Raw genomic sequence first — 57,671 nt, 5'->3', positions numbered from 1 at the left:
GAGTGTGGATATGCGTGCAGCAGTGGTGACCAGGTTCGGCGGTCCGGACGTGATCGAGACCCGTGCGGTCCCGGATCCCGAGCCCGCGGCCGGGCAGGTGCTCGTCGAGGTCGCGATCGCGGACGTGATCTTCGTCGAGACCGCGATCCGGCGGGGCGCGTACGGCGAGTTCTTCGACGTACGAACGCCGTACGTGCCGGGCTCCAATCTCGGCGGACAGGTGCGGGCAGTCGGTCCCGGTGTGGATGCGGACTGGATCGGCAAGACCGTCGTCGGTCGCGGCGTCGCCTTCGGTGCGCACGCCGAACTCGCCCTGACCGCGACCGACCTGGTCGAGGTGCCGCCGGAGCTCGACCTGCCGACCGCGGTCGCGGTGTACGGCGACGGCTTCACGGCTCTCATGCTCGAGGAACTCGCGCCGCCGATGGCCGGCCAGGACGTCCTGATCACCGCATCCGCCGGCGGCATGGGTCTGCTCCTGATCCAGCTTGCCCACCAGGCCGGGGCCCGTGTCGTCGCGGCCGCCCGCGGCGACGAGAAGCTGGAGCTCAGCCGGGCGCAGGGCGCCGACGTCCTGCTCGACTACAGCAGGCCGGGCTGGGAGAAGTCAGTGCTCGAGGCAACGAACGGACGCGGCGCCGGCATCGTGTTCGAAGGCGCCGGCGGCGAACTCGGTGCGGCCGCGTTCAGCGTGGTCACCGACGGCGGCTGGTTCTCCGCCCACGGCGCGCCGAGCGGCGGATTCGCGGCGTACGACCCTGCCGAGGCCGAGCGTCGCGGCATCACCGTGAAGGGCATCATGGACCTTCGCGCGGACTCCACGACGACGGCCGTCACGGGTGCTGACGTGATGACCCGGGCGGCGGCCGGGGACCTCCGGCCGGTCATCGATCAGGTGTACGACCTCGACCACGTGGCCGACGCGCACCGGGCGCTCGAGAACCGCACGCTACGGGGCAAGGCGCTGATCGGTCTCCGGCGCTGACTCCTGCTCAGACGCCTTGTCCGCCTGGAGAGCGGGCTGGTCCGCAGGCTGGTTCGGGCGGGCGACCACGATCTGGTTCCGCCCGGACCGCTTGGCCGTGAGCAGGGCGTCGTCGGCGGCCAGGATCAGCTGGTCCATCGTGCTCGCGACCTCCGGGTACACGGCCGCGCCGAACGAGGCCGGCACGCCGTCGAGAGTCGTCGTGCCCCCGTCCGTCGTGCTGACCGCGACCGTGAGGCCCACCAGGCGCTCCCTGATCCGCTCCGCGATCTCCAGCACCTCGGACTCGAACGCACCCGGCAGCAGCACCGCCAGCTCGTCTCCACCCACCCGCGCGACCAGATCGCCGTTGCGCACCTCCGCACGGATCGCTTCACCAGCAGCGCGCAGCGCCTCGTCGCCGGCAGGGTGCCCGTAGGTGTCGTTGATCTCCTTGAACTTGTCCAGATCCAGCATCAGCAGACCGACCGTGCTGCGCAGTGTGTCCGCACGGGCGAGCTCCGCGGGCACCGCGCTCGCCCAGTACGACGAGGTGGCCAGGCCGGTCTTGTTGTCGATGCCGGCGGCCCGCTGGTACTGCGGGAGCAGCAGATCCCTGTGGAGCGCCAGCACCGTCACCATCAGCACCGGAACGACCCACGGGTACGACGTCTGGACCGCGGCGATCGCGATGCCGAGACCCAGGCCGGCGCACACGACCAACTGGTTGGAGAGGTCCCCGAGCGCCTCACGCGCGGTGGCCTCCGGACTTGAGAGCAGGATCGCGCCGATCACCAGCGCGTAGTTCACCAGCCACCAGGTCGCGGCCGCGGCCAGCACCACCAGCAGCGACCAGAAACCGGTCGGCACCCGCGGCGCCTCCAGCAGGCCGCCGGCCCGCAGCACGGCGGCCGACGCCGCGCTGGCCAGGATGTACGTCGCCGTCGAGAAGACCTTGCGGTGCGCGATGGTTCGTCCGTACACCCGGAACCAGGAGTACGTGTACGAGAGCACCACCAGCGGGATGACCAGCGACAGCGGGAGCAGCAGCAGCGCCGCGAAGATCCACAAGCACTTCAGGTTGGTGTGCGGCGAGGTGTTCGCGGCCAGCTCGCGTCGGCGCTCGATTCCGCGGGCACACTCCAGGTGCAGCGTCGAGGCCACCGCCAGGACGACGAACGCCACCCACTCCGAATGCGTGACCCCGGAATTCGGCCCGACGGCCGTGCTCCGGACCGCGAGTGTGGTTATCGTCACCGCGATCACATCAATCGCGATCACATAAGCCAATGCGGTCCTGGGCAGTGACCAGAGCTTCCATTGCCTGGGTGGCAACCCGTTGCTCCGACCGATCAGAATCATCATCAGCCTCACAAGCGGTAGATCTGAGCGGTTATGTGTTCATAGTAACGACCTGTTCACGTCAGGTCACCCCGGTGTCCCGGGCATTCCACCAGTTGGTCAGCATCAAGAAGGGTCGAAAACCATGCAGATCGCAGCGCACTCCGTCCGTACCGTCCGTACCGGCAACGACTGGTTCACCGGCGGCAACGATTGGTTCGACGGTGGCAACGATTGGTTCACCGGCGGTAACGACTGGTTCTCCGGCGCGGGTAACGACTGGTTCTCCGGTGGCGGTAACGACTGGTGACCAACGGTATTTCTTAACGCATTTCTTACGTTCCGGAGAGGTCATTCACGAGTTGAACCCCGACGCCTCGTGAATTGACGTTACCGTGATTTTCGCGTGGGTATCGGCGTTCACGGTCCGTGGCCTGCTGCCTGCCGTCGGTCACCGCCGCGGCGCATCAGTGCCAGTTCACCGCCGAATCGGGGACCCGGTGGCGCGCGATTTGGATGAACGTTCTACTCTGGAGATCTCCGGTAGCGGGGTCTGGGCGGGGCGGCCCCGACCCTGCTACCGGAGCTCTTCTTTGTGGGCCCGGCGAGCGCACCGAAACTGTCGGTGGCGCCCGGTAGCGTTCTCGGTGCCAGGGGCGGCTCCTGGACGTGCTTCCTTCTCCTTCACCAGGCCAAGTAGCGCGTCCGCTCTCCGCCCCTGGCGCCGTCCTGACAGACGCACACACCGTGCTCACCGGGGGAGTCGCGCATGCCGGAGCCATCAGGAGACCCGCGAGCGGCGGTCCTGCTGCGCCGCCGCCGGCTCGTCGACGCCACCGCCCTGACCCCGCCGGTCCGGCGCTCCGCCTGGCAGTGGCTGCGCCGTCCGCTCACGATCCAGGCGGGCCTGTCCGCGCTTCAGGCCGACCTGATCCAGCGCGGCCTCCTGCTCTCGGTCGGCCTGTACCGGCACTGCGCCTCGCTGTCGGCGCCCGCACTGGCCGGGTTCGGCAGCGCGATGCTCGACCTGCTCGACGCCGAGTCAGGCGCCGACGCCGACCACACACCGCTGTTCCGTGGCTTCCCGGAGACCGTTCCGGGCAACACCGAGACCTTCTACGTGAACCGGGTCTTCGCTCGGCTGCTGCAGGAGCCGGAGCAGCCGTGCGTGCTCTGCGGCGACACGGCCTCCGTGCACGCGGTCGCCCCCTGCGCGCACCTGGTCTGCCGCACCTGCTGGGACGGCGCCGACCTCAGTGCCTGTCCACTCTGCCTACGGCGCATCGACCCCGGCGATCCGTTCCTCAAGCCGTCGGCCGCCGAGGAGCCACCCGCGCATGTCCGTTCGGATCGTCTGCGGCTGCTCTCCCTGGCCACGGCCGACTCGGTCCGCCAGACCGTCGCGGCCCTGCTCGCACGACGAGCCCCCTTGTCGGCCGCGGACCGTGCCGATCTGCTGGTGCTGCTCGACGGCGCCGGCCCGGCTTGGATCCCCGCGGACATCCCGGTCCGCGAGACCCGGGCGCTGGTCCTCGCGCACTTCCTCGCGGACGAGCCGGCGTTGATCGATCGCGCCGGCACCGCGACCGACGTCCTGCGGCTGGTGTTCGCGCTGATGGACGCCGACCCCGGGTTGCGGACGCCGCCGGCCCGGCGCCGATCGTTGCCGCGGGCAACTCGACGGCTCGTGCTGCAGCGTCTCGACCGGATGCCCGTCGAGACGCTGGTGGAGGACATGCTCCGCCACGAGCGCGCCTGGAAGCGGATCGGGGAGAACCTGCATCCGTTCGAGTTCGCGACCCGCTTCCCGGTCGCCGCGCTGGCCTTCGCGGTCCTGCGGCGGACCGATCTGGATCTCGGGACCGCGGCCGGCCGGGCGGTGGCGGGTGCGGCCGCCCGGCATCCGTTGGTGCGCGTGGAGGACGGGCGGTTCGTGATGAGCACCTTCGCCGCACGCGTTGAGGGTGCTTTCGCCCAAGGGCGGCCGGAGCAGGCGCTCGATCTGCTGATGCAACGTCCCGGCGAGCTGGTGCGCCGCCTGCTGCACCTCGCGCGCGCACTTCCGCAGCAGCATCACCCGGTCCTCGTCGACGCCCTCACGACCGCGGTGTCGGACGTGTCGCCGGTCGTTCTGACGGCCGCCCTCGGTCAGGTCCGGACGCCGCCCGGAGACCTGCGATTGTTCTTCCCCCGCGGCGGGACGGCCCGGATCTGGACGGCGGTCGACGACCGGGAGCCGCTGCCGAGCGCGCTCGCCGGCGAGCTGTCCGCGGTGCTGGTCGGCGAAATGTTGCGCCGGGCAACCGGTTTGCCGCGCCGGCGGCGAGCGTTCCTGGACGAGGAGCTCGCCCGGCTGGCCGCGCCCGGTTCGGAGCGGAGCGCGTCGTCGAGCCTGCTGCGGATGACGCGGGGCAGTGCGGTCCCGATCCCGCAGGACCAGCTGCTCCGGTTGTTCCTGCACTGGGTCGAGCCGCGCGGCCGGCGGATCGATCTCGACCTGTCGGTGGCGGTCTTCGACGAGGAGTGGGCGTTCGCCGGGCTGTGCGACTACACCCGGCTGCGCTTCGACGAGGACGCCCTGGTGCATTCCGGCGACCTGACGTCGGCGCCCGGCCCGGACGGTTCGACGGAGTTCGTCGACATCGACCTGCGCGCGGTGCGCCGGGTCGGAGGCCGCTACCTGTTGCCGGTCGTGTTCAGCTACAACGACGTACCGTTCGACGAGTTGGAGCGCGGGTTCGTCGGCGTCCTCCGGCAGCCGAACGCGCTGTTCGACCCGGCGGCGGTCGTGGAGCGGTTCGACCTGGCCGGGCCGGCGAAGATCCTGCTGCCGTTCGGCGTCGACCTGCACACCAAAGAGCTCCGCTGGTACGACGTGAACCTCGGCGCGGCCGGCTACGGCCACAACATCGCGCGGTACGGCGGCCATCTCGGGCTGATGGCGGCGACGATGGAGGAGGTGCACGGCGCGGGCGACCGGGTCAGCCTGTGGGAGATCTGCTGCTGGCACGCGGCCGCGCGGACCGACGAGATCGCGGTCCGGTGCGCCGACGGCTCGGTCGTCGGCTACGTCCGCGGCCCGGCCGAGGAGCCCGCGGCGTTCGCCCGGCGGGTCACGCTGCGGCTGGAGCCGGACCGGAGCTGGGACGAGGACGCCGCGAAACGGGCGGACTTCGTGGCCGTGCTGACCGGTGACGTCACGCCGCCCGCGGGCGCGGAAGTGTATGCCTTGCACCCGCGTCTTCTCGACGGCGCGAGCCTGTCACTCATCGACGCGCCGCACCTGCTGACCGGCCTGGCCCCCGACTCCCGCGCCCGCGCCGGCCTCGAAGCGACTCCCTAAGAGGAGCCTGAGAGGAGTTTGACAATTCCGTGACGGACGCGCGGCCGGCGCTTTGGCCCGGTCCCGTGCAGGAGTACAACGGAATTGACGCGAAGGGAGCCACGCATGACGTACGACGTGGTTGTGCTCATCGAGCGGGAGATGAGCGAGGGCGACGCGCGCCGCGTTGCCGCCCTGCACGCAAAGCGTGAGGAACCCGTGGACTACCACCTGCTCGTCTCCAGCCACCCCGAGCGCGGATTCGGCGGTCCGATGGCCTTACTCGGCTCGTCGTTCGAGGACGTGGCCGGTCTGACCGGCTCGGCGTCCGTGGTCGGCTCGGCGACCGGACCGTCGGCGCGGATCAGTCCGCCGGCGGCGCCGCCGGGCCCGGGGCGAACACCGACGGCGGTGCTCGCGGACCCGGCCGTCGATCTCGCCTCGGTGATCGAGCACAGCTCCCGGCTGCTCCGGGCGGCCAGCGGCTACCCGGTGCACGTTTCCATCACGCACGGCGAGGTGCTGCTCGCGCTGATGCAGATGGTGAAGGCCACCGGCTGCCAAGAGGTCGTGGTCGTTGCCTGGCCCGAGACCGCCGCGGCGTTCCTGTGCTCCGACTGGATCACGAAGGCCCGCAAACTGCTGAAGGTTCCCCGGGTGCGTCTCCTCGAGCACGACACGTAAGTGCGGGCAGGTCAGCCGGCCGGTTGTCTGGGCAGTCTGACCTGCAGTGTCGTCTCGCCGGGTCGTGAGGTGATGCCGATCGTGCCGCCGTGGTGTTCGGCGACGATCCGTTGGGCGATATCGAGGCCCAGACCGGTGCCCTTGCCGACGTCCTTGGTCGTGTAGAACGGCTCGAACGCGCGGGCCGCGACCTCCGGCGGCATCCCGGGCCCGGTGTCGGTGAACTCCACCACGACCCGGTCGCCGTCCGTCCTGGTCGTGATCCGCAACGTGCCGGCGCCCTCCATCGCGTCGACGGCGTTGTCGATCAGGTTGGTCCACACCTGGTTCAGCTCACCGGCGTACGCGTCGATCCGGGGTACGTCGGCGCCGTACGCGCGGATCACCTCGACACCGTCGCGGAGCTTGTGGCCGAGCATCACCAGCGTGCTCTCGATGCCCTCGGTCACGTCGATCGTCTGGATCGAGCCGCGGTCCATCTGCGAGTACGAGCGGACCGCGGCGACCAGCTCGCTGATCCGCCGCGTCGACTCCTTGACCTCGCCGAGGAGCGTCGTGGCCGCCAGTGTGCTGGCGACCCATTCGAGACCGGGCCCGAGGGCGTCGCCGAGGACGCCGGCCGCGCGCTCGCACCAGTCCACGCTCGCACCGGCCGCGGCGAGCGGCGGCGCGATGAACCAGGACCGGTCGACGCCGCGGTCGTCGAGCCAGTCCGCGATCGTGTTCTCGTGGTCGGCGAGATCCACCGGATCCGGTGCCGCCGTCGCCGTGCCGAGCTCGAGCCGCAGTTCGTCGAGCGCACTGAACTGGGCGGCAGTGGCCTCGCCTTCCGCGAGACCGCGCAGCGCCGACAGCAGCGTGACGCACGCGGTGTCGAGTGCGCTGACCGAGCGTGCTGCAGCCGCGGCGGGGTTGTTGATCTCGTGTGCCAGTCCGGCGGCCAGCGTGCCGAGCGTGATCAGCGACTCCCGCTGCCGTGCGGTCGACTCGATCGCCCGAGCGGTCCCGTACACCCCTTTGATCAGATGCCCGGCGAGCGGGAACCAGGCGTCGATCCGCTCGCGCAGCAGCTCGGCGGGGACCCGCAGTACACGTCCTTCGGCCAGGCCGCGGCCGCTGGCGAGGTACAGGCCGTGCTCGTCCCAGGCCCGGAACCCGCCGGCCCAGCGGCCCGGGACGTCCATCTTGCCCATCACGGTGTCCTCGCGGCCGATCTTGCGGTGCAGTGTGATCGCGCCGTCGACGAGCACCCACCAGTAGTCGGCGGGTTCGCCCTCGTGGAACAGGTCGGCGCCGCGTTCGATCAGCACCTCGGTGCTGCCCTCGATCAGCTCCTCGAGTTGCGCGTCGGTCAGCCCCGCGAAGAGCGGGACGTCGCGCAGGTCGGCCGCGTCCATCAGACGGTCGCAAGGAAGCGGTGGACGAGATAGATCGACATGGCGCCTTCGCCGACCGCGGACGCCACGCGTTTCATCGAGTCGAGCCGGACGTCGCCGGCCGCGAACACACCGGGCACACTCGTCTCCAGCGCGTACGGCGGCCTCGGCAGCGCCCAGCGGTTCAGCGCGATCAGGTCCGGACCTGTCACCACGAACCCCTTGGCGTCGCGGACGACGGCGTCGCCGAGCCAGTCGGTTCGCGGGATCGCGCCGACGAAGATGAACAGCCAGCTCGCGGGCACCTCCTCGACGCGGCCGGACCGGCGATCGGCGAGTGTCAGCGCCTCGAGATGGCCGTCGCCGCGGCAGCCGACGACCTCGGTCCGGCACCGGACCTCGATGGTCGGGGCCTGGCTGATCTTGTCGACGAGGTACCGCGACATCGACGTCTCGAGCGTCTCGCCGCGGACCAGGAGCACGACGCGTTTCGCGTACCGGGCCAGGTTCAGCGCTGCCTGTCCGGCGGAGTTGGCCGCGCCGACGATGTACACCTCGTCGTCCTGGACCTGGCTGGCCTCGCTCGCGGTCGCGCCGTAGTACACGCCGCGGCCGGTGAGGTCGCTGAGGCCGTCCACGTCGAGGCTGCGGTACGAGACGCCGGTGGCGACGATCAGCGCGCGGGCCTCGATCTCGCCGGACCCTTCGAGCAGGACGGCGTGCACCGGGCCGCGGGACTCCAGGCCGACGACGGACCGGGCGAGCACCATCTCGGCGCCGAAGCGGGAAGCCTGCGCGACGGCCCGCTGGGCGAGGTCCGAGCCGGTGAGTCCGCGCGGGAAGCCGAGGTAGTTCTCGATCGCGGCACTGAGCCCGGCCTGCCCGCCGGGAGCCTCGCGCTCGACGATCACCGTGCTGAGGCCCTCGGACGCCGCGTAGACGCCGGCCGCGAGTCCGGCCGGGCCGCCGCCGACGATGCACACGTCGTACAGCGGTTGCTCGGCGCGGGTCCGCAGGCCGAGGGCCGAGGCGAGGTCGAGGGTGGTGGGGCAGCGCAGCGTGTCGCCCTCGGGGATCAGAACCAGCGGGAGCTCGTGGTCGGCGGCGTCGGCCAGCTCCCGCAGCCGCTGCCCTTCGGCATCGCGCTCGACGTCGTACCAGCGGTACGGGACGTGGTTGCGGGCGAGGAAGGTCTTGATGTCGTGAGCCCGGTCCGACCAGCGGTTGCCGACGACGCGGACGTCGGAGGTGTGTTCGGGGTTGGCGTGCTGCCAGTCGCCGAGCAGGTCGTCGACGACCGGGAACAGCTGGTCCTCGGGCGGATCCCAGGGTTTCAGCAGGTAGTAGTCGAGGCCGATCTCGTTGATCGCGCGGATCGCCACATCGGTGTCCGCGTAGGCGGTGAGCAGCAGGTACTTCGCGCTCTGCGCGTACTCGCGGGCGCGTTCGAGCAGCTCGATCCCGGTCATCCCGGGCATCCGCTGGTCGGTCGCGATCAGCGCGATCGGCTGGTTGCGCAGCGCAAGCTTGGTCAGCGCGGCGAGTGCCTGGTCGCCCGAGGTCGCGCGGACGACCAGATAGTCGTCGCCGTACCTGCGGCGTAGGTCCCGGGAGATGGCGGCCGAGACCATCGGATCGTCGTCGACGGTGAGAATCGCAGGTTTGCTCACGCTCGTGCCCCCCACAGCAGTGAACCGATTCCCGACAGAATGACACGGGAATCCGTCAATCTTCTATGAGCGCCCGCAACGTTTCCTGTTCGGAGTCGGGCACATACCCTGCGTAGTAGTCGAACATGTTCTGCCGGGCCAGCCGGGCGGCGGCGTGGCCGTTGCCGGCCCGGATCGCGTCCACCACCTCGGCGTGGTGGTGCAGCGACTCGAGCATCAGCGCGCGGCTGTTCGGCGCGTGCGCGATCTTGTCGGAGATCAGTCCGAGGACGACGCCGCGGACGACGTCGTTGCAGGTCTGGATCAGCGAGTTCCGGCTGATCCGCGCGATCAGCTCGTGGAAGGCGAGATCGGCCTCGCTGAACGCGGCGAAGTCGACGTCGATCGCGTCCCGCATCGCGACCAGGGTCGCCTCGAGCTCGTCCAGTTGCTCCGGCGTCCGCAGCCGGGAGGCGACCTGGATCGCGGCGCCGTCCATGATCATCCGGAACCCGAGCAGCTCGCTCAGGCTCAGCTCGTCGACCCGGGCCAGCCGGGCCACCTGCTTGCGCAGTGCGGACGAGGAGAACGGCAGGATCTCCGGGCCGTTCGGATCGCCGGGCCGGGAGCGGACCACGCCGTTGCTCTCCAGCACCCGCAGCGCCTCGCGGACCGTCGACCGGCTGACCGCGAACTGCGCGACCAGCTCCCGCTCGCTCGGCAGCCGCTGGCCGGGGGTCAGGTCACCGCGGGCCAGCGCCTCCTCGATCTGTTCGACGATCCGCTGGTAGGCGCGCACCGGTTGTACGGGCTGGAACCGCGGGCTCTTTGTCATCCGGCACACCCCCAGTCGCTTGACAGGCACCTGAGCAGAGGACAAACCTAGTGGCCCATTGAGACCTAGTCCACTGGTCAGACCAGTTGGCGCACCGGAGGAGTAGACGTGAAGTCGTCGATTTACACTCGAGCGGTCGCAGTCCTCGCCTCCGCCGCGCTGCTCGCGGTGAGCGCCTGCTCGGCCGGGTCGAGTACGTCGTCCGGCAGCTCGCCGGGCGGTGACCAGAACCTGTCGATCGGCCTGGTCGCCGAGCCGGCCAGCCTCGACTTCACCACCACCGACGGCGCCGCGATCCCGCAGGTGCTGCTCGGGAACGTCTACGAGACCCTGGTCAAGCAGGACGACTCCGGCAAGATCGTGCCCTCGCTGGCGAAGTCGTGGACGGTGTCGCCGGACCGCAAGACGTACACGTTCGATCTGGTCGACAACGCGAAGTTCACCAACGACAAGCAGTTCACGGCCAGCGACGCGGTGTTCAGCATCAACCGGGTGAAGACCGCCTGGACGACGTCACTGAAGGCCGCGATGGACGTGGTCTCGCAGGCCAAGGCGCTGTCGCCGACCCAGCTGCAGGTCACGCTGGCGAAGCCGAGCAACGACTGGCTGTTCCGGATGACCACCCGGATCGGCGCGATGTTCTCCGAGAGCGGCGTCAGCGCACTGGCGACGGCCCCGGTCGGCTCCGGCCCGTACACGTTCTCGAAGTGGAACCGCGGCGACTCGATCGTCCTGGTCCGCAACGACAAGTACTGGGGTTCGAAGCCGTTCTTCCGGCAGATCACGCTGAAGTACTTCAAGGACGCGACCGCGCTGAACAACGCGCTGCTCACCGGCACGATCAACGTGATCAGCACGGTGCAGGCGCCCGAGGCGCTCAGCCAGTTCACCAGCAACGACAAGTACCAGGTGATCGAGGGCACGACGAACGGCGAGGTCCTGCTGTCCTTCAACAACTCGCTGCCGTTGTTCAAGGACATCCGGACCCGGCAGGCGATCCGGATGGCGATCGACCACAAGGCGCTGCTGGACACCTGCTGGGCCGGCCGCGGCAAGCTGATCGGCAGCATGGTCCCGCCGACCGACCCGTGGTACGAGGACCTCACCGGCGTCACGCCGTACGACCTGGCCAAGGCGAAGTCGTTGCTGCAGGCCTCCGGCGCGGTCGGCAAGACGCTCCGGCTCCGGCTCCCGACGTTGCCGTACGCAACGTCCTGCGGCCAGGTGGTGAAGAGCCAGCTGGAGCAGGCCGGCCTGAAGGTGCGGATCGACCAGCTGGAGTTCCCGGCGGCGTGGCTGACGACGGTGTTCAAGAACGCCGACTACGACCTGTCGATCATCGCGCACGTCGAGCCGCGGGACCTCGGGGCGGTCTTCGGAAACCCGAAGTACTACACGAGGTACGACGACCCGACGCTGCAGGGCTACCTGGCCGCGGCGGACGCCGGTGACGAGGCCGCTCAGGTCGACAACCTGAAGAAGGCGGCGCGCCGGCTGTCCGAGCAGGCCGCGGGCGACTGGCTGTTCCTGCTGCCGAACCTGATGGTCGCGGACAAGGACATCAAGGGCTTGCCGACCAACGCGATCACCGAGAACTTCGATCTCTCCAAGCTCGCCCGATGATTCTCCGCCTGATCGAGCGCACCGGCGTGTTCTTGGTCAGTCTCGCGGTGAGCTCGGTGCTGGTCTTCGCGTTCATGGCGGTGCTGCCCGGCGATCCGGCCCGGGTCGCGCTCGGCGTGAACGCCTCCGACGAGGCGGTGGCCGAACTGCGCCGGCAGTTCGGCCTCGACCGCCCGCTGCCGACGCAGTACTTCGACTGGCTGGGCGGACTGCTGCACGGTGACCTCGGCACGTCGTACGTGTCGAAAGCAGCGATCGGCCCGCAGGTCTTCGACCGGTTCCAGGTCACGCTGTGGCTGGTCGTCGCCGGCATGGTCATCGCGCTCGCCATCGCCGTGCCGGCCGGGACCCTGATGGCGGCCCGGCACCGCAAGGTGTCCGGGCTGGCGCTGTCGGCGGTCTCCCAGGTCGGCGTCGCGGTGCCCGCGTTCCTCGCGGGCATCCTGCTGATCGTCGTGTTCGCGGTGAAGCTCGGCTGGCTCCCGGCGAACGGCTGGACGCCGCCGGCGCAGGATCCCGCGATGTTCCTCCAGCAACTGATCCTCCCCGCGCTCGCACTCGGACTCGTCCAAGGCGCCGTCCTCACCCGCTACGTCCGCAGCGCGGTCCTCGACGTACTGCGCGAGGACTACCTCCGCACCGCCCGCGCCAAAGGCCTCCGCCCCTTCCAAGCCCTCTGGAAGCACGGCCTGCGCAACGCCGCCGTGCCGGTCGTCACCGTCCTCGGCCTCCAGTTGGCGACGCTCCTGATCGGTGCCGTCGTCGTCGAGCGCGTCTTCGTCATCCCAGGACTGGGCAGCCTCCTGCTCGACGGCGTGTCGAACCGCGACCTGCTCCTGGTGCAGGACGTCGTGATGGTCCTGGTCCTCGCCGTACTCCTGGTCAACTTCCTCGTCGACGTCCTGTACGTCGCCCTCGACCCGAGACTGAGGACGGCGTAGATGAGACGACTGAACCCGAGCCTGATCGCCGGCGGCGTGATCGTCGCGGTGATCGTCGCGATGGCGCTGGTGTCGCTCGTCTGGACGCCGTACGACGCCACGCTCGTCACCCCGTCGTCCCGGTTGCTGAAACCGTCGTGGTCGCACTGGTTCGGCACCGACAAGTTCGGCCGGGACGTGTTCAGCCAGATCATGGTCGGCTCGCGGACCACGTTGTTCGTCGGCGTCGTCGCGGTCGGCGTGGCCGCGGTCATCGGCGTACCGCTGGGGATCCTGGCCGCGATGGTCCGGCGCTGGCCGGGCGAGGCGATCATGCGCGCCAACGACCTGCTGCTCGCGTTCCCGGCGTTGCTGCTGGCGATCATGTTCGGCGCCGTGTTCGGGGCCAGCACCCTGACCGCGATGATCGCGATCGGCATCGCGTCGGTGCCGAGCTTCGCGCGGGTGATCCGCAGCGGGGCGCTGCAGGTGATGCGGTCCGAGTACGTGCTCGCCGCGCGCGCGGCCGGCCGGCAGCCGTTCCCGATCGCGGTCCGGCACGTGCTGCCGAACGTGACCAGCCTGATCACGGTGCAGGCCTCGGTGTCGTTCGCGATCGCGGTGCTGGCCGAGGCGGCGCTGTCGTTCCTCGGGTACGGGACGCCGCCGCCGACCCCGTCCTGGGGCCGGATGCTGCAGGAGAGCCAGGAGTTCCTGTTCAGCGCGCCGCGCCTGGCGATCTTCCCCGGTCTCGCGATCGCGATCGCCGTCCTCGGCTTCAACCTGCTGGGCGACGGCCTGCGCGACCGGTTCGACCCGAAGCTGGAGGACCGGCGATGAGCGACGTACTGACGGTGCGCGGGCTGAGCGTTTCCGTGCGGGAGACGACGCTGGTGTCCGACGTCGACCTGACCGTCGGCGCGGGGGAGCGGGTCGGGCTGATCGGGGAGTCCGGGTCGGGCAAATCGCTGACCGCGCTGAGTATCCTCGGTCTGTTGCCCGAGGACGTGCGAGCCGACGGTTCGGTTCGCGTCGACGGTGTGGACCACGAGTTGGTGGGCGCGGACGAACGGCGGATGTCCCGGATCCGCGGCCGCGACATCGCGATGGTCTTCCAGGAGCCGATGACCGCGCTGAACCCGACCATGCGGATCGGCGACCAGCTCACCGAGGCGATGCTGATCCACAAGACACTCGCGAAACCCGCGGCCCGGGCCGCGGCGGCCGATCTGCTCGACCGCGTGCAGCTGCCTGCCGAGACGCTCCGTGCGTACCCGCACCAGCTGTCCGGTGGCCAACGGCAACGAGTCGTCCTGGCACTCGCCTTGGCCAACGACCCGGCGCTCCTGATCTGCGACGAGCCGACCACCGCGCTGGACGTCACGGTGCAGGCACTCGTCCTCGACCTGATCGTCCGCGGTGTCATGGACCGGTCGTCGGCGTTGCTCTTCATCACCCACGACCTCGCCGTCGTCGCCACGGTCTGCGAACGCGTCCTGGTCATGTACGGCGGACGCGTCGTCGAGGCAGGCCCTGTCAGCGAGGTGTTCACGCGCCCGCGCCACCGCTACACCGAGGGTCTGCTCGCGGCGTCCGACCTCGAGACCACGTCCCGTCGTCTCACCACGATCCCGGGCAACGTGCCGCCCGCCGGCCGGTTCCCGTCGGGCTGCGTCTTCCGGACGCGGTGCGCAAACGCCACTGCCCTGTGCGAGGAACTGCCGGCATGGACCGGATCGGAAACGCGCGGCTTCGCCTGCCACCACCCAGCCGGAGACGCCGATGCCTGAGCACGTCCCGACTGAGCAGATCCCCGCCGCGATCCGGGTCGTCGACCTGGTGCGTGACTACCCGCGCCCTCGGACCTCGCTGCTCAAGCCCGCGCCTGTCGTGCACGCACTGCGCGGCGTCAGCTTGGAGGTCAAGCAGGGCGAGCGATTCGGCATCGTCGGCGAATCCGGATGCGGCAAGTCGACGCTGCTGCGCCTGATCGCCGCCCTCGACCGCGCGACCTCCGGCCAGGTGATCGTCGAGGGCACCGACATCACCAGGCTTCCGGAGCGCCGGCTGCGGCCGCTGCGCGAGAACCTCCAGCTCGTCTTCCAGGACCCGATGAGCTCCCTCGACCCCCGGATGCGGGTTCGCGACATCATCGCCGAACCGCTCGTCGTCCAAGGCCATCCGGCGTCCGGAGCCCGCGTCCGCGAGTTGCTCGAGGCCGTCGGCCTGTCCGCGGACGCCGGCGACCGGTACCCGCACCAGTTCTCCGGCGGTCAGCGGCAGCGCATCTCGATTGCCCGCGCCCTCGCCCCGCGTCCGCGGATCCTGGTCGCGGACGAACCGGTGAGCGCCCTCGATGTCTCCGTCCGGGCCCAGGTGCTCAACCTGATCTCCGACCTGGTCGACGAGCTCAACCTGACCTTGGTGTTTGTCTCGCACGATCTGTCCGTGGTCAAACACGTCTGCGACCGCGTGGCGGTGATGAACGCCGGCGAGATCGTCGAGACCGGCGCCACCGGCGACGTGTACGCCGCCCCGCAGCATCCCTACACGCAGCGCCTGGTCTCGGCCATCCCGACACTGCAGCGCGCGCTCTCCGGCGCGACCACGTCCGACCTGCTCGCGAAGGGAGATCCCGCATGAAGTTTCCAGCCGGCCTGCCGATCGGTGAGTCCTGGGTCGAGGCACCGGCCACCGCGCCGGTGATCTTCCCGTACGACGGGTCCACCGTGGCGGAGGCGCCCGTCGGGGACGTCCCGCTGGCGCGCGCAGCCCTCGACCATGCGCTCGCCGTCCGCGAGACGGTCGGCCGCCTGCCGTCGTACGTGCGCCGGAACGTCTTGCAGAGCGTGCATTCCGCGGTGCTCGCCGCCCGCGACGAGTTCGTGGATCTGCTGGTGCTGGAGACCGGGAAGCCACTGGTCGACTGCCGGGTGGAGATCGACCGGACGCTGCTCACCCTGGAGACGTCGGCCGAGGAGGTCGCCCGGCTGCACGGCGAGACCGTGCCGCTCGACCTGCTGCCGAGCGGTGCGGGCTTGCAGGGCTTCTGGGTTCGCAAGCCGATCGGCGTGGTCATCGGGATCACCGGCTTCAACTATCCGTTGCTGCTCGCGGCGCACAAGATCGCGCCCGCGTTGGCGGCCGGGTGCCCGATCATCGTGAAGCCGGCGCCGCAGACGCCGCTCGCGACGCTCTGGCTCGCTCACCTGATGCGCTCGGCGCTCGCCGACGCGGGCGCGCCGGAGAGCGCCCTCCAGGTGATCACCGGCGCAGCGGACGTCGGCGCGACGTTGACGACCGACGATCGGATCGGCGCCGTCTCCTTCACCGGGTCGGCCGCCGTCGGGCATCGGATCGCGCGGGACGCCGCACCGACGAAGGTCCTGCTGGAGCTCGGGTCGAACTCCGCGCTGGTCGTCGCCGCGGACGCCGACCTGGACGCGGCCGCCGACGCGATCGTGCGCGGCGGGTACTACGCGTCCGGGCAGGCCTGCATCTCGGTCCAGCGCGTGATCGCCGTCGAATCCGTGCGTACGGCGTTGCTGGACAAGCTCGCCGCCCGGATGCCGGGCGTCGTGGTCGGTGACCCGCGCGACCCGGAGACGCGGGTGTCGGCGCTGATCAACCCGGCGTCGACGGATCGCGTTCGGGCGTGGGTCGGCGACGCGGTCCACGCCGGCGCGTCGATCGCCTACGAGGCCCCCGGCGACGTCCTCGGTCCGATCGTGCTGACCGACGTACCGGACGGGCTGCCGGCCTGGGACGAGGAGATCTTCGGGCCGGTGATCGCCGTACGGTCGGTGCCGGACGTCGAGACTGCTCTGCGCGCGGTCAACGAGACCCGGTACGGGTTGCACGCGAGCGTCTTCACGTCCTCGCTCGAGACCGCCTTCGCTGCGATCGATCGGCTCGACGTCGGGGGAGTGGTGATCAACGAGGTCCCCGGTTTCCGCTCCGACGTGATGCCGTACGGCGGCGTAAAGCACTCCGGCACCGGCCGAGAAGGCCCGCGCTTCGCCATCGAGGAGCTCACCACGACCCGGATGGCCATCATCCGCCCGCGCCCATGACCAAACTTTGTGCACCCACCAACCAGATCGCACCGCCGGAAACGGTTGGTGCGGGCCCAAGGTCGGCACAACAGCACGAGGGGACGCGCTGATGGACTACGCGAGGTTGTTTCGGCTCGACGGCAAGCATGCGGTGGTGGTCGGCGCGGGGAGCGGGATCGGGCGCGAGAGCGCGCTCGCCCTGGCGGCGCATGGTGCGCGAGTGACCTGTGCGGACCGCGACCTCGCCGCCGCGCGCGAGACGGCCGGCGCCGAGTTGGCGGCGTACGAGCTGGATGTGCTGGACGACTCCGCGGTCGAGCGGGCCGCTGCCGAGCTGGATCCGGTGGACGTGCTCGTCTTCACCGCGGCGACGAACGTGCGGAAGCGGATCCTCGACTACACCGGCGAGGAGTTCGACCGCGTCGTGTCGCTGAACCTGCGGGCGTCGTTCCAGCTCGTCCGCGCGTTCGGCAAGGGCATGGCGGAGCGGGGCAGCGGCAGCATCATCGGCTTCAGCTCGATCCGCGGGACCACGGTCGAACCGGGACAATCGGTGTACGCGGCGACCAAGGCAGGCCTCGTCCAGCTGCTGCGCACCGCGGCCGCCGAGCTCGGCCCGTCCGGCGTCCGCGCGAACGCGATCGCCCCAGGTGTCGTCGAGACCCCGCTGACCGCGCAGATCAAGGCCGACCAGGGCTGGTACGACGCTTACGCGCGCAAGGGAGCGCTCGGCCGGTGGGCACAGCCCCAGGAACTCGCCGGTGCGGTCGTCTACCTCGCCTCCGACGCGGCGAGCTTCGTGACCGGGAGCGTGCTCGCGGTCGACGGCGGCTGGACCGCGGTCGACGGCCGCTTCGACCCCCCGAACTGAGGAGTGCCGCATGAATCTCGCTGACCTGACCGCCACCGAACTCCTGGCGAGGTACCGCGACGGCTCGGTGTCCCCGGTCGAGGTCGTCGAGGACGTGCTGACCCGCGTCGCGGCGTGGGAACCGCAGCTGTGTGCGCTCTACGCGCCGGATCCGGAGGGCGCGCGGGCGGCGGCGCAGGAGTCCGAGCGGCGCTGGCGGGCCGGTACGGCGGGCGCGCTGGACGGCGTACCCGTGACCGTCAAGGAGAACATCGCGACCCGCGGAACACCCGTACCGCAAGGGACCGCGGCGACCGCGCTGGTCCCGGCGGCCGCGGACGACCCCGCCGCGGCCCGGCTGCGCGCGGCCGGGGCGGTGATCTTCAGCAAGACGACGATGCCGGAGTACGGGATGCTGTCGTCCGGTGTCTCGACGTTCCACCGGCTGACGCGCAACCCGTGGGACCTGTCGAAGACGGCCGGCGGTTCGAGCGCGGGCGCGGCCGCCGCGGCGGCGGCCGGCTACGGGCCGATCCACGTCGGCACCGACATCGGCGGATCGATCCGGTTGCCGGCCGGGTGGTGCGGACTGGTCGGGCTGAAGCCGACGCACGGACGGATCGCGGTCGGCAGCCCGTACGCCGGGCGTGCGATCGGGCCGCTGACCCGCACGGCGCCGGACGCGACGCTCGCGTTGCGGGTGATGTCCGGGTACGACCCGCGCGACCACACGTCGATCCCGCCGGCGTCCGACGAGTTCGCCGTCGAGGTCGAAGGGCTGCGGGTCGCCCTGCTCCTCGACGCGGGCGTCGGGCTGCCGGTCGACCCCGAGGTCACGGCCGCGGTGTCGGCCGTGGCTGCCGTGCTCGAGAGCGGCGGCGCGATCGTCGAACCGATCCGGCCGGTCATCACCCGCGCGATGCTCGACGGCCTCGACCGCTTCTGGCGGATCCGCTCCGCGACCGATATCGCGGCTCTGCCCGAGGAGCGGCGCGCGAAGGTCCTGCCGCAGATCCGCTCCTGGGTCGCGTCGGCGTCCGACCTCACCGCGGCCGACGTCTTCCACGGATACAGCCAGATGGGCGCGATGGCGGCCGCGGTCGGCCGGGTGTTCACGACGTACGACGTGATCCTGTCGCCGGTCGCCCCGATCACGGCGTTCCGCGCGGAGCTGGCGTACCCGACCGACGACCCGGGCAGGCCGTTCGAGCACATCGCGTTCACGGTCCCGTACAACATGTCGCAGCACCCGGCGACCACGGTCAACGCCGGCTGGTCCGCGTCCGGGCTGCCGATCGGCGCGCAGCTCGCCGTACCGCATCACCAGGACCTGCGGGCGCTGGCCTTGGCCCAGTACCTCGACAGCCGGCGACCGGAGCAGCGAGACTGGCCGACGAGGTGACGAATGGCCGGCTCCGGAGGTACGCCGCACGCTGACGCGACGCAGCGCGGTCTGACTTCGCACTGTTACCGGATGCTCGGCTCCGTCACCGAAGCCGTCGAGATCGCGGCGGTCGCGAACAGCTACGACGAAGCCACCCGCGCGTGTCTGCAGCGCTCCGGCCGGCGCCCGCTGCCGTCGGATCTCGCCGGGCCGAGCGCCGACCCCGAGGGCGTGCTGTCGGAGAGCCAGGAGATTCTCTGGCTGGAGCCGATTCCCACGCACCTGATGGACGATCGCCCGATCGACCTCGGGCTGATTGCCGCACTCCAGCGGCTGACACCGGCCAAGCGCGCCGCGACAGTCCTCCATCTTGAAGGCAGAGCTCCGTCAGGCGACGTTCGGCCCGCGCCGCTCACTCCGGCTCCGGCGCTCGTCCCCGACAGCGTCCTGCTGGCGCGCTACCGCGCCGCCTTCGAGCAGTACGACGTCCCCGCGATCGTCACGCTCTTCACCGACGACGCGATCTGGGAGATGCCGCCGTTCACGTCCTGGTTCCGCGGTGCCCGCGACATCGGCCGCCTGATCAGCACCCACTGTCCCGCCGAACGCCCCGGCGACCAGTACCTCGTCCCGCTGCAAGCCAACGGCCACCCCGCTTTCGCCGTCTACATGCGAGACCCGAAGGACAACATCCACCGGGCCTTCCAGATCCAGGTCCTCACCCTGACAGCCACCGCGATCGTGCACGCGGTCGCCTTCTTCGACCTGTCCCTCTTCCAGACCTTCCACCTGCCGGACCTCCTGACAGGCCTGCCCCCGAACCCGTACGACGGCACTCTCAGACCCCACGTCGAACGCATCTCGCATCCGCGGGGCTGATTCCGATCGCAGGCATCCTGCACACCCTGACCCGCAGCGCCGTACGCGCCGCTAAGCTCGCAAGATCTTGTTCATCGGCTTGCCCTTGGCGAGTTCGTCGACCAGTTTGTCCAGGTAGCGGATTTTCTGCAGCAGCGGATCCTCGATGCCTTCGACACGCACGCCACACACCACCCCGGTGATCGACGACGCGCGGGGATTGAGCTGCGCGCCGGCGAAGAAGTCCTCGAAGGTCGTCCCGGCTTCCAGGTGACGCTCCAACGCGGCGGACCCGAACCCGGTCAGCCACTCGATGACCTGGTCCAGCTCTGCCTTCGTTCGCCCCTTCTTCTCGACTTTCGCCACGTACAGCGGGTACACGGACGCGAAACTGACGGTGAAGATCCGGCTCATCGCTCAAAGCTAGCGAACGGCCGTACTTCTGCTCGGCAACCTCTTCGTCCTCGGCCGGCGCTGAGCGGTCGTGCTGACGGCGGGGTACAAAGGTCTGGACAGCAGCTTGCCGACGAGGAGAGGGATCAGGTGCCCAGGATGAAGACGTCCACCGCTTTCGGGGTCGACATCGGCGGCAGCGGGATCAAGGGTGCCGTGGTCGACCTGGAGAAGGGCGATCTGGCCGCGGAGCGGGTGAAGTACCTGACGCCCGTCCCGTCGACTCCGAAGGCCGTCGCCGAGGTCGTGGCCCGGCTGGTCGAGGAGGCCGGATGGACCGGTGAGCTGGGCGCGACGTTCCCGGCCGTGATCAGGCACGGGGTGGCCCAGACCGCGGCGAACGTCGACAAGAGCTGGATCGGGACCGACGTCGACAAGGTCTTCAGCGACATCACCCACTGCGCCGTGACCGTGCTCAACGACGCCGACGCGGCCGGCATCGCCGAGGCCCGGTTCGGCGCGGCCAAGGGCGTCGGCGGCGTGGTCATCCTGCTCACCTTCGGCACCGGCATCGGCAGCGCGCTCCTGGTCGACGGCCGGCTCGTGCCCAACACCGAGCTCGGTCACCTCGAGCTGGACGGCTACGACGCGGAGAAGAGGGCGTCCTCGGCGGCGAAGGACAACGAGGGCCTGTCGTACAAGCAGTGGGCCAAGCGGGTGCAGCGCTACCTCCGGCACGTGGAGGGCCTGTTCAGCCCCGACCTGTTCGTGGTCGGCGGCGGGGTCAGCAAGCACGCCGAAAAGTGGGTGCCGCTGCTCGACATCTCCACCCCGGTGAAGCCGGCTCAACTGCTCAACAACGCCGGCATCGTCGGAGCTGCGATGGCCGCGCACGAGAAGTTCACCGGGTAGGCCGGCCCAGTCGCTGTCAGCATCCGGCATGTCAGAAACCTGAACGCGTCCGCGGATCAGTGGCTGGGAGACCGTGAGGACGCGGACGCTGCCTTAGGCTCCGGACGTGTGGCGGGAACCGGAACGGGTCGATCGGGCATAAGGGCGCATGTATCGATTCCACGTTGGCATTGCCGAGGACGACCCGCCTGAGGTCGCGCCGGGCGAAGCCGCCCTGACGGGACCAGTCAACGTCGGCCCCGGTCCGTCTCGACCCGACCGCGCGTCTCCGTCGGAGGTCGATCCGATCCCCGACACTCCTGAGGGCTTCGCCCGCCTGTTCGATCTGTACGCCCGCCGAATCCATCGCTACGTCACACGTCGGCTCGGCACCAGCGAAGCGGACGATCTGGTCGGCCAGACCTTTCTGATCGCCTTCGAGCGCAGACAGCGGTACGCCGCCGCGTCGGTCGGTGCGCTCCCGCTGCTGTACGGGATCGCAACCAACCTGATCCATCGCAAGCGCCGCGACGAGGTCCGCCAGTATCTGGCCTACGCCCGGTCCCGACCGGCGGCCGTCGACCAGCACACTGCCCCCTTCGCCGCTGACGTCGCGGCGCGTGTCGACGCTGCCTCGGCTTCACGGATCCTGACCGGTGTTCTCGCCCGCCTGCGGCAGGCGGAGCGCGACGTACTGCTGCTGTACGCCTGGGAAGACCTCGGGTACGCCGAGATCGCCGAGGCGCTGAATGTGCCGATCGGAACCGTTCGCTCCCGCCTTCACCGAGCCCGTCGAGCCCTCCGCTCCGCGCTCGGTCCCGACTTCGAGGAGAACCTGTCATGACCGAGATCGACCTGCTCAAGCGCGTACGCGACGACGTACCGGAACCCGGCCCGCTCGTCCTGGCTCGAGCCCGTCAGCGCCTGCTGACCGCGCAGCCCGTACGCCGTCGCGTGGTCCGGCCGCGGCTTGTTGTCGCGGGTGGCCTTGCGCTGACCCTGGCCGGCGGGCTCCTCGCTGCCGACGTGATGAGCCGCGATGGCAGCTCGGCGGTGCCCGGGGCCACGGCCGATGCCGGCACGTTCCTGGCTGACGCTGCGGCGAAGGCGAAGGCCGATCCTGAGGCGTCGATCCCGCCTGGGAAGTTCCGCCAGGTCACGACGGAGAGGACGTTCCTCTACAAGTTCGGTCCGAAGAAGGAGTTCACGGCGACGGAGCACCTGCGGCAGGACAGCTGGGTCACGGCCGACCCGAGCCGCCCGTACACGCTGCGGATCCAGGAGTTGGCCAAGGTGGACTTCGCCACGCCTCAGGACAAGGCCGCGGCGCGCAGGTACGCGCCTTTTCTGCTCGGCCATCCGAAGCCGCGTCTGGGGCGAGCGACCTGCAGGGGCGTTCTCATCGAGCCGGACACCCAGACGGCGCCGTGTACCCCGAGCTGGGAGTTCCCGTCACCGGCGTTTCTCGCCGGCCAGCCCCGGGATCCGGACGCTTTGCTCGCTGCGTTGCGCAAGTTCACCCCCTTGGCGCGGCATGGCGTTCCTGAGCGGCAGCTCGAGCTCGCCCGGGTCGCGGCGATGTCGGCGGACCAGCGCGCGTTCGGTCGCATCGCGTCCGCACTGAACTCGGGCTTCGCGCCGGCCGACCTGCGAGCGGCGCTGTACGAAGCCGCGCGCAAGATCCCCGGAATGCGGCTCACGGACGACGTCGAAACGCTCGACGGCAGACACGGCCGCGCGATCGGCCTCGCCGTCAACGAGGGACAGCGCCTCGACATCATCATCTCCCCGTCGACCGGCCAGAGCATCGGCTCCCGCCTGGTCGACGTCGGCAACGGGACGGCCGCGAACGACGTCGTCTACAGCGCCGAATCCTTCACGACCCGAATCACCCCCACCCAGCCCCTCACGAGGTAGTCGATCCGCCCCGCGGGACGCTGACGTAGGTCGTCCTCCCGTGAAGCTCCCGGGGCTGGTGGCCTGAAGGTCAGGTCGACCGCTCTCCGAGGCGGCCGGTCGGGACCAGCGGTCTGACAGAATCACGCTCGGTCCAGTGAGCATGTTTCAGTTGTTAACGTGTCCAGCGCTGGGTGAGGTTGTGCTGTTCAGTCGATTGGCGTGGTTTGCGGTGTCTCTGCGGCACCTCCTGTCTGCGGAAAACCCTTCGTGGTAACGGCTTTCCATGAGGTGTGAGGCCAGTTGCTGTTATGAGACCGTGACGCCCGGACTTCTTGTGGTCGTCTTGACGAACCGGAATGTCAGGGTCAACATGTGAACGCTAACAGCCCGGTTCGGGCCCCCGTGATGCGGGAGGGACACCTATGCGGGAAGGAAACAGTCTGTGATGAAGAGGTTTGTGGCCACTCTGGGTGGCGCCCTGCTGGTGCTCGGTCTCGCGGCGTGCGGCGGGCAAGGGGCGGGCGGGAGCACCGACACCGCCGGCGAGCAGCCCAAGGATCTGACCATCGGCGTGTCGATGCCGACGCAGACGTCGGAGCGCTGGATCGCGGACGGCAAGGCGGTGAAGGAGAAGCTCGAGGCGAAGGGATACAAGGTCGATCTGCAGTACGCGAACGACGACATCCCGACCCAGTCGCAGCAGGTCGATCAGATGATCACCCAGGGCGCCGACGTGCTGATCATCGCCGCGATCGACGGTACGGCGCTCAGCAGTCAGTTGCAGGCGGCGGCCGACCAGAAGATCCCGGTGATCGCTTACGACCGGTTGATCCGGGGCAGCAAGAACGTCGACTTCTACGTCAGTTTCGACAACTACAAGGTCGGTGTCGCCCAGGCGAAGGCACTGCTCCGCGGACTGGGCCTGGAGAACCCGGACGGCTCGAAGGGCGCCAAGACCGGGCCGTTCAACATCGAGATCTTCGCCGGCTCGCTGGACGACAACAACACCCACTTCTTCTTCAGCGGCGCCATGGACACCCTGAAGCCGTACCTCGACGGCGGCCAACTGGTCATCAAGTCGAAGCAGACGAAGATGGAACAGGTCGCGATCCTGCGCTGGCAGCAGGAGGCTGCGCAGAAGCGGATGGACGACCTGCTCACCTCGAGCTACAACGACGGCGGCAAGGTCGACGGCGTGCTCTCGCCGTACGACGGCATCTCCCGGGGCATCATCACCGCGCTGCAGAACGTCGGCTACGGCACCGCGGCCAAGCCGATGCCGGTGATCACCGGCCAGGACGCGGAGATCGCGTCGGTGAAGCTGATCGACACCGGTGTCCAGAGCTCCACGATCTTCAAGGACACCCGGCTGCTGGCCGAGCAGGCCGTGAACGCGTCGGTGGCGTTCCTGGAGAAGAAGCAGCCGGAGTCCAACGACACCAAGTCCTACGACAACGGCGTGAAGGTCGTTCCGGCGTACCTGCTGCCGATCCAGACCGTCTTCAAGGACGACATCAACAAGCAGCTCGTCGAGTCCGGCTACTACACGGCCGCCGAGGTGGCCGCCGGTCAGGCCAAGTGACGGGCGGCTGGGCCCGGTGGCACGAGCTCCCGGGCCCGGCCGACTGAGCTGAACGGCCCGATCGCGAAGGAGGATGGATGAACGACGTGCTGCTGGAGATGCGGGGCATCACCAAGAACTTCCCCGGTGTGAAGGCTCTCGAGGACGTCTCGCTCGCCGTCCGGCGCGGCGAGATCCACGCGATCTGCGGCGAGAACGGCGCCGGCAAGTCGACCCTGATGAAGGTGCTGTCCGGTGTCTATCCGAGCGGGAGTTACACCGGCGAGATCACCTTCGACGGCAAGCCCGTGCACTTCACCGGCATCCGGGACAGCGAGACCGTCGGCGTCGTCATCATCCACCAGGAGCTGGCGCTGGTGCCGTACCTGTCGATCGCGGAGAACATCTTTCTCGGCAACGAGCGCCGCGGGCGCGGTGGCCTGATCGACTGGAACCGGACCAACGCCGACGCCCGCGAACTGCTGATGTCCGTCGGCCTGGACGAGAACCCGGTCTCGCCGGTGATCCAGCTCGGTGTCGGCAAGCAGCAGCTGGTCGAGATCGCGAAGGCGTTGTCCAAAGACGTCCGGTTGCTGATCCTCGACGAACCGACCGCCGCGCTCAACGACGTGGATTCGGCACACCTGCTCGACCTGCTCCGGCGCCTCCGGGACCGTGGGATCACCTGCATCATGATCTCCCACAAACTGAGTGAGATCACCGCGATCGCCGACTCCACCACGGTGATCCGCGACGGTCGCACGGTCGAGACGCTCGACATGACGTCGGGCGACGTCACCCAGGAGCGGATCATCCGCGGCATGGTCGGCCGGGACCTGGACAGCTTCTACCCGGTCCGGGACTCGAACCCGGGGCCCGAAGTACTGCGGATCGAGAACTGGACGGCGTGGCACCCGGTCCAGCCACGCAAGGTCGTCGACGGCGCAACCCTGTCCGTGCGCGCCGGCGAGGTCGTCGGCATCGCCGGACTGATGGGCGCGGGACGCACCGAACTCGCGATGAGCGTCTTCGGGCGCTCGTACGGGCGCAACATCAGCGGCCGGCTGTACCTGCGGGGCAAACAGATCCAGGCCCGCACCGTGGCTGAGGCGATCTCGAACGGCATCGCCTACGCCACCGAGGATCGCAAGCGGTACGGCCTGAACCTGATCGCCGACGTCCGCGCGAACGTCTCGGCCGCCGCGCTCGGCAAGCTGGCCCGGGCCGGCTGGGTGAACGGCAACGAGGAGATCAAGGTCGCCGAGCAGGGCCGCCGCGACATGAACATCAAGACGCGCACCGTGCTGGACACCGTCGGCACTCTGTCCGGCGGCAACCAGCAGAAAGTCGTGCTGGCGAAGTGGCTCTTCACGGATCCTGATGTGCTCATTCTGGACGAGCCCACCCGCGGGATCGACGTCGGAGCCAAGTACGAGATCTACACGATCATCAACCAGCTCGTGGCCCGGGGGAAGGCGGTCATCGTCATCTCCTCCGAGCTCCCCGAACTCCTGGGGATGTGTGACCGGATCTACACCTTGTCGTCCGGCCGGATCACCGGCGAGCTGCCGGTGGAGCGGGCAACGCAGGAAAACCTCATGGCGCTCATGACGAAGGAGAAGGAGCTCGCCGGATGACCAGCACCAAACCGTCTGTTCCTACGGACCAGGCATCAGCAGGGAGCGCCTCCGCCGCCGCGCTGCACGTCGGCACCAGCGATCCGCTCACCCTGATCATGCGCAACCTGCGGCAGAGCGGCATCTACATCGCGTTCATCGTGATCGTGGCGCTGTTCGCCTCCCTGACCCACGGTGTCCTGCTCAGCCCGGGCAACATCACCAACATCGTGCTCCAGTACTCCTACATCCTGGTGCTGGCGATCGGCATGGTGATCCTGATCATCGCCGGCCACATCGATCTGTCGGTGGGGTCGATCGTCGCGTTGACCGGCGCGGTGTCTGCCGTACTCGTCGTCCAGCACGAGCAACCGTGGTGGATCGGCGTTGCAGCGGCCGTGGTGGTCGGCACCGCGGTCGGCGCGTGGCACGGCTTCTGGGTCGCGTACGTCGGCATGCCGGCGTTCATCGTGACGTTGGCCGGCATGTTGCTGTTCCGCGGTCTGACGATGCAGGTGCTGGACAACGTCTCGCTGTCGCCGTTCCCGGCGGAGTACCAGAAGGTCGCGAGCGGCTTCCTGAACGGCCTGCTCGGCGGGCAGGGGTACGACGCGTTCACGCTGCTGATCGCCGCGATCGCGGTCGCCGGGTACGCGGTCAGCGGGTACCGCACCCGCTTGGCGCGGATCCGCTACGAGCAGCCGGTGGAGTCGTTCCCGCTGTTCGTCACCCGCGTGCTGGCGGTCGCCGCGGTGGTGATGTACTTCGGCTGGCAGCTTGCCCACGCCCGCGGACTGCCGATCGTCCTGATCATCCTGGCGGTCCTCGTGATCGCCTACGGACTGATGACGAAGAACACCGTCTTCGGGCGCCAGGTCTATGCGATCGGCGGCAACCTGTCGGCCGCGATGCTGTCCGGGGTGAAGGTCCGCAAGGTGAACTTCTGGATCTTCGTCAACATGGGATTCCTGGCCGGGGTCGCCGGCGTCATCTACTCGTCCCGGTCCAACGGCGCCCAGCCCGCCGCCGGCAACATGTTCGAGCTCGACGCGATTGCGGCCGCGTTCATCGGCGGAGCGGCTGTCGCTGGTGGCGTCGGCACCGTGGTCGGGGCGATGGTCGGCGGTCTGATCATGGCGGTGATGAGCAACGGGATGCAGTTGATGGGTGTCGACCAGTCGACCCAGTCCATCGTGAAGGGCCTGGTGCTGCTGCTGGCCGTTGCCTTCGACATCTACAACAAGCGCCGCGCCGGCGCCGCACGCTAGGCGCACGGTGGATCGCCCCGTCGTCGGCCCAGCGGATCTCGGGGCGACCCGCTCCCTCGGCATGGCGGACGTCGCCGCCCGCGCCGGTGTGTCTCACCAGACGGTGTCGAGGGTGGTCAACGGGCACCCGAACGTGGCGGTCGCCACCCGCAAGAGAGTGCTGGAGGCGATCGCGGAGCTCGGCTATCGTCCGAACAGTGCGGCCCGCGCCCTGGCGACCGGGTCGTCTCGGACAATCGGCCTCGCGATCGCCAACGTCAGCCAGTACGGGCCCGCCCAGACCCTGCTCGGGCTGGAACAGGCGGGGCGCGAGGCGGGCTACTTCCTGACCGTGTCGGTCCTCGACGACGACAGCGCCGGCAACCTGGTCGAGGCCGTCGAGCGACTGGCGACGCAGTCCGTCGCCGCCATCGTTGCTCTGAGCACCTATGAGGCCGCGGTTCGCGCGTTGCCCGAGGTGAATCCCAGGGTGCCGCTGATCGCGGTGCAGGCGGATCGCGGAGGACAGGACCTGGCGGTCTGGGTCGACCAGGAGGCAGGCGCCGCGCTTGCCACCAGGCACCTGCTCGACCTCGGGCACCGCACCGTTCACCACGTGCGCGGACCAGCCGACGCGCTCGAGGCGGACGCGCGGGAACGCCGCTGGCGGGTGGAGCTCGAATCGGCCGGCGCCCCGGTTCCGCGGGTGCTGCACGGCGACTGGTGGCCGCCCGCCGGTTACCTGGCAGGCCGCGAGCTCATTGCACGTCGGCGTGGCGGAGAGGAAGTCACCGCAGTCTTCGTCGCCAACGACCAGATGGCGCTGGGAGTGCTCAGCGCGCTCGACGAAGCCGGCGTCCGGGTACCGGAGGACATCAGCGTCGTCGGCTTCGACGACGTCCCGGAGGCGCCCTACTACCTACCACCCCTGACGACCGTTCGGCAGGACTTCACCGCACTGGGCCGGCGGGTCGTCCAGGTGGTCCTCGCTCGGATCAGCGGTACGTCGATCCAGCCGGAGCCGGTGCAACCGCATCTGATGGTGCGCAGTACGACGGCCCCGCCGGCCTGAGCGGGACACACCTCAGACAGGCGCCTCAGCCGCTGGGGTTCCGGCGCCTAGTATTTGCCCCATGGCGAGACCGAGCGAGGGTGCTGGACGAGCTCCGAGCATGACGGATGTGGCTGCCGCTGCCGGCGTCTCGCACCAGACCGTGTCTCGCGTGCTGAACGGATCGGAGCTGGTCAAGGACCAGACCCGCGCCCGGGTGCTGGCGGCGATCGCCGAGTTGGGCTACCGGCGCAACAACGCGGCGCGGCTTCTGGTGACGAACAGGTCGCACCGCGTCGGGATGATCTCGGCACACCTGATGCTCCACGGGCCGAGCATGATCGCCGTCTCGGTTCAGGACGCCGGCCACAAGGCGGGATACGACGTCTCACTTGTCGCGGTCGAGGACTTCTCGGCGCAGTCACTCCGGGAGGCTGTCGATCGACTGCTCGACGAGGCTGTCGAGGCTGTCGTCGTTGCCGTTGCCCACCGCGAAGCACGTGAGCAGGTCAGCTCGCTCGAGGTACCTGTCCCCCTGATCATGGTTCAGGGCGTGAGCGACGGACAGCGCATGGCGGTCGGCATCGACCAGGAGGCCGGGGCCCGCATGGCGGTGGAGCATCTGCTGGACCTCGGCCACCGACATGTCGCCCATGTCACCGGACCACTGGAGTGGGTGGAAGCCGGTCAGCGGCGTGAGGGTTGGCAACGTGCGCACGAGGACCGGCACGTTCTGCCGGGACCGGAGCTGGCCGGCGACTGGTTACCGAGAAGCGGTTACGAGGCAGGTGTCCGGATCGCTGAGGACCCGGATGTGACGGCGGTCTTCGTGGCCAACGACGGTATGGCCATGGGTCTGTTGTACGCCTTGCACGAGAGGGGGCGCGACGTGCCCGGGGAGATCAGTGTCGTCGGGTTCGACAACGTGCCCGAGGCGCCGTATCTCTGGCCGGCTCTGACGACGGTCAACCAGGAGTTCTCCCTGCTCGGCCGGCGCGCCGTGGAGCTGACGCTGCGGGCTCTGGACGGGGAAGCCGGTCCGTCGATCCAACTGATCCGTCCCGAACTGATTGTCCGAGACTCCACGGCCGCTCCGCGACTGTGATCAGTTAGCGCTAACAGAAGCCGATTGCCTACGGGCTGTGTTCCTTGACGATTTGGAATGTTAGCGTTCACAATGTCGGTGCTGATGCTGCCCTGTCCACCATCAGAGAGGAACTGTGCATGAGCTCTGAAGAGCGCTATGTCGTCGGAGTCGACTTCGGGACGCTGTCCGGCCGCGCCGTCGTCGTCCGCGTGTCCGACGGGGCCGAGCTCGGCACGGGCGTCCTCGAGTACGCGCACGCCGTGATCGACGACCGGCTGCCGGCGACTGCTCTGGGGCTGCCGCCGGAGTGGGCGCTGCAGGTTCCCGACGACTACCGCGAGGTGCTCAAGACCGCCGTGCCCGCGGCGATCGCGGCGTCGGGGATCGACCCGGCGCACGTGATCGGAATCGCCACCGACTTCACTGCCTGCACGATGGTCCCGTGCCTGGCCGACGGCACGCCGCTCAACGAGGTCGATGAGCTCGCGGACAGACCGCACGCGTACGTCAAGCTGTGGAAGCACCACGCCGCACAGCCGCAGGCGGACCGCATCAACGAGCTGGCCCGTGAGCGGGGTGAGGCGTGGCTGCCGCGGTACGGCGGCCTGATCTCGTCGGAGTGGGAGTTCGCCAAAGCGCTGCAGTTGTTCGAGGAGGACCGCCCGCTCTACGACCGGATGGAACACTGGGTCGAAGCCGCCGATTGGATCGTGTGGCAGTTGTGTGGTCGCTATGTCCGGAACGCCTGCACCGCGGGCTACAAGGGCATTCTGCAGGACGGCCGGTACCCGTCGCCGGACTTCCTCGAGCGGCTCGCGCCCGGCTTCGGATCCTTCGTCGCGGACAAACTGGAACACCCGATCGGTCAGCTCGGCTCCGCGGCCGGCACGCTGACCGCCGAGGCATCGGAGTGGACCGGGCTGCCGGAAGGGATCGCGGTCGCGGTGGGGAACGTCGACGCGCACGTGACGGCGCCCGCGGCACAGGCCGTGGATCCGGGCCAGATGGTCGCGATCATGGGTACGTCGACCTGCCACGTGATGAGCGCGGACACGCTCCGTGAGGTGCCCGGCATGTGCGGTGTGGTCGATGGCGGCATCATCGCGGGCCGCTGGGGGTATGAGGCCGGCCAGAGCGGCGTCGGCGACATCTTCGGCTGGTTCGTCGACAGCGCCGTACCGCCGCCGTACCACGAAGCCGCCGCCGCCGCGGGACGGTCGCTGCACGAGCACCTCACGAGACTCGCCACTGACCAGGCGGTCGGCGAGCACGGGCTGGTCGCGCTCGATTGGCACAGCGGCAACCGGTCGGTGCTCGTCGACCACGAACTCTCGGGACTGATCGTGGGCCAGACGCTGGCGACTCGTCCCGAGGACGGCTACCGGGCGTTGCTTGAGGCAACTGCGTTCGGTACCCGGGTCATCGTCGAGACGTTCGCCGAGAGCGGCGTACCGGTGCAGGAGCTGATCATCGCCGGCGGGCTGGCGAAGAACGCACTGCTGATGCAGATCTACGCCGATGTCACAAGGCTGCCGCTCTCGATCATCGATTCGGAGCAAGGGCCCGCGCTGGGTTCGGCCATTCACGCCGCCGTCGCCGCGGGTGCCTACCCGGATGTCCCGACGGCGGCCAAGAGCATGGGCAAGGTCAGACGCGGCGTGTACCTTCCGGACGAGGAGCGGGCCAGAGCCTACGACCGGCTGTTCGGGCTGTACGTCGAGCTGCACGACTACTTCGGGCGACACAGCCGGCTGATGCGGAAGCTGAAGTCCGTCCGGCGCGCTGCCGTGGAGTCTCGATGAGCGCGGTCGCGGAAGTCGCCGGCACTCTCACGCGGTTGCGGGCCGAGGTGTGTCAGTTGCATGCGCATCTACCGGCGTACGGACTGGTGGTCTGGACAGCAGGCAACGTCTCTGCCCGAGTCCCTGGGCACGACCTCATGGTGATCAAACCGAGTGGGGTCGCCTACGACGAGCTGACCCCCGGCAACATGGTCGTCTGCGACCTCGACGGCAAGGTCATCGACGGTGAGCACGCGCCGTCCTCGGACACCGAGGCCCAAGCCTACGTCTATCGGGAGATGCCGGACGTCGGCGGCGTGGTGCACACACATTCGCCGTACGCCGTCGCGTGGGCCGCACGCGGCGAGGCGATCCCTTGTGTCACGACGATGTGTGCTGACGAGTTCGGTGGCCCGATCCCGGTGGGGCCGTTCGCGATCATCGGGGACGACTCGATCGGCCGCGGCATCGTCGAGACGCTCCGCGGCTCGCGCTCGCCCGCTGTACTGATGCAGAACCACGGCGTCTTCACCATCGGGCCGACCGCCAAGGCCGCGGTCAAGGCGGCGGTGATGTGCGAGGACGTTGCCCGGTCGGTGCACCTCGCCCGGCAGCTCGGTGACCCGATCCCCATCGACGAGTCGTACGTCGACCGCCTCTTCGACCGCTACCAGAATGTCTACGGACAACGATGACGGCTGTACGGGCCTGGAAGGACGACATGTCTGTGAACACCACCGCGACCGCTCAAGAGGTTTGGTTCCTGACAGGCAGCCAGGGCCTCTACGGCCCGGGCACTCTCGAGCAGGTCGCCGAACAGTCTCAGGCAGTGGCCAAGCGTCTGGCTGACGCCAACCTGCCGGTGCAGATCGTGTGGAAGCCCGTATTGCTCGACGCGGACGCGATCCGCCGCCAGATGCTCGAAGCCAACAGTGCGCCGGAGTGCGTCGGTGTCATCGCGTGGATGCACACCTTCTCGCCGGCGAAGATGTGGATCGCCGGTCTCGACGCGCTCCGCAAGCCTCTGCTGCACCTGCACACGCAGGCCAATGTGGCGTTGCCGTGGGCGACGATCGACATGGACTTCATGAACCTCAACCAGGCCGCCCACGGCGACCGGGAGTTCGGCTACATCCAGTCTCGGCTGCACGTGCCGCGCAAGACCGTGGCCGGGCATGTCGAGTCGCGGAACGTTCAGGAGCGAGTCGGGCACTGGGCCCGTGCGGCGCTCGGCGTTGCCGAACTTCGTTCGCTCAAGCTCGCGCGGTTCGGCGACAACATGCGCGACGTCGCGGTGACCGAGGGAGACAAGGTCGAGGCGCAGTTGCGGTTCGGCGTATCGGTCAACACCTACAGCGTCAACGAGCTCGTCGCAGCGGTCGACGGCGTCACCAGTGACGAGACCTCCGCCCTGGTGGAGGAGTACGCCGACACGTACGCCGTCGTACCCGAGTTGCTGCCCGGCGGCGCCCGTCACGAGTCGCTGCGCTACGGCGCACAGATCGAACTGGGTCTCCGGTCGTTCCTGACCGATGGTGGGTTCGGAGCGTTCACCTCCAACTTCGAGGACCTGGGAGGCCTTCGCCAACTGCCCGGTCTGGCCGTACAGCGGCTGATGGCCGACGGCTACGGATTTGGCGGCGAGGGCGACTGGAAGACCTCGGTGCTGCTGCGTGCGAGCAAGGCAATGGCAGCCGGGCTGGCGGGCGGCACATCCTTCATGGAGGACTACACGTACCACCTGGTGCCGGGAGAGGAGAAGATCCTCGGCGCCCACATGCTCGAGGTGTGCCCGTCGCTCACGTCGGCGCGACCGTCGCTGGAGATTCACCCGCTCGGCATCGGCGGCCGCGAGGATCCGGTCCGGCTGCGCTTCACCGCCGATCCGGGGGAGGGCGTCGTGGTCGGGATCGCCGACTTGGGCGATCGCTTCCGGTTGACGGCCAACGTCGTACACGTCGTCGAGCCGGACGAGGCGCTCCCGCAACTGCCGGTCGCTTGTGCAGTGTGGAAGCCCGAGCCGTCCTTGGCCACCTCGGCCGAGTCGTGGCTGGTCGCCGGCGCACCCCACCACACCGTCCTGACGACGGCCCTCGACCGCCAGGTCTACGAGGACTTCGCCGACATGCTGTCTGTCGAGCTGGCCGTCATCGACGCGTCGACCACCGTGCGTGAGTTCCAGCGTGAGCTCCACTGGAACGACGTCTACCACCGGCTCAGCCGGGCCGGTGGCCGCTGATGGTGATCGCTGGAGTACTCGAATCGGTCGACGAACTGCGCCGAAGCGTCGCGGACCTCACCGACTCCGATCTCAACCTGTTCACGACGGGCATCGTGTCTGCCCGCGTTCCTGGCGCGGATCTCGTGGTGATCAAGCCACCGGGTGTCTCGCGCGGCAGCCTGTCGGCCGAGTCGGTCGTGGTCACGGACCTGTCCGGGAAGGTGCTCGACGGCGTGCTTGCACGGTCTGCCGACGGTGACGCGCACGCCTACGTCTACCGAACCATGCCCGAGGCGCGAGGCGTCGTGAACACCCGATCGACGGTCTCGATCGCGTGGGCAGGCCGGGGTGAGCCCGTCCCGCACGTGCCGACGATCGCGGATGGGTTCGACGGGCAGATCCCGGTCGGCCCCGCCGCCTCGAGCGGCGAATCCATCGGCCATGGAATCGTCGGCACCTTGCAGGCCAGCGGGGCACCGGCTGCTCTGATGCGCGGCCGCGGGCTGTTCACCATCGGACCGAATGGCGCCGAGGCAGTCAGACTCGCCACACTGCTCGAGCACAGAATTCGCACGGTGCACATCGCTCGTCAGCTCGGTACCGCCGAACCGCTCAACCCGCACGACATCGACTGGCTGCGCGCCCGAGCCCGTAGTGCGGACGCGCGGTGATGGCCGGCAGCCGACAAAGGCGCGCCCGGTGCCGAATGATCGGGCGGACGTAGCCCTCGGGTATCCATCCGCCGGCGCGGACAGCCGTCCTCGGGTGAGGTTGCGGGGTTGCGGGTTGCGCGTCATCTCACCCGAATCGGGTGATGCCCGTCCGAGCGGACCGGACCAGTCTGGTCCGGATCTGGGCGTTGAGAGGGGCTGACCGTGGCGCTACCTGGGGATGCCGCTGCCTCGCCAACCAATGGCTCGTACGGGATTCAGAGCGCAGACACCGCAACCGTCGGGCCGTTCGAGATCGGTTGGCTGTACGGCGGAGCTCAGGTCTTCTTGTTCATTCTGGCGATCGGCGGGTTCGGCAACAACCAAATCCTGGTCGATCAGGTGCGGGCGGCGTGCTGATTGGACTGCCAACCGACTATGTCACGACGAGGCCGGGGTCGCTCCCCGATACCTGGACGGAGTTCCGAACGGGCCGCACCGCGACATCGCGGCCATCACCAACGAGCGCCGCGACGTCGTCGGCCTGATGCCGCCCCAGAAGCACTGAGTCGAGACATTGACCGACGGCCTGGCGTTCTCCAGATTTGTTGCGTGCGTCCGAGCTCCAGTGCGGCACGGCTTGTTCGCATGCTGCTGGTTGGATTCGCGGTGACCTCGGCCTCCACGGCCCCGGCGGACGCACAACCGGACAGCCTGCTCGCCGATGTCGTGGTGATCGGGGTGCCAGGGTTGCGCTGGTCTGACGTCGCGGCGTCGCCCGAGCTGACAGCGCTGGTCGACCAGGCGAACGCAGGTTCGATCTCGGTCAGGACCGCCGGCCCGCGGACCTGCCCGATCGACGGCTGGCTCACGATCAGCGCCGGCACCCGGGCCCGGGTCAGCGAGTCCGCCGGAGAGTGCCCGGCGCTGCCGGCCGCGAACGGCACCGTCGCAAACTGGCAGTTCTACCTCGACCAGCAGCGCAAGTACCACACCGATGCCGAACCTGGCCGCTTAGGTGCCCTGGGCAAGGATCTCTGCGGGTTCGGCCCAGGTGGTGCGGTCGCGACGGCCGGCAAGGACGGCAGCGTCTCGAAGTGGTGGCCACACTTCGATCCGGCGATGCTTGCCGGGTGCGACGATGCGGTCGTTGATGCCGGTGCATTGCCGACCGGTGCCGGCAGGGCGGAGGCGGTCAAAATGGTCTCAGAGCTGGTCACCCAGGCACGCGAACAGGACAGGTGGGTGGTGCTGGCCGGCGTCGCCGAGGAGGCACCGGGCGCGCAGCGCGAGGCGCTGGTGGCGATGCAGCTGCCACCGGACAACGCCCGGCGCTGGCTGACCAGCAACTCAACCCGGCGGCCCGGCCTGATCCAGCTCACCGATCTGACCGCGACGCTGCTTTCCGACAGTGCGCCGGGCGCCCCGATCGACGGCGCGGAGATCCACCCGACCGGCCCGCTGCACACCGACGCCGCAGCAGTGATCCAGAACCGACTCGACGCCAAGGAGCGGTTCGAGCAGCCGAGGCATGTGGTGCTGCCGGTCGTGCTCACCCTGGTGGCCGTTCAGCTGCTCGCGCTCGGCTGGTACCTGCTGCGGCACTCGCGGGCCTCCCGGCGTACCGCGGTGGTGACGTTGCTCGCGATGGGCGGGTTCTTCTCCGCGGTGTTCCTCAGCACGGCGACCGAATGGTGGCGCTGGCCGCGACCCGGCGTTTCGCTGTACGTCGTGACGCTCGGGATCAGCGCGCTGATCGGCACAGCGGCGTACGCGATCCTGCGCAGGAACGCGGCGGTGGGCGTGGCAGCGGTCGCGTACCTGGTCCTACTGGTAGACGGGGTCCTGGGGACACCGCTGCAGCTAGGCAGCACGTTCACGCAGGGTCCGGTCGTGGGCGGCCGGTTCTACGGGTTCGGCAACTCCACCTTTCCCACGCTGGCGGTCGCCACGCTTGTGCTGGCCGGTGCGGCAGGGAATTGGCTGGTGCCGCGCTCGCGCTCGTACGCCGCCCTGGCGGTCCTGCTCATCGGGGGCGTCGCGATCATCGTGGACGGCATGCCCGGTTGGGGTACGGACTTCGGCGGCGTGATCGCGTTGACACCGGCCGTGCTGCTGCTGGCCTGGTTCACCTGGCGCGGCCGGGTCACGCTCCGAGCCGTCCTGGGTCTCGGGCTGACCGGGTTCGCCGCGGTGGCTGTTCTGGCGATCGCGGACTACCAGCGGCCGCCGCAGAACCGGACGCACTTCGGCACCTTCGTGGCCCGCTTGCTCGACGGTGACGTGACCGACGTGCTGATCCGCAAGCTGGAGCTGTCGCTGGGGTACCTCGACAACCCCGGCGGCTGGGTACTGCTGGTCACCGTATTCGCCGCGTTCGCCGCGGCGCTCTGGCCACAACGGGTGCCATCGGCGGCGTACCGGCAATGGGTGAACGCCTCGCCGCTGAACCGCCCCGCGCTGCTCGCGCTCGCGCTGTGCGGACTGGTCGCGATGCTGCTCAACGACTTCGGCGTGCTGCTGCCCGCGATCATGATCGGCTTCGTCCTGCCGCTCCTGGTGGCCCGACTCGTCGACCAGACGCACGACCGATCAACGCACCAGGCAACTCCGCGCGGTAAGCCGTGATCCGCAAGCGAGCACCGCCGGCCGAGCAGATCGCCGCCAGGGTCGTCCGCCCGTGGACATGCAGCGGCCGCGCCCGAAAGGCCCAGGACAAGCGCGGTTAGTACTCGCCGTAGATCTGGACCTTCGTGCCGATCGGGGTCTCGGTGAAGATGTGGTGGATGTCCACTGGGGGCCGTCCGTCGGGCGGCCGGCTTCGGGAGCCTGAGGGATTCGTGGGGTAGCGATCCGGGCTGAAACGGCCTTGTGTACAGGGCCTCCGAGGCGCTCGGCGGGTTCCGTCAGAGTAGGTCAAGTCCGTTGTCGAGGTCGGCCTGGTCGGTGGCCAGACGGTCGCTGCTCCGTCTCTGCTCCGTGAGTCTCGTAGCGAGACGCGCCAGTCGACGATCGACGGCTTGCCTGGCACGCTCGTGCGACGAAGGCAACAGGTGCGTGTACTGCTCGAGCGTGAAGCCAGGATCATGGTGCCCGAGATACTCGGAGAGCTCCTTGACGTTCACACCATCCGCCAGCGTGACACTGGCGTAGTAGTGACGGAGTGCGTGCAGTCCTTTCTTGCCGTCCGTTTTGTAGAGTCGGCGCCCTTGGCTGTCCCTGGTCGGCGGGGGGATGACGCTGCTGGCAGACAGCGCCGGTTTCCAGACGGCTTCGTCGAAGGCTCTGGGTCGTAGCGGCCTACCGTCTCTCCAGATGAAGAGCAGCTCGACCTCCTGGATTTCTCCGTCTGGTCGCTCCCATGGCAAGGGGACGGTAGTGGTGCCGAATCGTTCGATGTGTTCTTGGGCCAGTCTGGCGTACAGGGGCGACATTGGGACGACCCGCTCTGTGTCGTTCTTCGGCCGCGCGTACACGTATTGCCTCCGAAGCCGCTTGATCTGCCGCCGGACCCGGATGACCTTCTCACCGAAGTCGAGGTCGTCAGAAGACAACCCGAAGATCTCGCCTTGGCGCAGCCCAGCTGCAGAACCCGTGATCGGAACCAGCTGGTACTCCTGGGGGTGGGCCGCGATGATCCGATCGACGGTCTCGTCAGACCAGACCTCGACTCTGGACTTGGGGAGGGCCGGCCGCTTGACGATCCGCGATTTGGCTGGATTGCGCTTGATGAGCTCATCGGCAACTGCAAGCTCGAGGCATCCGTTCAAGACCAGGAACGCGCCTCGTGCTGTGGAAGCCCCGTAGGTCGTACCCAGGTCCGTCAGCCAAACCGCGATCTCCGACGGCAAGATGCTCTTGACCATCCGCCTTCCGAACGTCGGCTGGACGTGAAGTCGCCACTTGGACTCGTACTGCATCTCGGAGGACGGATCGACGGTTCGGGAGCCAAGCCACCGCTCTCCGACATCGTCAAGCCGAACCTTGCCGGCATTCGGATCAAGGTAGTCACCCCGGTCTCGATCTGTCTCCATCGACGTGGCGTGCCGGAGGGCCTGGACCTTAGTATCGAACGCCTTGGACCGCTCGCTCCCGTGCGGATCGCTCCAGACCCCGAGCCACCGCTTCCCCCGACCCCACCGCTTCTCGTTCCGCTCTCGCTTCACAGACCCATCGGCCTGCTTCACCGACTTCGTCCACTGATCCTTCGCAAACGCCACAAAAACCTCCGACCGTTGACATACCGACGGTGCTCAACGTCTGAGGCCATGAGAGTTTCGACTGCCGGACTGTAGCTGGCCCGAAGAAGGTCGACGTCGCCGGACCGGCAGGGCCATGCTCGAACCTCGAAACTCGCTGTAGGCCGATCATCGTTTGCCGATGATGAGCGAAGCGCTTTACTGGCGGGCGATTCGTTGGTGCTCTCGTGCACATCGGTTTAATCGCTCACAGCAGCCCACGCAGAGTCGTTGGCCCTGGGCGGTAGGCCTGGCTGTCGGGCGCTGGCTCCAATGCAGATCCAGACTCCTGCTACGAGTGGCGGCGCGTACGGATAGTGAGAGTTAGCGTCGCTGTCAGCACGGCGCATGAGGCGAACACCAAGCCTCCGACCCAGACTCCGTTGGACAGCATCGCGATAGCGCCGAGTGTGAGGACGGCGGCGACGATGACCATCGTGAGCCGGATGGCCCAGGTGGGTAGCGATCTCGCCTGTCGAGGCGGTATGTACGCCACGCGTGAATCCCCTCTCCGCGGGCACATCCGCCCGCCGCCTGTCGAGGGGCGTTGGGTGGACGGATGTCGGATCGAGCTGGGATGAGTGGGGCTCCAGCAGGATCCATCACAGCTTATGCACGAAGGCCGCGGCCAGAATCCGTCAAGTGACCGGTGTGCTTCGGGCAAGCTCGCCGGTGGACGAGCTCGATGTCGTTCGACCGCCAACGTGCAGCGGGCCGCTCAGCTCACGCAGGCTTCTGCCGGATGCTCCGGTTCGTGCGGCGATGATCTCGGCCATGATGCTGATCGCTGTCTCCTCCGGGGTGCGCGCTCCGAGATCCAGACCGATCGGACTGTGGAGTCGTCGAAGTTGTTCGTCGTCGAGACCGGCCGAGCGGAGACCAGCGAGTCTTTCTGCGTGTGTACGCCGCGATCCCATCGCCCCGATGTAGGCGAGAGAGGAGACCTGAAGCGCGGCCGTCAGCAGCGGCTGATCGAACTTCTGGTCGTGGGTCAGCACGCAGATGACCGTACGGGAGTCGACGGCGCCCGCCTCCAGTTCTGCCGCAAGATAGCGGTGTGGCCAGTCGACGACCACCTCGTCGGCGGTCGGGAATCGTTCCGTGGTGGCGAAGGTTGCTCGAGCGTCGCAAACTGTCACCCGATACCCGAGGAATGCGGCCGCGCGACTCACGGCCGCGGCGAAGTCGATCGCGCCGAAGACCAGCATCCGCGGTGCACTGCGGTACGTCGCCACGAAGATCCGCAGATCGTTCGCTGTCTGTGTTCCGGTGCGGTGGTCGAGGATGCCCGTGTGCCCGGCCTCGAGCGCGTCCCGGGCAGCGTCGGCAGTCGCACTGTCGAGATGGGGTGATCCGAGACTGCCCTCGATCTGCCGTGTGGAGCCGATGGGGCGAACGACGAGGCGACGACCGAACATCGTGTCGTCTCGACGGTCAATCACGGTGGCCACGGCGACGGGTCGTCCGTCGGTGATGTCTTGCGCCACTCCTTCGAACTCTGGGAACGATGCTTTGTCGACCGGCTCGACAAAGATTTCCAACGTGCCTCCACAGCTGAGTCCGACGGCGAACGCGGACTCATCGCTGACGCCGTACCGTTCCAGGACGGGTGTGCGCGATCGAATGACCTCGTCTGCGAGGTCGTAGACGGCGGCCTCAACGCAACCTCCTGAGACGCTCCCGAAGGCTCGACCGTCGGAGCCGACCAGCATCGTCGCTCCTGGCAAGCGCGGAGCGGAGTTGTGGGTTGCCACCACTGTTGCCATCGCGCTGCATTCGCTGCTCTGCCAGCTGGTCAAGGCTTCCCGCAGTACGTCGCGCATTCTCGGTCCTCCTCGTGCGGGTGCTGCCGACGCCGACTGCGAGGACGTTCCCCGCGGCCGGCGCCGCCCCCTGTAGACAAGCGCCTTCAGTGCTGGCGAGCGGATCGCCGACACAGGCGGGCGATGGCCGTCCGCAGCAGATTTGCGAATTGGCGCAAGGCCGACTTCCCGGTCAGTTGGAGAAGGTTGATGGCCTCGGGTTCGGTCCGCGGCCGTGGGGCCACAGGATGCGGTCTCGGCTGCGTCTCGGGTGTCTGCGGTGTCGATGGTGCGGCTGGTACGGCGTCCACCGTCGCACCGGGCTCGGCCAGCTCGGCTGCCAACGCGGAGGCGAACTGGGCGATGATTCGATCGCCGACGTCCGTCATGACGCTGCGGCCGAGTTGCGCGGGGCGGCCCGTGATGTCCAGGTCGGTCAGGAGCTCGACCCGGGTCTCGCCGCCGTCCGGTTCGAGATGCATCGTGACGGTCGCCTCGGCCGTTCCGTTGCCGCGGGCATCGCGTCCCTTGCCGGCGATGACGGCGGTACGGCTGTCCTCGTCCTTCGATCGGATCGCCGCGCGGCCCTTGTACGTCAGGTTGACCGGACCAACCTTGACCTTGACGCGTCCGGTGAACTCGGATCCGTCCACCGAGTCGAGACTGGCACCTGGCATACAGGGCGCGACTCGCTCGATGTCCAGCAGCACCCCCCATGCCTGGTCGACGGGCACGGGCACCTTGAAGCTGTTCGCGATCTGCATGTGGGTTCCTTCTCGAGGTCGGTTGGGTGAAACCACAGATGTCGAGGACGAGGCAGGATCACGGCGCCGTCGTGTCCAGGTACCGGTAGGTCAGCAACACGTTCAACTGATGCAGCGACTGCATCAGCGCCGGGAAGCGCTCCGCGCCGGGAATCTCCGGAGGCAGGGTCAGTGGGTTGCGAAGCGCATGGTGCTCCCTCAGCATTTCGTCGAGTCCGACGCCCTGCCGACGTCGCTGGTCGACGGTCGCGACCATCTCCTCGAGGTAGGCGAGCATCCAGCTCACCGACGGCTCGGCCTCGCTCAGGGGACCGTGTCCGGGGACGAACTGATCGAGTTCGATAGTCGCCTTCATCGCCCGGAGCGATCGGGTGTAGCCGACGGGATCGCCGACCAGCAGCATCGGCGGCATACCGGCGTGCCGGAGGAAGTTGCCGGCCCAGGCGACCTTTGCGTCCGGCACATGCACGATCGTGTCGCCCGAACCGTTGCCGGTGCCGAAGTGCCACAGATGGACAACGCGTCCGCCGAGATCGATCTCGCAGAACCGGTCGAAGACGATGTCCGGCTCGCGCCAGTGCGTGACCTCCTCCATCCCCGGATCGCCGTACATGCTCTCGCCGCGGTACTCCTTCTCCGTCTCCAGATCCGTCATCGACGCCTTGTTGAGTCGTGAAGAGACGATCGCGACGTCGTCGGGGAACGCGATGTTGCCGAACGTGTGGTCGCCGTGGAACGTCGTGTTGGCGAGATATCGCACCGGCACGTCGGTGATCTGACGGACGACTTCCTGCAGGTGCCGGCCGACCCCTGGCGTGATCCCGGCATCCACCACGAGCGCGGCCTTCTCGCCGACGATCAGTCCGTTGTTGTCCTTAGGGAGCTGATTGGCCATCAGCGCGTAGACGCCTTTCGCCAGTTCCTGCGGGACGAGGCGTAGGCCGACCGGGCTCAGGTTGGGGGCGAGGAAGCCGGGCTGGCGCTCACCCATCTCCGGAATCGCGGGAACAGGCCAACAGATCATGGGAGCTCCTCTCGGCGCGTCTCGCGAGAGCAAGGATGATCGCGCCGTAGCAATTTAGGTATAGTGATACCTATCTGGATACTCTAAGGTGGAACGCGTCGTCAAGGTAGGCATCGCGCGTCTGGACCGACGGCCGCGGGGCGATCAAGGAGGTGGGTATGGGTAGGCAAGCCGGTCACGTGTCGAGCGTCGAGGTCATCGCCCTCGGGGGCACGATTGCGATGACAGCGCGGGGAGACGCCGGCGCCCGACCGGAGTTGGAAGGCGCCCAGCTGACTGGGATGCTGCCGGATGTCGGCGATCGTCTGCGGCTTCGGGCGAGCACATTCCGCAAGCTGCCGGGCGCACAGTTGGGGTGGAGCGATCTCCGAGAACTGCGTGGGCGGATCGACGAGCTGTTCGCGTCGGGAGTCGACGGCGTCGTTGTCACTCAAGGTACGGACACGATCGAGGAGACGGCTTTCGCACTCGACCTGTTGGGGGCTACGGAGCAGCCGGTCGTCGTCACGGGCGCGATGCGGCATCCAGGGCTCTTGGGGGCGGACGGCCCGGCGAATCTGATGGACGCGATCGATGTGGCCACCTCGAAACGCTCGCGGGGCGCGGGGGTCCTGGTGGTCATGAACGGGGAGGTCCACGCCGCGCGATTCGTCAGCAAGCGGCACACAACGCGCCCGTCGGCCTTCGAATCGCCGACCTGCGGTCCCGTCGGGTGGGTGATCGAGGGCAGGGTTCGGCTGCCGGTGAAGGTCCGCGGGTGCTGGAGCGTCGAGTTGACACCCGATGCTGAGGTGCCACCTGTGGCACTGGTGACGGCGCTGATGGGCGACGACGGGCGCACAGTCCGTGCGCTGCCGGATCTGGGGTACGCCGGTGCGGTCATCGCCGGATTCGGAGTCGGGCATGTCCCGGTGACGATGCTGGACGCGTTGACCTGGCTGGCGGAGCGAATCCCCGTCGTACTGGCGTCACGAACCGGCGCCGGCGAGGGCGGTCGACGTACCTACGGGTTCGCGGGATCGGAGCGCGATCTACTGAGTCGGGGCTTGATCACGGCCGGCGCGCTGGATCCGCTGAAGGCGCGGGTGCTGCTGGCTGTCGCGCTCGGGGCCGGGCTGTCGCTAGATGCGATCGGGGACGCGTTCGAGCAACTCTCAGGCTGACGGGATCGCAGCGCCACAGCGACGGCCGCAGGCCTGACAACGAGAGAAGGATGCACCATGGGAAGTGAATCGCGGAGCACGCTCGACCGCTGGCTCGAGCCGGATGAATCGGTCGTGGTCTCGGTCGAACTGAATGGAGCGACGGTCTCCTTGGAGACGTCGGGGCGTCGTACGCTCGCGGACTCGCTCCGGGGTGAAGGCCTGACAGGCACACATCTCGGTTGCGAGCACGGCGTCTGCGGATCCTGCACGGTGTTGCTGGACGGCTCGCCGGTCCGATCCTGCCTCATGCTGGCTGTCCAGGCCGACGGCCGGTCCGTCGAGACCGTCGAAGGTCTTGTGACCGATCATGACCTCAGTCCGTTGCAACGGTTGTTCGATGCCGGTGGCGCGCTGCAATGCGGCTTCTGCACCCCGGGTTTCCTGATGCTCGCCACAGGCATCCTGCGCCGAGACCCCGCCGCTGACCGGGAGAAGATCGCCGAACGTCTCACGGCGAACGTCTGTAGATGTACCGGCGGAGAACCGATCCTGCGTGCGGTGCTGGCGGCTCAGCAGGAATTGCTGTGCAACACGCGACCCAGCAACACGCCTGAACCGGCCGAACAGGTCGGTGCCGAGTGGTGCGGATCCGACGGGCCGGCGGCGAGATGAAGACGCCGCCGTTCGCCTATGCCCGTGCGAGGGAACTCGATGAGGCGCTCGAGATGCTCGACGACGCCGGCGAGGATGCGAAGCTGCTCGCCGGCGGCCAGAGCCTGGTCCCGCTGCTGGCCTACCGGTTGGCACGACCCACCCACCTGGTCGACATTGGCCGCCTCGAGGGCCTCGACGGACTTCGAGAAGACGACGACGGGTTGACCGTTGGCGCGTTGGTTACCCATGCGAAGCTAGAGAGCCATGTCGGCCTGCCGTCGCGATGGCAGGCCCTGACCGAAGCGGCCGCCCTGATCGGGCACTATCCGATCAGGGTCCGAGGGACCATCGGAGGCAGCCTCGCCCATGCCGATCCTGCGGCGGAGCTGCCGGTAGTGGCCATGGCCCTGGGTGCCGACTTGTTGGTCCGATCGGTCGACGGTGATCGAGAGGTCCCAGTCGAGGACTTCCTGTACGGACCGTTCATGACGGTTCTCGAGCCCAACGAGATGGTTGTCGGTGTCAGGTTCCGTCCAGCGGACACCGCACGCCGTTCGGTCTTCGACGAGTTCAGCACACGGCACGGCGATTTCGCCTTCGCCATGACTGCCGTGGCGGGGACGTTCAGGGACGGCGTCGTCCGCGATCTGCGGATCGCCATTGGGGCCGTCGGCCCGGTTCCAGTTCGCGTCCGCGCGGCGGAGTCGGCGCTCGAGGGGTCGGACCTGTCCACGGCGGACATCGCCGCTGCGGCGCGCCTGGCGATGGAGGGGTGCGACCCTGCCGGCGACGCGCGCGCCAGTGGTGAGTTCCGTCGTGAACTGATTGAGGTGCTCGTCGATCGCGCGCTGCGACGGTTGAGGGAGAAGTCATGAGGGAGGCGGGACACGAGCGACTGATCGGTCGTTCGATCGGGCGACGGGGCAACGATCTCTTGCTGACCGGAGCAGCGCAGTACGTGGCTGATCTCGCGTTCGGGAACGAGGTGTCCGCCCGAGTCGTCCGGAGCAACGTCGCGCACGGCACGATCATCAGCATCGACGTCGGTGAGGCGCTGGCCGTCCCCGGCGTACTTGCGGTGATCACCGCCGAGGATCTGCCCGACGTGCGGATCCCGATCCGGCTTCCGCTGTTCGAGTCGCCGGAGGCGAACCAGGTGCTGCAGCCGCCGTTGGCCCGCGGAGTGGTGCGCTACGTCGGGGAACCGATCGCTGTGGTGGTGGCCGAGGACGCGTACCTGGCTGAAGACGCCGCGGAGCTGGTGGAGGTCGATATCGAGGATCTGGACCCTGTCGTCACGATCCAGAGCGCGCTGGCTCCCGACGCACCGATCATCGACACCGCGTACGGCCGGAACACCGTCAGCACGATCCATCTCGTCCACGGTGAAGCAGATGCGTTGTTCGCCCAGGCCGATGTCGTGGTGCGCGAGACGATCGCGGTGCACCGGTCGACCGCGGTGCCGCTGGAGACGCGCGGACTGATCGGCGAGCCCGACCCCGCGACAGGCGTTCTGACCATATGGGGTGCAGCCAAGGTCAAGCACTTCACCCGGCAGGCGTTGGCTGGGATGCTCGGCATCGATGAGGCGCGGCTGCGCATGGTCGAGGTCGCGGTCGGCGGTGGGTTCGGGGTCCGGGGTGAGCCGTACCCCGAGGACTTCCTGGTGGCCTTCCTCGCGCTCCGGCTCGGACGGCCGGTGAAATGGATCGAGGACCGATCCGAGCATTTCGTCGCCACGAATCACGCCAGGGAGCAGATTCACGAACTGGAAATCGCGGCGACCAAGGACGGGCGGCTGCTCGCCTTCCGGGACCGGGCGTGGTGCGACCACGGGGGCTATGTCCGGTCCCAGGGCATCCTGCCCGAGCTCCTGCCGGCTCTGCACATCGCCGGACCGTATCGCTGGGAAGCCTTCGCAGTGACCTCAACGGGCGTTCTCACCAACAAGACGCCGGTCGGAACCTTCCGCGGTCCGGGAATGACCGAGGCGACCTACGTTCGCGAACGCCTCCTCGATCGTGTTGCCGCGGAACTGGATCTCGATCCGGCGGAATTACGGCGACGCAATCTCATCCCCGCTGCGGCGATGCCTTTCGAGTTCTCGCTAACGCCCGACTCGACGGCGGTGGCGCCGATCAGGTACGAGAGCGGAGACTTTCGGGCAGGCTTGGAGATGCTCCTGGATCGGGCCGACTATGCGGAGCTCAAGGCGGAGCGCGCCGCACGCCGGGCACGGGGCGAGGCCGTCGGGATCGGCATGGCGACGTTTGTGGAAGTCGGCGGCATCGGGCCGTTCGAGGAGGCCGTGATCACAACGACCTCCGACGGGATTGTCGTCCATGTCGGTGTCGGATCGCTCGGGCAGGGCGTGGAGACTGTGTTGTCGCAGATCGCGGCGGACGCGCTCGGGATGCCGATGGAAGCGATCACGATCGACCTGAGAGACACCGACGGCGTGCCGCAGGGCTTCGGCTCGTTCGCGAGCCGTTCGACCGTGCTCGCCGGCAATGCCATCGTCCTGGCGGCCGAGCAGTTGCTCGGCCAGGCGAGTCTGGAGCTGGGCGCCTCGATCGACGACGTGCGCATCATCGACGGTTCGGTCGTCGGCCCGGATGGCAGGACGCTTGCGCTGCACAAGCTGGGACCGGCGCGAGGCCGATTCGACAAGCCACTTCCGAGCTTCTCGTTCGGGGGAGCGCTCTGCCTGGTGGCCGTCGAGACTTCCACCGGCCGGGTCAAGGTTCTGCGCCATCTGGTGCTCCACGATGTCGGCCGGGCGATCAATCCTGCCCTTCTCCACGGCCAGCTCGCCGGCGCCGCCGCTCAGGGCATCGGCAGCGTGCTGCTGGAAGAGCTGATGTACGACGAGCAGGGTCAGCCGCTGTCGACGTCGTTCGCGGACTACCTGTTGCCGACATCGGGAGAGCTGCCCAGGATCGAGACCGTGGTGATGGAGAAGCCGACCTCGGCCAACCCGCTCGGCATCAAGGGCGGTGGTGAGTCCGGGATGGTCGGAACGCCCGCTGCTGTAGCGAACGCCGTAGCCGATGCCCTCGGCATCGGAACGGCCGAGCTGCCGGCGACGCCGCTCACGCCCGACCGCATCCGCGCCTTCCTCCGCGGTCGAGGCACGGATGCAGCGCGATGACCCCGCCCCAAGGGCAGGCGGTTGAGATCAGCTTGGCGCCGGCTTCCTGCGACGGCTCTTGCCGGTGAGCGCCGGTGCTGCCGTGCCCCAGAGTGCAACTCCACGACGCTCCATGTCATCGAGCAGCGCCAAGCCTTCTTCCGCCCACGCGATCTCGCACTTCGCCTTGGCGACCTCGCCCCGGAACGCGAATCTCCGGAAGGCCACGATCGCCTCGTGCTCGCTGCTCGGACGATCGGCGAGCCGCTTGATCAGTAGCGGGACCTGGCGCGTCTCGACGTCGCTGACCATCTGCTCCCAGTCGTGCAGTGCTCTGGTGTAGAAGTTGAGATGCTCCTGCAGCTGTCGCCGCGCAGCCTCGTACGTGGCGAACTCGAAGTGGGCGGCGCGGAGCCGGTACTGGTCACGTTCCGGTGGATGCACCGCCAGTTCGTTGGACCAGCGGCGTAGCTCCTCGAGTCCTTCCTCCTTCACCGCGTAGACCCGCTTTGTCGCGCGCTGGCCGCGCGGGACCTCTGCCACCTCGAGCAGGCCCTCGCTCTCCATCCGGCGCAGCTCGGGGTAGATCTGGCTGTGCGGCGCGTTCCAGACGTACGCGACGCTGCCGTCGAAGTACTTGACCAGCTCGTAGCCGGTCATCGGCTCCGCAGTCAGAAGCGCCAGCAGTGCGTGCCGCAGCGACATCGAACGATCCTTTCAGTACCTGCATACGTTTCGGTCAGCCTATCCACGTCGCCCTGCTTGCCGCAGATGACAGCGCCTGTGAGGCTGTGCAATATTTAGGTATCGCCATACGTATTGATGTTACTACTCTCGAGAGGTGCTGTCGCATGGTTGCCGCTACCCGGATCGCTGAGGTCGCCACGGATTTCCTGTCCATCCCGCTGGAGCGACCCCTGGTGACGGCTGCTTTCCCGATCCCTGCGATCGATACGGCCTTGGTCCGGGTCCGGACGGACGGGGGACACGAGGGCGTCGGCTGGAGCTTCGCCTTCGGCCGAGGAAGGGTCGCGTCTGTCATCCGCATGGTCCAGGACCTTGCTGAGCTGATCGTGGGGGAGGACGCCGAACTGACCGGGCGGAACTGGCAGCGAATGAGCAATGCGGTCGGATTCGTCGGTCGCCGCGGCGTCGCTGCCCTGGCGATGTCCGCCCTGGACACCGCGTGCTGGGACATCGTCGGCCAGGCCGCCGGCCGACCGATCCATCGACTCCTGGGCGCGCATCGCGATCAAGTCGAGGCGTATGCGAGTCAAGGGCTGTGGCTGGACCGGTCTCGCGACGAGTTGGCTACCGAAGCCGCAGAGCTGGCAGCCGCCGGTTTCAAGGCTGTGAAGATGCGCGCCGGCCTACCCGACGAGGACGAGGATGTAGCTCGTGTGGCCGCGGTGCGGGCAGCGATCGGTCCGGACATCAAGCTCATGGTCGACGCCAACCAGGCATGGACCCTCAAGCAGACCATCCGGATGGCGGACCGGCTCGCACCGTTCGACCTGCTGTGGCTGGAGGAGCCGATGCGCCACGATCTGGTCGACGACTACACCGCCGCAACGGCCAGGCTCCCAATGCCTTTATGCACCGGCGAATCGCAGTACTTCAAGGACGAGCTGCTGACCCTGGTACAGCGCCGGTCGACCGACTATCTGATGCCCGATCTGATGCGGATGGGCGGTGTCACCGAGTGGCTCAAGGTCGCCCATGTGGCCGAGGCCTACGGGCTGCCGGTTACACCGCACCTTTTCATGGAGCACTCCGCATCGCTGGCTGCGGCTTGCCCAAACGTTGTCTGGCAGGAGTACCAGCCGTGGTGGCAGCCGCTCATGGACAAACCGGTAGAACTCGTGGACGGCTGCATCGCACTGCCTGACCAACCCGGATTTGGGATCAGCCTGTCCCAGTCCGCAGTCGACCGCTTCAGGATCTGACGCGAGATGGCAGCGGACCTCGTCATCAGCGGCGGCAGCGTCGTCACGTCACGCGGGCAACAGCGTCTCGATGTTGCTATCTCGGGCGGGCGGATTGACCGGATCGGACCACCAGGCGTGCTCGAGGCCCGCCGGTTCGTCGACGCCGGCGGCCTGGTGCTCCTGCCTGGAGGCGTCGACAGCCACGTGCACCTGATGGATCCCGGCAGCACCGATCGGGAGGACTTCCCGAGCGGAACGAGGGCTGCCGCGTGCGCAGGCACTACGACGGTCATCGAGCATTCACACGGGCATCCGGTCCGGACTGTCAACGATCTGGAAGCGAAGCTCGACCACCTGGGCGGAAGATCCAACGTCGATTTCGCGCTTGCGGCGCACGCCTGGCCGGGTGACGAGTCCGCGAAGGTCCGGCTTTGGCAGGCGGGAATCGCCTTCTTCAAGGTCTTTACCTGCACCACCCACGGAGTCCCCGGACATGACGTAGCGGCCCTGCGACGTCACCTTCGTACGACCGCGGACATAGGAGCCGTCAGCCTGATTCACTGCGAGGACGAATCGCTCACCGCCTCAGCCGAGTCGCTGTTGCGTGCGGCCGATCGCCACGATCCGGGCCTGGTCCTGGAGTGGCGCGATCGCGACGCCGAGGTTGTGGCGGCGGCGGTGACCGCTCTCCTCGTACGTCGTACCGGTGCCAAGGCCTGCATCGCTCATGTTAGTCACGCCGAGGTCGCGGAGTACCTCAGCGCCGAGCGGGCGCGGGGCGCCGGCCTGTTCGCGGAGACGTGCCCGCAGTACCTGTTGCTGCGCGAGAACGAAATCCACGAGCACGGCCCGTTCCGCAAGTTCACGCCACCGGCGCGCAACCGGACAGCCGCGGACGAGGCGGAGCAATGGCAGCAATTGCGGGACGGGCGGATCACGCATGTATCCTCCGACCACGCACCGTCGACGGCCGACCAGAAGACGAGCGGTGACATCTGGGATGTGCACTTCGGTCTGCCGGGGCTGGATACGACGATGCCACTGCTGCTCGACGCCGCGGTGAGGGGCCGGCTCGCCTACGAAGACGTTGCCAGGTTGTACGCCGAGGTACCCGCGAGGCTCTACGGCCTCTGGCCCAGGAAGGGCGGCATCGCACCCGGATTCGACGCGGACATCGTCTTCTTCGACCCGTCGCCGACTCGCACGGTTCGCAACGAGGATGTGCTGTCGAAGGCCGGCTGGACGCCGTTCGAGGGAAGGACGGTCCAGGGGCGAGTCGTGCGGACGTTGCTGCGCGGTGAGGTTGTCAGTGAGGACGGTGCCCCTGTCGACGCCCGCTCCGGCGAGTTCATCTCAGGCGCCGGCCGGCGCTGATCGGCCGCTCATGGCACTTCGGCGGCGGTATGAGCTTGATGGTGCTGACAGTGCCGGCCTGCAGAGGCGTCAATCGGTGTGACTGAACGCCTGGTTGAGGAAGTTCGCGGCATCGACGATCGCCTGGGCTCCCCCCTGGAGAATCCCATGCATCGCAAAGAACCCGTGCACCATACCGTCGTACCGAATTTGCTTCGTCGGCACCGAGGCGTCGGACAACTTGTCCGCATACATCTCACCTTCGTCCCTCAACGGGTCGAACTCGGCGGTGATCACCAGAGCGGGCGGCAATCCGGCGAAATCACTGGCAAGGAGAGGCGAAGCAAGGGGATGCAGGCCGTCGGCCGGATCGGCCAGGTAATGCTGCCAGTACCAGTCGACAGAGGTCTTGTTGAACAGGTGCGGGTCGTTGCCGCGTCGCATCGAAGGTGTGTCTGAGCCGTACATCGTGTTCGGGTACACCAGCAACTGAGCTGCCAGCGAAGGACCCTCCTCCCGTGCGAGGTGGGTGACAGCCGCCGCCAGGTTGGCCCCCGCACTGTCGCCTCCGACCGCGATCCGTTTCGGGTCGGCCATGACCTCTTTGGAGTGCTCGCCGATCCACCGAGCCGCGGCATGGCAGTCGTGCACGGCGACGGGGAACTTGTGCTCAGGAGCGAGCCGATAGCCGACCGTGATCACCTGGCACGGAGCCGCGTTGGCGAGCCGTCGGGCGATGCCGTCCGCGGTGTCGATGCTGCCTAGCGTCCAGCCACCTCCGAAGAAGTAGATGAGGGTGGGGAAGGGCGCGTCACCGGCCGGCCGATAGATCCGCACGGGCAGTTCACCCCCTGGACCGGGCACAGTGCGGTCGATCACCTCGTGGACCGGTTCTGGGTTCCCGGCAGCGGCCCGGACCGACTCCAGATCGGCGATGCGTGCTTCGGCCACCGTCTGGGTGTACAACTGCGGTGCGTTGGCGGCCGCACGCGCGGCACGCATTGTCTCCACCTGTGGATCAAGTGACATTGCGGTTCACCTTCGCCATCGATCCTGCGTCGACTCAGCGGACGGATTGTTCGTGATGCCAGGCAGCTTAGCCAGGATGCTGTCTTGGATCGGCGCCAGCAGCAGCGCGATCGAAGCGAGCAGCGCCGGTGCCGACCGGTCAGGTAACGAGTTCGTGGACGCTTGGCGTCGAGCACCTTCGTGATGGTCGAGGCGACGTCCTGCGGCGGGCCCCGGGGCTTGGCGAGCCGCCCGCATTGGCCGCCATCGTGCTGAACCGTCCGCCGGGGGAGGTTTGATCAAGACCAAACCAGGATGTCCAAGGTGAGAGCGGCAGCACCGCCTGGGGCGGCGCCACCTCCGCCGGCGAGATGAACCGTTGCGTGGAAGTACTGCCTGCGATGCTTGCCCGGGCATCACGGCGTACCGCCTTCCACCTGGGTGGCGGCCGTCACGGTTACGGGAACTCCGTTGAGGACGGCCGTGCCGGCCAGTTCATCGAAGAGACCCGGATCGGTGAGGTCGTTGGCACTCTCGCCAGGCACCTTCGTCGCCACCGTGAGGCGAACGCCCGGGCGGGCATGACCGAAGCCGTGAGGAAGGCTGACGACGCCCGGCATGATGTCATCGGTGGCGACCACCTCGACGTCGACTGCGCCGACGGCCGAGGAGACCCGGACCCGGTGGCCGTCGTTGAGGCCGCGCTCCTCAAGGTCGCGGGGGTTCATGAGCAGCTGATGCCGTGCCCGGCCTTTCACCAGCCGCGCCGAGTTGTGCATCCAGGAGTTGTTGCTGCGGAGATGGCGCCGGCCGACCAGCACCAGACCTTGATCGCGACGATGCTCGAAGAGGTGCGATCGGACCAGCGGGAGTTCGTCGAGGAACAGTCTGGGCGCCAGATCGATCCGCTTGGAGTGGGTACGCAGACGTCTGGGCAGCGACGGTGCGAGGGCACCGAGATCGATGCCGCCTGGCTGCTTGCCCAGCCTGCGGACACTGAGACGGTAAGGGCCGATCCGCAGGCCGATGTCGACGATTCGCCGAGGCGTCAGCCGCAGGGCACCGAGAACCATCATGATCCGCACGGTCTTCCGCAGCTTCGCTTTCCGGGCATAGACCCGACCGAGGTCGCGGAAGATCTCCCAGTCGTGGCGCGCGTCGTCAGGCTTCGGTAGCACTGCATCGTTCCACCTGGCCGTGTTCCGGACCGCGAACTGGTGGAACAGAAGGTCGTAATGCTCCCGTTCGAACAGCGGCGTAGGCGGCAGGATGACATCGGCGTGGCGCGTCGTCTCGTTGATGTACGGGTCGATCGCGACCATGAAATCGAGAGTGCGGAGGGCATCGTCGAGACGCTTCCCATTGGGTGTAGACAGGACCGGGTTTCCGGCAATCGTCACCATCGCACGGATCTGGCCGTTGCCCGGTGCCAGGATCTCGTCGGCGATCGTTGCCGAGGGCAGCTCACCGCCGAACTCCGGGAGTCCTCGCACACGACTGTGGTAGGTGCCCAGGTGACCTGGCCCGGCGCCCCGCAGTGTGTCGACGGCGGGTCTGGGAATCATGGTTCCACCAGGCCGGTCCAGATTCCCGGTCAGGATGTTGAGTACCTGGATGGCCCACTGGCACACCGCGCCGAAACGCTGCGTCGAGACACCGATCCGCCCGTAGCACGCGGCGCGCTCGGCGGCAGCGAAGTCTCGCGCCACCTGACGGATGACCTCGGCGTCGATCCCGGTCACTGCTGCGGCTCGTTCCGGATGCCATTCCGCCACGGCGTTGCGGACCGCATCTACGCCATCGACATACGCGGCGGTCCTGGTCTGGCCGCCGGCGAGCACCTGATGAATCAGGGCGAGGAGGAAGGCGGCATCCGTCCCGGCCCGGATGAAGTGGTGCTCATCAGCGACAGTTGCCGTCTCGGTCCGGCGGGGGTCGACCACGACGACCCGGCCGCCCCTGGCCTGAATCGCGCGCAGCCGGCGGCCGATGCCGGGCGCTGTCATGATGCTGCCGTTGGACGCGAGCGGGTTGGCGCCGAGCATCAGCAGGTACGACGTCCGGTCGATGTCCGGCACAGGGATCATGTATTGGTGTCCGTACAGCAGGCGCGCCGCCAGCATGTGGGGCAACTGGTCGAGTGAGGTGGCGCTGAATTTGTTGCGAGTCGACAGCAGGTCGACGAATGCCGGCATGTGCGTCAGTGCGCCGAGGCTGTGCACGTTCGGATTGCCCTGGTAGATGCCGATGGCATCTTTCCCGTGTTGGCGCTGAACATCGGCCAACGTGGTCGCGACCAACTCGATCGCATCGGGCCAGCTCATCTCGGCCCAGCCGTCGGCGGTCCGGCGTACCGGATGCTGCAGGCGATCCGGGTCCTCCTGCAGGTCGCGAAGAGCGACAGCTTTGGGGCAGATGTGTCCCTTCGACAGCAGGTCAGACTCGTCACCGCGGATATCGGTGGCGCGGCCGTTCTCGACGGTCACGAGCACACCGCAGATCGCTTCGCACAGATTGCAGGATGTTCGCTTGACGGTCATCAGGCCTCCGAAGGTCGTCAGTTCAATCAGAAAGTACGTCGGTCGTCGGCCGCGAACTATCCGTCAATCGACCGGCATCAGACCGGCGGCCGGTGGCCGGGGACGTTGGTCGGACGTGGACTTCTAATAGCTTCACAAATAGGTATGATGATACCTATGCAGAGGAGGATTCAACCATCCGGACTCGAGGGATGGCGATGGCGACGTGCTGCACGCGCCGCGGTGGAAGCCGAACTGCCGGAGTCGGGTTTGACGTACCGTCTCGACGGATGGATGCCACAGCGGACCGGACTGCCGATGGACGTGGTGGTCGTCGGCCAGGAAGGCGTCCGGGCCTGGCTGTTTCCGCGAAGGATCGACGTGCCGATGGGCTACAACATCGAAGGGATCGTGGATCGGGCAACAGTGGTCGTGCCGGAGCGCGAGGTCGGGGGAGTGCTCGAAGCCCTGCCGACCGCCATCGGCATCTCGACGGTCGGTCTGATCGCCGGCAAGGGGGCGCTCTTGCAGATTCGTGCGCCGGCCCCACTTTCCATCTGGAATGTCAGCGCCTTGGGAGAACTCCTGACGCGCGATCAGCTGGCCCTGGTGCTGACCGACCTCGGCCGCGCAGTCTCTCCCTTCGCGTTGCGCGGAGAGTTGCTCGCCGAGCTTCTGGAGATGCTCCCGCCGGCAGCCGCGCGGCATTGTGTGCTCGCCGCGATCGTCAGTATCTAGGCAGGCCCGAGCCTGACTCGCTCCTTCGCCGTGCCGGTCAACGCCTGCAGGCCGGCAAGGTGGCCGCTGGGCGATACGTCATCCAGCACGCACCGCTGCATCATGTACCCCATGAGCAAGCCGAGCAGGGTGTCGGCGACGCCATCGGGCGTGGCTGTGCGGTCTACGATCCGATCCTTTCGCGCCTTGCGAACTGCATCTGCTAAGAGCTTCCGGGCAGTGTGGAGGCTGTCCATCACCAACGAGCGGACTCCCTCGTCATGTGTGGCCTCGGCCCAGACGTGCACGGCCAGCTGGGATACGCGTGTACCGCCTTGCTCGAGAACCTCCACCTCATTCAGCAATGCGCCGAACAGGGCGTCCACAGTCGGCTTCGGTGAACTCGTGAGAGTTCGCCGCAGCAGGACCTCTAGCTGTCTCATGACGTCCTTGGTGACTGCGGCCACGAGCTCCTCCTTGCTCGCAAAATAGCCGTAGATGCCGCCGGAAGACATCCCGGACTCCTCGACGACATCCAGCATCACCAGCTTCTGGAAGCCGACGTCAGTTATGCGGCGGCCGGCGGCCCGGATCAGATGGAGACGCTGCTCGGCTTTGTAGTCAGCACTGACCTTGGGCACGACTCAACGTAGAACCGTCGATCGTTCTCCGTCCAGCAGTACTGGTCAGATGACAGATCCCCTTGCCATAGGCCCCAATCTATTGTCCGTCTCAGCAGCACCGAGAACCCGGGCGAATCGCCTTGTTCTGCGCACTATTTCCACGAAGAGGAGAACTATGGTCGACCTCCCGAGCAGTCCACTCGCTGATGTGGATCCGGTCTTCGAGCAGATGGCCCTGGAGACCGGGTCGCGCACCTTCGGGCTGAGTGGCACCTCCGTCCGTGAGAAGTTCCTGCAACTGTTCGCCCACGATGTGTGCCGTCTCAACCTAGGCATGGCGTTCCGCATGCACGTGATGGCGGCGACGACGATGCATGGCGTGCCGTACGCCGATGTCCTGGCGGTCATCCGCTTCGTCGCACCGTACTCGGGCTATCCAGCTGCCGCCGACGCACTCGGCAGGCTGCCCGAGATCGTCAGGAACCTGGGACTGGACACCGACGTCCCAGCTGACGCAGCGCTCGACTCCGTCGATGCCGGCCGGCCGGGACAACCCGACTCGGCGCCGGCCAGCGCCGATGCGTGGCTGACAGGGTTCGTCATGTCTCGCGTCGGCAGATCCTGGTCGGAGGAGCGGCTGTCGATCCGCGAACGGGCATTCGTCGCGATGACCACTGACGTGTGCTTCCAGACCTTGGGGAGCACGTTCGAGCGTCATGTGCGGATCGCACAGAACGACGGCGTGCCGGACGACGACATCCGTGACGCCATCCGGTTCACCGCCGAGCTCGGCATCGTCAGAACGGTCAACGCCCTGGAAGAACTCGAAAAGATCCTCGGATAGGAGTCGCGAATGTACGCTGTCATCTACCGCTACGAGACCAATGAAAAGTCTGTCGCGTCGATCATGCAATCGGTGAGCTCCGACTTCGCCAACCGTATTCCCGCACAGATCGGAAGCCTGCTCTACACCGCCATCGACACGGGCGACGGTACTGCGACGACCATCGTGCTGTATTCCGACAAGGAAGCAGCTGAACGCGGGATGAAGGTCAGTACCCAGGTACGGGACTTACTGAACGCCACCTACGGCATCACAGAGAAGGAACGGATCCAGGGCGAGGTCCTGGTGAGCCGGGCAACCGAGGAGATCACCGAGCGCATCGACCCATAACGATGTTCCCAACCAGGTAAAGGGGTGGTCAGGCCCGTCTCGTCCTGACCGCCCGTACTGACGCCTCACGTACGAGGCCGTGGCGAACGCCGTAGCTGAGACCCCTCCGGAGGATGCACGGCCGATACATGCTACGCAATCACCCGGTGAGACAGTGCTGGAAGACTGGTGCAACCAAGTCGACCAACTGGTCGAGCGTGGACACCAACGGAGCCGTCCGCCGGGCGAAGGTCTCGCGGATTCGCCGGCACCATAGGCGTGCATGGGCGGGCGCTCTCGGACGGCAGACCGACGGGCCCACACACGGTGCTGTGTGGGCCATCGCATCCGAGCACATAGTGGGCGTTGGTCTAGGTCTCACCAGCCGCCGCACGGACGGTCGCCGTGGCTTTGCCAACATCCTGCACCACGCCGATTACCTGGCCCCCCATCTCGACCCGGACACCGAGCGACTCGAGGCATCGTGTGAAGGCGGACATCTACGCCACGGCCGGCGAGGTCTCCTGCGGCGCCCTGGCCGGCCTGCTCGTCGTCTCCAGCCGTTACGTGACCGTCTGCCTGTTTGTCGAAGGCCCGTACTTCTCCGTGAGGTACTGCTTCCAGGTGATGTGTCCGGTCCGCTCGTTGGTTGTGACGCTGCCGTTGCGGAAGCCCTTGCCCAGTTTGCCTGGGATCCTGACGTGCAGGATCGGCTGGGCTGTGCCGCGGACCGCCTGCCACTGCCGGATCACCTGATCGAATCCCAGAATCTCGGGACCGCCGCACTCCTCGACTTCGGCGCTAGGCCCGTCGAGCAGGCGATGGGTGATGCGTTTGGCCACGTCTCGGACATCGATCGGCTGGCCGAGCACCCCGCGATCACTGATCATCAGGGGCAGCCGGGACATTTTGGCGATGGCCTGGTCGACGAAGTCGTGGAACTGCGTGGAGCGGATGATCGACCACGGCACGGGCGAGTGCCGGATGATGGTCTCGGCTCGCACCTTGGTGCCGAAGTATCCCCACGGGACGAGATTGGCGCCGACGATCGAGGTGTACACGACATGCTTCACGCCGCCGGCCGCCGCGGCGGTCAGGAGCCTCTGAGTGCCGCTGAGCTCGACCTCGTCGGTATATCCGCGTTGATACGGGGCCGACGCCAGATGCACGATGGCGTGCACGCCGTCAACGGCTGCATCCAGGCCGGTTCCCTCGGTGAGATCCGCGAGTACCGGTTCGACCTCCGGCCATCGACGGACACGGCGACTCATCGCGGCGACGGTGTGCCCGTTGGTCAGCAGATCCGACACGACGGCCCGGCCGAGCATCCCGGTCGCACCGGTTACCAGAACTCG

At 68.0% G+C, this 57,671-nt stretch carries 50 protein-coding genes; 36 read left to right on the top strand and 14 right to left on the bottom strand.

Annotated features, from left to right (window positions below; genetic code table 11):
• Positions 1-10 precede the first annotated feature (10 nt).
• Complete coding sequence (locus AB0L64_RS40220) at positions 11-985, top strand: zinc-binding dehydrogenase (RefSeq protein WP_363718238.1); 975 nt, start codon at positions 11-13, stop codon at positions 983-985.
• On the opposite strand, the gene AB0L64_RS40215 is transcribed toward AB0L64_RS40220, so the two are convergent.
• Positions 950-2,221, bottom strand: a complete 1,272-nt coding sequence (locus AB0L64_RS40215; RefSeq protein WP_363718237.1) for a GGDEF domain-containing protein — start codon at positions 2,219-2,221, stop codon at positions 950-952. The genes AB0L64_RS40220 and AB0L64_RS40215 overlap by 36 nt on opposite strands.
• A 229-nt stretch (positions 2,222-2,450) precedes the next feature.
• On the opposite strand from AB0L64_RS40215, the gene AB0L64_RS40210 reads away from it, so the two are divergent.
• From AB0L64_RS40210 to AB0L64_RS40200, 3 genes are all read left to right on the top strand, one after another.
• The gene (locus AB0L64_RS40210) at positions 2,451-2,615 is read left to right on the top strand and encodes a DEAD/DEAH box helicase (protein WP_363718236.1); all 165 of its coding nucleotides are present in this window, start codon (positions 2,451-2,453) and stop codon (positions 2,613-2,615) included.
• A 459-nt stretch (positions 2,616-3,074) separates the two neighbouring features.
• A complete protein-coding gene (locus tag AB0L64_RS40205) occupies positions 3,075-5,648 on the top strand; it encodes an MXAN_6230/SCO0854 family RING domain-containing protein (RefSeq protein WP_363718235.1) in 2,574 nt (857 codons plus the stop codon).
• 105 nt (positions 5,649-5,753) lie between these two features.
• Positions 5,754-6,311 carry a hypothetical protein gene (locus AB0L64_RS40200; protein WP_363718234.1) on the top strand — a complete coding sequence of 186 codons (558 nt, stop codon included), beginning with the start codon at positions 5,754-5,756 and terminating at the stop codon, positions 6,309-6,311.
• A gap of 11 nt (positions 6,312-6,322) precedes the next feature.
• On the opposite strand, the gene AB0L64_RS40195 is transcribed toward AB0L64_RS40200, so the two are convergent.
• The 3 genes from AB0L64_RS40195 to AB0L64_RS40185 are packed head-to-tail and all read right to left on the bottom strand — an operon-like array spanning position 6,323 to position 10,171.
• Entirely contained in the window at positions 6,323-7,708 is a 1,386-nt protein-coding gene (locus AB0L64_RS40195) for an ATP-binding protein (protein ID WP_363718233.1), read from the bottom strand.
• On the bottom strand, positions 7,708-9,357 hold the full coding sequence (locus AB0L64_RS40190; protein ID WP_363718231.1) for an FAD-dependent oxidoreductase: 1,650 nt from the start codon (positions 9,355-9,357) through the stop codon (positions 7,708-7,710). The genes AB0L64_RS40195 and AB0L64_RS40190 overlap by 1 nt, the downstream gene beginning before the upstream one ends.
• Before the next feature lie 55 nt (positions 9,358-9,412).
• A complete protein-coding gene (locus tag AB0L64_RS40185; RefSeq protein ID WP_363718230.1) occupies positions 9,413-10,171 on the bottom strand; it encodes a FadR/GntR family transcriptional regulator in 759 nt (252 codons plus the stop codon).
• Between the two features lie 108 nt (positions 10,172-10,279).
• On the opposite strand from AB0L64_RS40185, the gene AB0L64_RS40180 reads away from it, so the two are divergent.
• From AB0L64_RS40180 to AB0L64_RS40140, 9 genes are all read left to right on the top strand, one after another.
• The gene (locus AB0L64_RS40180) at positions 10,280-11,794 is read left to right on the top strand and encodes an ABC transporter substrate-binding protein (RefSeq protein WP_363718229.1); all 1,515 of its coding nucleotides are present in this window, start codon (positions 10,280-10,282) and stop codon (positions 11,792-11,794) included.
• Positions 11,791-12,735 carry an ABC transporter permease gene (locus tag AB0L64_RS40175; protein ID WP_363718228.1) on the top strand — a complete coding sequence of 315 codons (945 nt, stop codon included), beginning with the start codon at positions 11,791-11,793 and terminating at the stop codon, positions 12,733-12,735. The genes AB0L64_RS40180 and AB0L64_RS40175 overlap by 4 nt, the downstream gene beginning before the upstream one ends.
• The gene (locus AB0L64_RS40170; protein WP_363718227.1) at positions 12,736-13,554 is read left to right on the top strand and encodes an ABC transporter permease; all 819 of its coding nucleotides are present in this window, start codon (positions 12,736-12,738) and stop codon (positions 13,552-13,554) included.
• A complete protein-coding gene (locus AB0L64_RS40165; RefSeq protein WP_363718226.1) occupies positions 13,551-14,504 on the top strand; it encodes an ABC transporter ATP-binding protein in 954 nt (317 codons plus the stop codon). Before AB0L64_RS40170 ends, AB0L64_RS40165 begins: the two co-directional genes overlap by 4 nt.
• Positions 14,497-15,357 carry an ATP-binding cassette domain-containing protein gene (locus AB0L64_RS40160; RefSeq protein WP_363718225.1) on the top strand — a complete coding sequence of 287 codons (861 nt, stop codon included), beginning with the start codon at positions 14,497-14,499 and terminating at the stop codon, positions 15,355-15,357. Before AB0L64_RS40165 ends, AB0L64_RS40160 begins: the two co-directional genes overlap by 8 nt.
• Positions 15,354-16,787 carry an aldehyde dehydrogenase family protein gene (locus AB0L64_RS40155; RefSeq protein ID WP_363718224.1) on the top strand — a complete coding sequence of 478 codons (1,434 nt, stop codon included), beginning with the start codon at positions 15,354-15,356 and terminating at the stop codon, positions 16,785-16,787. Before AB0L64_RS40160 ends, AB0L64_RS40155 begins: the two co-directional genes overlap by 4 nt.
• Before the next feature lie 91 nt (positions 16,788-16,878).
• Positions 16,879-17,640: an SDR family oxidoreductase gene (locus AB0L64_RS40150; RefSeq protein WP_363718223.1), complete on the top strand. Its 762-nt coding sequence runs from the start codon at positions 16,879-16,881 to the stop codon at positions 17,638-17,640.
• Positions 17,641-17,650: 10 nt separating this feature from the next.
• Positions 17,651-19,021: an amidase gene (locus tag AB0L64_RS40145; RefSeq protein ID WP_363718222.1), complete on the top strand. Its 1,371-nt coding sequence runs from the start codon at positions 17,651-17,653 to the stop codon at positions 19,019-19,021.
• A gap of 3 nt (positions 19,022-19,024) precedes the next feature.
• Positions 19,025-19,882 (top strand): hypothetical protein, encoded by an 858-nt coding sequence (locus AB0L64_RS40140; protein WP_363718221.1) that lies wholly within the window; start codon positions 19,025-19,027, stop codon positions 19,880-19,882.
• 51 nt (positions 19,883-19,933) lie between these two features.
• Here the strand turns inward: AB0L64_RS40140 and AB0L64_RS40135 are convergent, their stop codons facing one another.
• Positions 19,934-20,275: a DUF2200 domain-containing protein gene (locus AB0L64_RS40135; RefSeq protein WP_363718220.1), complete on the bottom strand. Its 342-nt coding sequence runs from the start codon at positions 20,273-20,275 to the stop codon at positions 19,934-19,936.
• Positions 20,276-20,413: 138 nt separating this feature from the next.
• On the opposite strand from AB0L64_RS40135, the gene ppgK reads away from it, so the two are divergent.
• From ppgK to AB0L64_RS40065, 14 genes are all read left to right on the top strand, one after another.
• Positions 20,414-21,166 carry a polyphosphate--glucose phosphotransferase gene (gene ppgK, locus AB0L64_RS40130; RefSeq protein WP_363718219.1) on the top strand — a complete coding sequence of 251 codons (753 nt, stop codon included), beginning with the start codon at positions 20,414-20,416 and terminating at the stop codon, positions 21,164-21,166.
• Positions 21,167-21,314: 148 nt separating this feature from the next.
• Positions 21,315-21,989 carry an RNA polymerase sigma factor gene (locus AB0L64_RS40125; RefSeq protein ID WP_363718218.1) on the top strand — a complete coding sequence of 225 codons (675 nt, stop codon included), beginning with the start codon at positions 21,315-21,317 and terminating at the stop codon, positions 21,987-21,989.
• The gene (locus AB0L64_RS40120) at positions 21,986-23,062 is read left to right on the top strand and encodes a CU044_5270 family protein (protein ID WP_363718217.1); all 1,077 of its coding nucleotides are present in this window, start codon (positions 21,986-21,988) and stop codon (positions 23,060-23,062) included. The genes AB0L64_RS40125 and AB0L64_RS40120 overlap by 4 nt, the downstream gene beginning before the upstream one ends.
• 427 nt (positions 23,063-23,489) lie before the next feature.
• Complete coding sequence (chvE, locus tag AB0L64_RS40115; RefSeq protein WP_363718216.1) at positions 23,490-24,626, top strand: multiple monosaccharide ABC transporter substrate-binding protein; 1,137 nt, start codon at positions 23,490-23,492, stop codon at positions 24,624-24,626.
• Between the two features lie 77 nt (positions 24,627-24,703).
• Complete coding sequence (mmsA, locus tag AB0L64_RS40110; protein ID WP_363718215.1) at positions 24,704-26,242, top strand: multiple monosaccharide ABC transporter ATP-binding protein; 1,539 nt, start codon at positions 24,704-24,706, stop codon at positions 26,240-26,242.
• Complete coding sequence (mmsB, locus tag AB0L64_RS40105) at positions 26,239-27,489, top strand: multiple monosaccharide ABC transporter permease (protein ID WP_363718214.1); 1,251 nt, start codon at positions 26,239-26,241, stop codon at positions 27,487-27,489. The genes mmsA and mmsB overlap by 4 nt, the downstream gene beginning before the upstream one ends.
• 7 nt (positions 27,490-27,496) lie before the next feature.
• Positions 27,497-28,540, top strand: a complete 1,044-nt coding sequence (locus tag AB0L64_RS40100; RefSeq protein ID WP_363718212.1) for a LacI family DNA-binding transcriptional regulator — start codon at positions 27,497-27,499, stop codon at positions 28,538-28,540.
• 100 nt (positions 28,541-28,640) lie between these two features.
• A complete protein-coding gene (locus AB0L64_RS40095; RefSeq protein WP_363718211.1) occupies positions 28,641-29,624 on the top strand; it encodes a LacI family DNA-binding transcriptional regulator in 984 nt (327 codons plus the stop codon).
• A gap of 119 nt (positions 29,625-29,743) precedes the next feature.
• Positions 29,744-31,408 carry a ribulokinase gene (araB, locus tag AB0L64_RS40090; RefSeq protein ID WP_363718210.1) on the top strand — a complete coding sequence of 555 codons (1,665 nt, stop codon included), beginning with the start codon at positions 29,744-29,746 and terminating at the stop codon, positions 31,406-31,408.
• A complete protein-coding gene (locus AB0L64_RS40085; RefSeq protein WP_363718209.1) occupies positions 31,405-32,082 on the top strand; it encodes an L-ribulose-5-phosphate 4-epimerase in 678 nt (225 codons plus the stop codon). Before araB ends, AB0L64_RS40085 begins: the two co-directional genes overlap by 4 nt.
• A complete protein-coding gene (araA, locus tag AB0L64_RS40080) occupies positions 32,079-33,626 on the top strand; it encodes an L-arabinose isomerase (RefSeq protein WP_363718208.1) in 1,548 nt (515 codons plus the stop codon). Before AB0L64_RS40085 ends, araA begins: the two co-directional genes overlap by 4 nt.
• Positions 33,626-34,279 (top strand): class II aldolase/adducin family protein, encoded by a 654-nt coding sequence (locus AB0L64_RS40075; protein WP_363718207.1) that lies wholly within the window; start codon positions 33,626-33,628, stop codon positions 34,277-34,279. The genes araA and AB0L64_RS40075 overlap by 1 nt, the downstream gene beginning before the upstream one ends.
• Positions 34,280-34,483: 204 nt before the next feature.
• Positions 34,484-34,678, top strand: a complete 195-nt coding sequence (locus tag AB0L64_RS40070; RefSeq protein WP_363718206.1) for a hypothetical protein — start codon at positions 34,484-34,486, stop codon at positions 34,676-34,678.
• Between the two features lie 228 nt (positions 34,679-34,906).
• The gene (locus tag AB0L64_RS40065) at positions 34,907-36,886 is read left to right on the top strand and encodes a hypothetical protein (protein WP_363718205.1); all 1,980 of its coding nucleotides are present in this window, start codon (positions 34,907-34,909) and stop codon (positions 36,884-36,886) included.
• Between the two features lie 278 nt (positions 36,887-37,164).
• Here AB0L64_RS40065 and AB0L64_RS40060 read toward each other — a convergent pair whose 3' ends face one another.
• The 4 genes from AB0L64_RS40060 to AB0L64_RS40045 form a co-directional block, all read right to left on the bottom strand.
• A complete protein-coding gene (locus tag AB0L64_RS40060; protein WP_363718204.1) occupies positions 37,165-38,478 on the bottom strand; it encodes a tyrosine-type recombinase/integrase in 1,314 nt (437 codons plus the stop codon).
• Between the two features lie 656 nt (positions 38,479-39,134).
• On the bottom strand, positions 39,135-40,319 hold the full coding sequence (locus AB0L64_RS40055; RefSeq protein ID WP_363718203.1) for an XdhC/CoxI family protein: 1,185 nt from the start codon (positions 40,317-40,319) through the stop codon (positions 39,135-39,137).
• Between the two features lie 86 nt (positions 40,320-40,405).
• A complete protein-coding gene (locus tag AB0L64_RS40050) occupies positions 40,406-41,062 on the bottom strand; it encodes an SRPBCC family protein (protein ID WP_363718201.1) in 657 nt (218 codons plus the stop codon).
• Positions 41,063-41,120: 58 nt separating this feature from the next.
• Positions 41,121-42,086 carry an MBL fold metallo-hydrolase gene (locus AB0L64_RS40045; RefSeq protein ID WP_363718200.1) on the bottom strand — a complete coding sequence of 322 codons (966 nt, stop codon included), beginning with the start codon at positions 42,084-42,086 and terminating at the stop codon, positions 41,121-41,123.
• A gap of 158 nt (positions 42,087-42,244) precedes the next feature.
• Here AB0L64_RS40045 and AB0L64_RS40040 point away from each other — a divergent pair, with 158 nt between their 5' ends.
• The 4 genes from AB0L64_RS40040 to AB0L64_RS40025 are packed head-to-tail and all read left to right on the top strand — an operon-like array spanning position 42,245 to position 47,036.
• Positions 42,245-43,249 (top strand): asparaginase, encoded by a 1,005-nt coding sequence (locus AB0L64_RS40040; protein WP_363718199.1) that lies wholly within the window; start codon positions 42,245-42,247, stop codon positions 43,247-43,249.
• A gap of 57 nt (positions 43,250-43,306) precedes the next feature.
• A complete protein-coding gene (locus AB0L64_RS40035) occupies positions 43,307-43,903 on the top strand; it encodes a (2Fe-2S)-binding protein (protein WP_363718198.1) in 597 nt (198 codons plus the stop codon).
• Positions 43,873-44,760 (top strand): xanthine dehydrogenase family protein subunit M, encoded by an 888-nt coding sequence (locus tag AB0L64_RS40030; protein ID WP_363718197.1) that lies wholly within the window; start codon positions 43,873-43,875, stop codon positions 44,758-44,760. The genes AB0L64_RS40035 and AB0L64_RS40030 overlap by 31 nt, the downstream gene beginning before the upstream one ends.
• Entirely contained in the window at positions 44,757-47,036 is a 2,280-nt protein-coding gene (locus tag AB0L64_RS40025; protein WP_363718196.1) for a xanthine dehydrogenase family protein molybdopterin-binding subunit, read from the top strand. The genes AB0L64_RS40030 and AB0L64_RS40025 overlap by 4 nt, the downstream gene beginning before the upstream one ends.
• Positions 47,037-47,063: 27 nt before the next feature.
• Here the strand turns inward: AB0L64_RS40025 and AB0L64_RS40020 are convergent, their stop codons facing one another.
• A complete protein-coding gene (locus tag AB0L64_RS40020; RefSeq protein WP_359933948.1) occupies positions 47,064-47,720 on the bottom strand; it encodes a PadR family transcriptional regulator in 657 nt (218 codons plus the stop codon).
• 146 nt (positions 47,721-47,866) lie between these two features.
• Between AB0L64_RS40020 and AB0L64_RS40015 the strand changes: the two genes are divergently transcribed.
• Complete coding sequence (locus tag AB0L64_RS40015) at positions 47,867-48,961, top strand: mandelate racemase/muconate lactonizing enzyme family protein (protein WP_363718195.1); 1,095 nt, start codon at positions 47,867-47,869, stop codon at positions 48,959-48,961.
• A 6-nt stretch (positions 48,962-48,967) separates the two neighbouring features.
• Positions 48,968-50,317 (top strand): dihydroorotase family protein, encoded by a 1,350-nt coding sequence (locus AB0L64_RS40010; protein ID WP_363718194.1) that lies wholly within the window; start codon positions 48,968-48,970, stop codon positions 50,315-50,317.
• Between the two features lie 69 nt (positions 50,318-50,386).
• On the opposite strand, the gene AB0L64_RS40005 is transcribed toward AB0L64_RS40010, so the two are convergent.
• Positions 50,387-51,298 (bottom strand): alpha/beta hydrolase, encoded by a 912-nt coding sequence (locus AB0L64_RS40005; RefSeq protein ID WP_363718193.1) that lies wholly within the window; start codon positions 51,296-51,298, stop codon positions 50,387-50,389.
• A 422-nt stretch (positions 51,299-51,720) separates the two neighbouring features.
• Positions 51,721-53,844: a molybdopterin-dependent oxidoreductase gene (locus AB0L64_RS40000; protein ID WP_363718192.1), complete on the bottom strand. Its 2,124-nt coding sequence runs from the start codon at positions 53,842-53,844 to the stop codon at positions 51,721-51,723.
• Positions 53,845-54,066: 222 nt separating this feature from the next.
• On the opposite strand from AB0L64_RS40000, the gene AB0L64_RS39995 reads away from it, so the two are divergent.
• Positions 54,067-54,561 (top strand): hypothetical protein, encoded by a 495-nt coding sequence (locus AB0L64_RS39995; RefSeq protein WP_363718191.1) that lies wholly within the window; start codon positions 54,067-54,069, stop codon positions 54,559-54,561.
• Here AB0L64_RS39995 and AB0L64_RS39990 read toward each other — a convergent pair.
• Positions 54,558-55,181 carry a TetR/AcrR family transcriptional regulator gene (locus tag AB0L64_RS39990; protein ID WP_363718190.1) on the bottom strand — a complete coding sequence of 208 codons (624 nt, stop codon included), beginning with the start codon at positions 55,179-55,181 and terminating at the stop codon, positions 54,558-54,560. The two genes, AB0L64_RS39995 and AB0L64_RS39990, sit on opposite strands and share 4 nt — an antisense overlap.
• 190 nt (positions 55,182-55,371) lie before the next feature.
• Between AB0L64_RS39990 and AB0L64_RS39985 the strand changes: the two genes are divergently transcribed.
• Positions 55,372-56,007 carry a hypothetical protein gene (locus tag AB0L64_RS39985; protein ID WP_363718189.1) on the top strand — a complete coding sequence of 212 codons (636 nt, stop codon included), beginning with the start codon at positions 55,372-55,374 and terminating at the stop codon, positions 56,005-56,007.
• A 9-nt stretch (positions 56,008-56,016) separates the two neighbouring features.
• Complete coding sequence (locus tag AB0L64_RS39980; protein WP_363718188.1) at positions 56,017-56,337, top strand: hypothetical protein; 321 nt, start codon at positions 56,017-56,019, stop codon at positions 56,335-56,337.
• Between the two features lie 542 nt (positions 56,338-56,879).
• Here AB0L64_RS39980 and AB0L64_RS39975 read toward each other — a convergent pair.
• Positions 56,880-57,671 (bottom strand): NAD(P)H-binding protein (locus AB0L64_RS39975; protein WP_363718187.1); only part of this gene is annotated, 792 nt, incomplete at its 5' end.

This window comes from Kribbella sp. NPDC051936 (genome assembly GCF_040680955.1).
In the GTDB taxonomy this organism is placed as follows: Bacteria; Actinomycetota; Actinomycetes; order Propionibacteriales; family Kribbellaceae; genus Kribbella.
Note: the sequence above shows the minus strand (reverse complement) of the source record. Positions and strands in the feature narration are given on the sequence as shown.

Bases quoted from the DNA above. Each gene is read 5' to 3' on its own strand.
- AB0L64_RS40025 (WP_363718196.1), top strand. From the start codon at position 44,757: ATGAGGGAGGCGGGACACGAGCGACTGATCGGTCGTTCGATCGGGCGA.
- AB0L64_RS40220 (WP_363718238.1), top strand. From the start codon at position 11: ATGCGTGCAGCAGTGGTGACCAGGTTCGGCGGTCCGGACGTGATCGAG.
- AB0L64_RS40015 (WP_363718195.1), top strand. From the start codon at position 47,867: ATGGTTGCCGCTACCCGGATCGCTGAGGTCGCCACGGATTTCCTGTCC.
- AB0L64_RS40075 (WP_363718207.1), top strand. From the start codon at position 33,626: ATGGTGATCGCTGGAGTACTCGAATCGGTCGACGAACTGCGCCGAAGC.
- AB0L64_RS40175 (WP_363718228.1), top strand. From the start codon at position 11,791: ATGATTCTCCGCCTGATCGAGCGCACCGGCGTGTTCTTGGTCAGTCTC.
- AB0L64_RS40045 (WP_363718200.1), bottom strand. From the start codon at position 42,086: ATGATCTGTTGGCCTGTTCCCGCGATTCCGGAGATGGGTGAGCGCCAG.
- AB0L64_RS40145 (WP_363718222.1), top strand. From the start codon at position 17,651: ATGAATCTCGCTGACCTGACCGCCACCGAACTCCTGGCGAGGTACCGC.
- araA (WP_363718208.1), top strand. From the start codon at position 32,079: ATGACGGCTGTACGGGCCTGGAAGGACGACATGTCTGTGAACACCACC.
- AB0L64_RS40125 (WP_363718218.1), top strand. From the start codon at position 21,315: ATGTATCGATTCCACGTTGGCATTGCCGAGGACGACCCGCCTGAGGTC.
- AB0L64_RS40020 (WP_359933948.1), bottom strand. From the start codon at position 47,720: ATGTCGCTGCGGCACGCACTGCTGGCGCTTCTGACTGCGGAGCCGATG.
- AB0L64_RS40095 (WP_363718211.1), top strand. From the start codon at position 28,641: ATGACGGATGTGGCTGCCGCTGCCGGCGTCTCGCACCAGACCGTGTCT.
- AB0L64_RS40170 (WP_363718227.1), top strand. From the start codon at position 12,736: ATGAGACGACTGAACCCGAGCCTGATCGCCGGCGGCGTGATCGTCGCG.
- AB0L64_RS40150 (WP_363718223.1), top strand. From the start codon at position 16,879: ATGGACTACGCGAGGTTGTTTCGGCTCGACGGCAAGCATGCGGTGGTG.
- AB0L64_RS40165 (WP_363718226.1), top strand. From the start codon at position 13,551: ATGAGCGACGTACTGACGGTGCGCGGGCTGAGCGTTTCCGTGCGGGAG.
- AB0L64_RS40085 (WP_363718209.1), top strand. From the start codon at position 31,405: ATGAGCGCGGTCGCGGAAGTCGCCGGCACTCTCACGCGGTTGCGGGCC.
- AB0L64_RS40040 (WP_363718199.1), top strand. From the start codon at position 42,245: ATGGGTAGGCAAGCCGGTCACGTGTCGAGCGTCGAGGTCATCGCCCTC.
- AB0L64_RS40010 (WP_363718194.1), top strand. From the start codon at position 48,968: ATGGCAGCGGACCTCGTCATCAGCGGCGGCAGCGTCGTCACGTCACGC.
- AB0L64_RS40155 (WP_363718224.1), top strand. From the start codon at position 15,354: ATGAAGTTTCCAGCCGGCCTGCCGATCGGTGAGTCCTGGGTCGAGGCA.
- AB0L64_RS40120 (WP_363718217.1), top strand. From the start codon at position 21,986: ATGACCGAGATCGACCTGCTCAAGCGCGTACGCGACGACGTACCGGAA.
- AB0L64_RS40000 (WP_363718192.1), bottom strand. From the start codon at position 53,844: ATGACCGTCAAGCGAACATCCTGCAATCTGTGCGAAGCGATCTGCGGT.
- mmsA (WP_363718215.1), top strand. From the start codon at position 24,704: ATGAACGACGTGCTGCTGGAGATGCGGGGCATCACCAAGAACTTCCCC.
- AB0L64_RS39980 (WP_363718188.1), top strand. From the start codon at position 56,017: ATGTACGCTGTCATCTACCGCTACGAGACCAATGAAAAGTCTGTCGCG.
- AB0L64_RS40005 (WP_363718193.1), bottom strand. From the start codon at position 51,298: ATGCGTGCCGCGCGTGCGGCCGCCAACGCACCGCAGTTGTACACCCAG.
- chvE (WP_363718216.1), top strand. From the start codon at position 23,490: ATGAAGAGGTTTGTGGCCACTCTGGGTGGCGCCCTGCTGGTGCTCGGT.
- AB0L64_RS40035 (WP_363718198.1), top strand. From the start codon at position 43,307: ATGGGAAGTGAATCGCGGAGCACGCTCGACCGCTGGCTCGAGCCGGAT.
- mmsB (WP_363718214.1), top strand. From the start codon at position 26,239: ATGACCAGCACCAAACCGTCTGTTCCTACGGACCAGGCATCAGCAGGG.
- AB0L64_RS40200 (WP_363718234.1), top strand. From the start codon at position 5,754: ATGACGTACGACGTGGTTGTGCTCATCGAGCGGGAGATGAGCGAGGGC.
- AB0L64_RS40185 (WP_363718230.1), bottom strand. From the start codon at position 10,171: ATGACAAAGAGCCCGCGGTTCCAGCCCGTACAACCGGTGCGCGCCTAC.
- AB0L64_RS40195 (WP_363718233.1), bottom strand. From the start codon at position 7,708: ATGGACGCGGCCGACCTGCGCGACGTCCCGCTCTTCGCGGGGCTGACC.
- AB0L64_RS40055 (WP_363718203.1), bottom strand. From the start codon at position 40,319: ATGCGCGACGTACTGCGGGAAGCCTTGACCAGCTGGCAGAGCAGCGAA.
- AB0L64_RS40140 (WP_363718221.1), top strand. From the start codon at position 19,025: ATGGCCGGCTCCGGAGGTACGCCGCACGCTGACGCGACGCAGCGCGGT.
- AB0L64_RS40205 (WP_363718235.1), top strand. From the start codon at position 3,075: ATGCCGGAGCCATCAGGAGACCCGCGAGCGGCGGTCCTGCTGCGCCGC.
- AB0L64_RS40210 (WP_363718236.1), top strand. From the start codon at position 2,451: ATGCAGATCGCAGCGCACTCCGTCCGTACCGTCCGTACCGGCAACGAC.
- AB0L64_RS40065 (WP_363718205.1), top strand. From the start codon at position 34,907: ATGCTGCTGGTTGGATTCGCGGTGACCTCGGCCTCCACGGCCCCGGCG.
- ppgK (WP_363718219.1), top strand. From the start codon at position 20,414: ATGAAGACGTCCACCGCTTTCGGGGTCGACATCGGCGGCAGCGGGATC.
- AB0L64_RS40050 (WP_363718201.1), bottom strand. From the start codon at position 41,062: ATGCAGATCGCGAACAGCTTCAAGGTGCCCGTGCCCGTCGACCAGGCA.
- araB (WP_363718210.1), top strand. From the start codon at position 29,744: ATGAGCTCTGAAGAGCGCTATGTCGTCGGAGTCGACTTCGGGACGCTG.
- AB0L64_RS40135 (WP_363718220.1), bottom strand. From the start codon at position 20,275: ATGAGCCGGATCTTCACCGTCAGTTTCGCGTCCGTGTACCCGCTGTAC.
- AB0L64_RS40160 (WP_363718225.1), top strand. From the start codon at position 14,497: ATGCCTGAGCACGTCCCGACTGAGCAGATCCCCGCCGCGATCCGGGTC.